The organism is Microcoleus sp. B13-B6, from assembly GCF_036705405.1.
Taxonomy (GTDB): Bacteria; Cyanobacteriota; Cyanobacteriia; order Cyanobacteriales; family Microcoleaceae; genus Microcoleus.
Map to the genome: position 1 here is coordinate 19250 of NZ_JAUBUJ010000047.1, position 41704 is coordinate 60953.

39 protein-coding genes and 1 tRNA gene are annotated in these 41704 nt (G+C 45.3%); 27 read left to right on the plus strand and 13 right to left on the minus strand.

Annotated elements, in window-relative coordinates:
- A partial coding sequence (locus tag QUB35_RS20670; RefSeq protein ID WP_333143666.1) for a serine/threonine-protein kinase occupies positions 1–1055 on the minus strand: 1055 nt, incomplete at its 3' end.
- Between the two features lie 309 nt (positions 1056–1364).
- The gene (locus QUB35_RS20675; protein WP_333143633.1) at positions 1365–1754 is read right to left on the minus strand and encodes a CVNH domain-containing protein; all 390 of its coding nucleotides are present in this window, start codon (positions 1752–1754) and stop codon (positions 1365–1367) included.
- A gap of 465 nt (positions 1755–2219) precedes the next feature.
- Here QUB35_RS20675 and QUB35_RS20680 point away from each other — a divergent pair, with 465 nt between their 5' ends.
- The 5 genes from QUB35_RS20680 (at position 2220) to QUB35_RS20700 (ending at position 3832) form a co-directional block, all read left to right on the plus strand.
- On the plus strand, positions 2220–2624 hold the full coding sequence (locus tag QUB35_RS20680) for a Nif11-like leader peptide family natural product precursor (RefSeq protein WP_333143634.1): 405 nt from the start codon (positions 2220–2222) through the stop codon (positions 2622–2624).
- A gap of 46 nt (positions 2625–2670) precedes the next feature.
- Positions 2671–2910 carry a hypothetical protein gene (locus tag QUB35_RS20685; RefSeq protein ID WP_333143635.1) on the plus strand — a complete coding sequence of 80 codons (240 nt, stop codon included), beginning with the start codon at positions 2671–2673 and terminating at the stop codon, positions 2908–2910.
- Positions 2911–2986: 76 nt separating this feature from the next.
- The gene (locus tag QUB35_RS20690) at positions 2987–3220 is read left to right on the plus strand and encodes a hypothetical protein (protein ID WP_333143636.1); all 234 of its coding nucleotides are present in this window, start codon (positions 2987–2989) and stop codon (positions 3218–3220) included.
- Between the two features lie 64 nt (positions 3221–3284).
- Complete coding sequence (locus QUB35_RS20695; protein WP_333143637.1) at positions 3285–3545, plus strand: hypothetical protein; 261 nt, start codon at positions 3285–3287, stop codon at positions 3543–3545.
- A gap of 146 nt (positions 3546–3691) precedes the next feature.
- Positions 3692–3832, plus strand: a complete 141-nt coding sequence (locus QUB35_RS20700; RefSeq protein ID WP_333143638.1) for a hypothetical protein — start codon at positions 3692–3694, stop codon at positions 3830–3832.
- 166 nt (positions 3833–3998) lie between these two features.
- Here QUB35_RS20700 and QUB35_RS20705 read toward each other — a convergent pair whose 3' ends face one another.
- The 4 genes from QUB35_RS20705 to QUB35_RS20720 all read right to left on the minus strand — a co-directional run bounded on the left by QUB35_RS20705 (position 3999) and on the right by QUB35_RS20720 (position 12769).
- Entirely contained in the window at positions 3999–6965 is a 2967-nt protein-coding gene (locus QUB35_RS20705) for an NHLP bacteriocin export ABC transporter permease/ATPase subunit (RefSeq protein WP_333143639.1), read from the minus strand.
- A gap of 294 nt (positions 6966–7259) precedes the next feature.
- Entirely contained in the window at positions 7260–9470 is a 2211-nt protein-coding gene (locus tag QUB35_RS20710) for an NHLP family bacteriocin export ABC transporter peptidase/permease/ATPase subunit (protein ID WP_333143640.1), read from the minus strand.
- 279 nt (positions 9471–9749) lie between these two features.
- Positions 9750–11537: an NHLP bacteriocin system secretion protein gene (locus QUB35_RS20715; RefSeq protein WP_333143641.1), complete on the minus strand. Its 1788-nt coding sequence runs from the start codon at positions 11535–11537 to the stop codon at positions 9750–9752.
- Positions 11538–12619: 1082 nt separating this feature from the next.
- On the minus strand, positions 12620–12769 hold the full coding sequence (locus QUB35_RS20720) for an isochorismate synthase (RefSeq protein WP_333143642.1): 150 nt from the start codon (positions 12767–12769) through the stop codon (positions 12620–12622).
- Positions 12770–12895: 126 nt separating this feature from the next.
- Between QUB35_RS20720 and QUB35_RS20725 the strand changes: the two genes are divergently transcribed.
- The 10 genes from QUB35_RS20725 (at position 12896) to QUB35_RS20770 (ending at position 21072) form a co-directional block, all read left to right on the plus strand.
- Positions 12896–13057 carry a hypothetical protein gene (locus QUB35_RS20725; RefSeq protein ID WP_333143643.1) on the plus strand — a complete coding sequence of 54 codons (162 nt, stop codon included), beginning with the start codon at positions 12896–12898 and terminating at the stop codon, positions 13055–13057.
- A gap of 211 nt (positions 13058–13268) precedes the next feature.
- The gene (locus tag QUB35_RS20730) at positions 13269–14693 is read left to right on the plus strand and encodes a nicotinate phosphoribosyltransferase (protein ID WP_333143644.1); all 1425 of its coding nucleotides are present in this window, start codon (positions 13269–13271) and stop codon (positions 14691–14693) included.
- An 83-nt stretch (positions 14694–14776) separates the two neighbouring features.
- Positions 14777–15376, plus strand: coding sequence for a nicotinate-nucleotide adenylyltransferase (locus QUB35_RS20735; protein WP_333143645.1), 600 nt, complete (start codon positions 14777–14779; stop codon positions 15374–15376).
- The gene (locus QUB35_RS20740) at positions 15337–16086 is read left to right on the plus strand and encodes an NrtR DNA-binding winged helix domain-containing protein (protein WP_333143646.1); all 750 of its coding nucleotides are present in this window, start codon (positions 15337–15339) and stop codon (positions 16084–16086) included. Before QUB35_RS20735 ends, QUB35_RS20740 begins: the two co-directional genes overlap by 40 nt.
- A gap of 70 nt (positions 16087–16156) precedes the next feature.
- On the plus strand, positions 16157–16450 hold the full coding sequence (locus QUB35_RS20745; RefSeq protein ID WP_333105335.1) for an isochorismate lyase: 294 nt from the start codon (positions 16157–16159) through the stop codon (positions 16448–16450).
- 87 nt (positions 16451–16537) lie between these two features.
- The gene (locus QUB35_RS20750) at positions 16538–18301 is read left to right on the plus strand and encodes an NAD+ synthase (RefSeq protein ID WP_333143647.1); all 1764 of its coding nucleotides are present in this window, start codon (positions 16538–16540) and stop codon (positions 18299–18301) included.
- A 7-nt stretch (positions 18302–18308) separates the two neighbouring features.
- A complete protein-coding gene (locus QUB35_RS20755) occupies positions 18309–19238 on the plus strand; it encodes a DUF192 domain-containing protein (RefSeq protein ID WP_333143648.1) in 930 nt (309 codons plus the stop codon).
- 43 nt (positions 19239–19281) lie between these two features.
- Positions 19282–19614 carry a CRISPR-associated ring nuclease Crn3/Csx3 gene (gene crn3 / locus QUB35_RS20760; RefSeq protein ID WP_190741266.1) on the plus strand — a complete coding sequence of 111 codons (333 nt, stop codon included), beginning with the start codon at positions 19282–19284 and terminating at the stop codon, positions 19612–19614.
- Between the two features lie 529 nt (positions 19615–20143).
- Positions 20144–20773, plus strand: a complete 630-nt coding sequence (locus QUB35_RS20765; RefSeq protein ID WP_333143649.1) for a hypothetical protein — start codon at positions 20144–20146, stop codon at positions 20771–20773.
- 155 nt (positions 20774–20928) lie between these two features.
- Positions 20929–21072, plus strand: coding sequence for a hypothetical protein (locus QUB35_RS20770; RefSeq protein WP_333143650.1), 144 nt, complete (start codon positions 20929–20931; stop codon positions 21070–21072).
- Here the strand turns inward: QUB35_RS20770 and ureC are convergent.
- From ureC to QUB35_RS20800, 6 genes are all read right to left on the minus strand, one after another.
- Entirely contained in the window at positions 21069–22841 is a 1773-nt protein-coding gene (gene ureC, locus QUB35_RS20775; protein WP_333143651.1) for an urease subunit alpha, read from the minus strand. The two genes, QUB35_RS20770 and ureC, sit on opposite strands and share 4 nt — an antisense overlap.
- 73 nt (positions 22842–22914) lie before the next feature.
- Entirely contained in the window at positions 22915–23586 is a 672-nt protein-coding gene (locus QUB35_RS20780) for a DUF4276 family protein (protein WP_333143652.1), read from the minus strand.
- The gene (locus tag QUB35_RS20785) at positions 23583–24776 is read right to left on the minus strand and encodes an AAA family ATPase (protein WP_333143653.1); all 1194 of its coding nucleotides are present in this window, start codon (positions 24774–24776) and stop codon (positions 23583–23585) included. Before QUB35_RS20785 ends, QUB35_RS20780 begins: the two co-directional genes overlap by 4 nt.
- Positions 24777–24881: 105 nt before the next feature.
- A complete protein-coding gene (locus QUB35_RS20790; protein ID WP_333143654.1) occupies positions 24882–25193 on the minus strand; it encodes an urease subunit beta in 312 nt (103 codons plus the stop codon).
- Positions 25194–25226: 33 nt separating this feature from the next.
- Positions 25227–25529 carry an urease subunit gamma gene (ureA, locus tag QUB35_RS20795; RefSeq protein ID WP_006635319.1) on the minus strand — a complete coding sequence of 101 codons (303 nt, stop codon included), beginning with the start codon at positions 25527–25529 and terminating at the stop codon, positions 25227–25229.
- 162 nt (positions 25530–25691) lie between these two features.
- Complete coding sequence (locus tag QUB35_RS20800) at positions 25692–26567, minus strand: urease accessory protein UreD (protein ID WP_333143655.1); 876 nt, start codon at positions 26565–26567, stop codon at positions 25692–25694.
- 203 nt (positions 26568–26770) lie between these two features.
- On the opposite strand from QUB35_RS20800, the gene fmdA reads away from it, so the two are divergent.
- From fmdA to QUB35_RS20820, 4 genes are all read left to right on the plus strand, one after another.
- On the plus strand, positions 26771–27946 hold the full coding sequence (gene fmdA, locus QUB35_RS20805; protein ID WP_333105348.1) for a formamidase: 1176 nt from the start codon (positions 26771–26773) through the stop codon (positions 27944–27946).
- Positions 27947–28227: 281 nt separating this feature from the next.
- Positions 28228–28491, plus strand: coding sequence for a zinc ribbon domain-containing protein (locus QUB35_RS20810; protein WP_333143656.1), 264 nt, complete (start codon positions 28228–28230; stop codon positions 28489–28491).
- A 320-nt stretch (positions 28492–28811) separates the two neighbouring features.
- The gene (locus QUB35_RS20815) at positions 28812–31526 is read left to right on the plus strand and encodes a DNA methyltransferase (protein WP_333143657.1); all 2715 of its coding nucleotides are present in this window, start codon (positions 28812–28814) and stop codon (positions 31524–31526) included.
- Between the two features lie 250 nt (positions 31527–31776).
- A complete protein-coding gene (locus QUB35_RS20820; protein WP_333143658.1) occupies positions 31777–33552 on the plus strand; it encodes an ATP-binding protein in 1776 nt (591 codons plus the stop codon).
- 338 nt (positions 33553–33890) lie between these two features.
- Here QUB35_RS20820 and QUB35_RS20825 read toward each other — a convergent pair.
- A tRNA-Leu gene (locus QUB35_RS20825) sits at positions 33891–33975 on the minus strand.
- 196 nt (positions 33976–34171) lie between these two features.
- Here QUB35_RS20825 and ndhL point away from each other — a divergent pair.
- The 8 genes from ndhL (at position 34172) to QUB35_RS39210 (ending at position 41511) form a co-directional block, all read left to right on the plus strand.
- Complete coding sequence (ndhL, locus tag QUB35_RS20830) at positions 34172–34387, plus strand: NAD(P)H-quinone oxidoreductase subunit L (protein ID WP_193972727.1); 216 nt, start codon at positions 34172–34174, stop codon at positions 34385–34387.
- Positions 34388–34693, plus strand: a complete 306-nt coding sequence (locus tag QUB35_RS20835) for a DUF3007 family protein (protein ID WP_333143659.1) — start codon at positions 34388–34390, stop codon at positions 34691–34693.
- A gap of 336 nt (positions 34694–35029) precedes the next feature.
- Positions 35030–35827 (plus strand): tryptophan synthase subunit alpha, encoded by a 798-nt coding sequence (gene trpA / locus QUB35_RS20840; protein WP_333143660.1) that lies wholly within the window; start codon positions 35030–35032, stop codon positions 35825–35827.
- Between the two features lie 535 nt (positions 35828–36362).
- The gene (locus QUB35_RS20845; protein WP_333143661.1) at positions 36363–37010 is read left to right on the plus strand and encodes a DUF6658 family protein; all 648 of its coding nucleotides are present in this window, start codon (positions 36363–36365) and stop codon (positions 37008–37010) included.
- 875 nt (positions 37011–37885) lie between these two features.
- Positions 37886–38095 carry a hypothetical protein gene (locus tag QUB35_RS20850; protein WP_333143662.1) on the plus strand — a complete coding sequence of 70 codons (210 nt, stop codon included), beginning with the start codon at positions 37886–37888 and terminating at the stop codon, positions 38093–38095.
- 252 nt (positions 38096–38347) lie between these two features.
- Positions 38348–40765, plus strand: a complete 2418-nt coding sequence (locus tag QUB35_RS20855; protein WP_333143667.1) for an ATP-binding protein — start codon at positions 38348–38350, stop codon at positions 40763–40765.
- Positions 40766–41258: 493 nt separating this feature from the next.
- Positions 41259–41396 (plus strand): hypothetical protein, encoded by a 138-nt coding sequence (locus QUB35_RS20860; protein WP_333143663.1) that lies wholly within the window; start codon positions 41259–41261, stop codon positions 41394–41396.
- Positions 41389–41511 carry a transposase gene (locus QUB35_RS39210; protein WP_445252049.1) on the plus strand — a complete coding sequence of 41 codons (123 nt, stop codon included), beginning with the start codon at positions 41389–41391 and terminating at the stop codon, positions 41509–41511. The genes QUB35_RS20860 and QUB35_RS39210 overlap by 8 nt, the downstream gene beginning before the upstream one ends.
- Positions 41512–41704 lie beyond the last annotated feature (193 nt).

Consider the following 41704-nt stretch of genomic DNA (forward strand, 5'->3'; position numbering starts at 1 on the left):
TCTTGCCTGTGACTGCTTGTGGCACAGGCATCTTGCCTGTGACTGCTTGTGGCACAGGCATCTTGCCTGTGACTGCTTGTGGCACAGGCATCTTGCCTGTGACTGCTGACTGTTTCAAAAGCTGTTAGTAAACTATCAATTTCTCGCTCTCTGCCATAAAGTTTTTGCGGAATTTGAAAGCGATCAGAAATATCTTGACATCCTAGCGAAAAAAAGGATATATTGTTATTGCTGTGCAGTTGATTTAAGCATTCTTCTAAATCCGCTTTAATGCCGATCGCACTTTGATAGCGCTCCTCAGCATTTTTCCCCATCAACTTCATCACAATATCGGAAAGAATTTGCGGAATTTCAGGATTCACCTGAGATGGAGACAAGGGCTGTTTAGCGAGATGACTGTGTACTAATTCCAGCACATCGTTAGTGTCAAAAGGCAGTTGGTATGTCAGCAGTTCGTAAAAGGTAGCGCCCAGGGAATAAAAATCCGTGCGGTAATCTAAACTTCGGTTCATCCTGCCGGTTTGTTCCGGCGACATATAAGCAAGAGTTCCCTCTAAAATGTTGGGATTTTTGATGGTGTAATTCTCGCGCGTCAACTGCGTAGAAATGCCAAAATCGATGATTTTGAGTTGTCCGTTAGCTGGATTGAAGACAATATTTGAAGGGTTAATGTCTTTGTGAATGATGTGGGCGCTGTGAATTTGTTGTAAACCTTCTGTTGTGGCGATCGCAATTCGCAAGAATTCTGCAATACTAAATTTTTGCTGCTGCATCCAAATTTTCAAGGATTCGCCGCCAAAATCCTCAACAAACATCACCAGCGTGTTTTGATATGGCTGCAAATCATAGGCTTTGATACAGCCACTCAGATTCAGAGATTGTGTAATTTTATACTCTGTGCGATAGCGGGCGAGTTCTTGGGGTGTGGGATAATTTTCTTTAAGGACTTTGATCACGACGGGGAGACAGTCGGGTTGTCGGAATGCTCGGTAAACTAGGGAGTTTGCGCTTTCGTAGATGAGTTCTGTGACTTCAACGCCAGGAAAAGTGAGCATATTCAGCCTGCGGTCAACTTTGCAGTCGAACATAGCATAAATTTGCTCCTCACACCAGATGTGCGTGAGCCATCAGTCGATTTTAGATGTTAGATTTTAGATTTTAGATTTGACTCCACATCTGAGATTTTAGATTTTAGAAGCCAAAACAGGCTTCCCAGTCAATACAGCTTGTTCGATAATGTCAGCGGCGCGCTTGACTCCGCCCGATCGCCTCTTGCATCTCGATCGCCCTTTGTTTATACGACTCTTGGGTTAGGACTTTCACAATTGCCGATCGGACTTTAGAAACGCTCAATCCTCCTATAATTAATACATTAGCTTGCCATCGTTATTATTAATTCCCAGTAATGTGACAGAAGAATGCCGATAATCACCGCTAGATGTGCGGCAATTGGCAGAAATTTGAGATCCATTAATACCGAAGTCTGTGCAAGTTCGGTTGAACGTACTTGCTTCCCCAATATTGCCTTGTACCAGTTGTCCATTTTTATTATGAACTCCTTGAATGGTAATGGAAGTGCGCTGATTAGTGCCATCTTTTTTGTCACAAGTTGCAGATAATTGAGCGCCATTGATTGAAAAATCCGTGCAACTGGTAGCAAAGGTACTTGCTTTTTGAGCATGGGTCGGCTGCTGAAAGATGGAGAACGATAGTACGATTGAAGCCGACACTCCAAACAATTTAATGAATTTCATGGTTTTTTTTGTTGATTTACTATTTTTAGCGTAAGATAATAACCCTAAAAACCTTCTAGCTTTTAGTTGAGTATGAACTTAGCCAAATAGTCAGTTGGCGACTCAGCCTCTGTGAGGTAAAATCCTAAACTTTTGGCTGGATGTCGCCCTCAAATATAGGCTGTCATTGCTTATACAAGACTTACGGAGGTATGGAACGCAGGCTTTACTCATTGCACAGAAACGGAGTATTACCAGTCTATAGTTCCGTGGAATATTCGATACCTAACCAAAAGTTCAGGTAATCTCCTCAACTAAAGGTGAGTTAAAGCTCTGTTGTTTTTATAGGTTCAAAACTAAACTTGGAGCTAGCTACTTTAGCTGGGTAATTTCCTAAACTAAATTTACGCATAGGCCAGCACTAGCCTAGCTGGAAAAAACAAATAAGGAGTTACTTCCTTAACAATTCAATTAGGAGCAAATCTCATGTCTTTTGAATTTGAAAGCGTCAATCATTTTTTTCAAGAAGTCTCGCAAGATCCAGAACTCCAGCTACAGTTCCAATCGGTAACGGATCGGGAAAGCTTAGTGAATAAAGCGGTAGCCCTGGGCAAAGAAAAAAGCTACAGTTTCTCCTCAACAGAGGTTTCTGAGTGGCTGGAGTCGGTGACTGCTCAGCATCAGAGCCAGTCAGATACTTCAGGCGAGTTGTCTGACAGTGAATTGGAGGCTGTTGCTGGCGCAGGAGTTATCGGAGCTGGTATAGGAGCAGTTCTAGGTGCTCTAGGTGGATTTCTCGGCGGTCTTTTCGCAGGAGAAGACCCCTTTAAGGAATCCGCAAAAGGAGCTATTTCTGGAGCTGTAGTCGGTGCGGCGACTCCAACACCGTAGGTAATCTTTGTCTTAATACAACACCGAAATCAAAAGGAGCAATCAGATGGACAGCACTAATCAGTTTTGCCAAGAAGTCGATCGAGATTCTGCCGTACAACAGCAACAGTCGCCAGCCAATCCTGTTGCTGAAGAATTGGACGATACGGAATTAGATGCGATCGCAGGCGGTCTTACGTTTTTCAATTGGAGTAGGCTCCAGTGGTACGGTCCGACCGAGAGAATTTCGACCGAGGATTTTGCTAGCGATTTTGCTAGCCACATAGCGGGTAAAAAGGCTGGATAGCAGCCAACTTTGCTAGGAGTTGGTTCGATCGCTTTTGGAAGCAAATTTCACTAATTATCGAAGGAGAAAACATCTGATGGAAAGCAACAATCGATTTTTGCAAGAAGTACCCTCCGAGTCGTCCGCAATCACAGCATCCGCACCGGATAACTCAACTAATCAAGAATTGAATGATACGGAATTAGATGCGATCGCAGGCGGTATCCGTACTATCACAGCCAGCGGTCCAAAGCCCGACTTTTTGTTGCGTATGGGTCCGGTCTTCCAAATAACTGAAGAAACGCTGTCCTATTTGGGACGGAAGATATGAGCTGCTTGTAACTAGAAGCGATCGCGCTTCTGCTGAGTTTAAACATCCAAGGAGAAAACATCTGATGGAAAGCAACAATCACTTTTTGCAAGAATTACCGTCCGAGTCGTCCAAACTCACAGCATCCGAATTGGGAAATTCAACCGATCGAGAATTGAACGACTTGGATCTCGAAGCGATCGCGGGTGGTCATTCTAATATGGCCGATCGCGCTCGGGCTGCCGGTATGCCTGTGGTCACAAGCAACAGTCCCCGACCTCATTTTAAAGGCCCCGCTATCAGTATGGAATTCTTTGAAGCATTAAGGAATTTCGATCGCGGATAGAAGAAATGAGTTGCTTGTAATGAGCCACTTGTAATTGCCAACTGTAACGCGATCGATGAGGCTAAAATTCGCAAAGCAATCGTATACTCTGCGATTGCTTTTTTGTTACAAAATGACAAATACAACAATCCAAATCTACAGAAAATATGAATGCAATACAGCCACTATACCTGATGCAGCAAGCCCCCGATCGGGGCAGCACAACAATATTTAGCGTTGGCTTAGTTATCGCCTGCTTGCTATTGCTAATTTTGTTGTGGTTGCCCGATTTGCTAACAAAACAATAAGCAGTTCTGCAACTATCAATGTACGGAATATAACGGATGTAACTGAGATGTTGCACCAGTTTTAAGCAGGCTTTTATGAACTGGCAAGATGCCCGTTCCACAAAGAGTGAATTTCTTGTGGAACGGGCATCTTGCCCGTTCTTGATAAGGGTTTTACCTTGAATCCCTACTCTATCTGCCGCGCCACTAATCTAGCAAATAATCCTCCCTGTTTTACCAATTCCTCAAAGGAACCAAATTCCACCAAGCGGCCGGCTTCAATTACATAAATGCGATCGGCATTGCGAATCGTACTCAGGCGGTGGGCGATGACAACTCGCGTCACATTCAACTTATCCAAACTCTCAGTAACGATCGCCTGCGTGTGATTGTCCAAAGCACTCGTAGCTTCATCCATCAGGATAACCTTTGGTTTGACAACCATTGCGCGGGCAATTAATAACCGCTGCCGCTGTCCTCCCGAAAGATTCGTGCCGCCCTCGCTGACAACCGTGTGCATTCCCATCGGCATTTGTTCGATATCGGCGGCTAAACCGGCCATTTGCGCCGCTTCCCAAGCTTCCTCCTGCGTTACCATCGCCCCGCAGGTAATATTGTCAAACATCGAACCAGCATTAATTCTGCCGTTTTGCAGCACTACTCCTAACTGCCGCCGCACAGCTTGAACGTCGAGGCCTGCTAAATCTTGATTGTCGTAATAAACAGTGCCACTTTGTGCTATTTCAAATCCCAATAACAGCCGAAATAATGTTGATTTACCGCTACCCGACGGCCCGACGATCGCGATAAATTCTCCCGGTTGAATATTGATGCTGACATCATCTAAAATTGGGGGCCCGTCCTCCCGGTAGCGGAAAGTCGCGCGATCAATCGTAATTTGACCTTTCAAGCGGCCGGGATCGGCTTTTGTCGGGTCAGATTCCGGGATTCCCTGGACGATCGGTTTGGCTCGCTCCCACAGCGGTACAATTCCTAAAATATCAGTTACGGTATTGCTCAAGTCTGTGATGCCAGAAAGAAAGGTTCCGAAGGCGGAATTAAAAGCGAGAAATGTGCCCATGTTCAGTACGTCGCCTCCTGTTTTAGGGTTTTCCATGAACTGAATTGCAAACCAAAACATCAGGATAGAACTTACTAATGGCAGCGCTTCATTAAATACTGAAACGCTGTCGTCAATTCGTTTAATTCCTGTTCTTAGCTTGATTTGCTGGCTATATTTTTTCGCCCAAGCTGCAAACGCTCGCCCTTCTGCAGCCGCTACCCGCAGCTTTGATACTCCGTTGATCAGTTCTACTGTCAGCCCGTTAATATCGCCTTCTCCTGTTTCCATCTGCCGCTCTTTTGGGATTAAGAGCAAGCTCGATGTAACTGTTACTATAACCGCGATAAGAGTTAAACCAATTCCGACTAAAGCCAGCGGCAGGCTGTAAATAAACATCAGCCCCAAATTCAGCAGGGAAAATATCGCGTTCAAAAGTGTCCGCTGCGTCGCGCCGCTGAGTTGGGCGCGAATTTGATTAACTGCTAATAAGCGAGTTAGCAAGTCCCCAGATGAATAGCTGCGAAAAAATGCCGATTTTAATCTCAGCAATCGATCCCAAACTGCCGGCTGGAGAGTGCCACTAGCAGCATTTTCGATCCGCAGGGTCAGAATTGTTTGGGCCATGCTAAATACAGCCCGTCCGATCGCCGCAACTAACAATACCAGCCCTAACTGCCACAGTAACAAACGATCGCTGTCGGGAATAGCATCATTGACCAAAATCGAGGTAGCTTGCGGCGTCACCATCCCCAACAGCGTTCCCAATATCCCCAGCCCGAAAGCAACGATGATGTCTTTTTCGTAGCCCTTCGTCCCGAAGCGAAACAGTTCCGCAGCGTTGTGAAGCAATAGCGGCAGGGGCCGGTAAAACATGAGAGTTTCTGACGACAACTCTTGGGCGATTGCTTTAGTTACCCGTTTGCGAGTGCGGTCGATCGGATCGAACAAAGTATAGCGAGATCCCTTACCGGGCAGCAAAGCTACAGGTCGATTTTCGGACTTTGTATAAGCCAATAGCGGGCCGCAGTTTTGCCGCCACCAATCCCCAGCCAGCAGCACGTGGCGGGTGCGAAATTGGGACGATCGCGCGATCGCCTCCATCGGATCTTTAACTCGACTCAAATCTTCGGAACCCGCCGGGGGATTGACGGTTATACTTTGTGCCTTACCTACAGCCCCAGCAGCGATTAACAGCGGCGTTCCTTCCTCAGACAAGGCAGTTTTCCGGGGATGCAAAACCTCGGTTAAATCTCCCAAAGCTGTCTGAGTTACTTGGCGGTTTAGCTGTTCGCGTTCCTGAAAGCGCCGAAATTCCTCTGCTTTTTGCTGGGAAACCAGCAAGTTCAAGCAGCAGCAAAAATACTCGTGCAGCAAAGCTAAACTCGCGGGCAGCCAGTCGGCATTTTCCACCTCTGCTGTTGAGAAAATTTGCACCTCAACTTCCCCGGATGCCACCAGCAAAATATTCCCAGCCAGGGGAAACGCTGGGGAAGCGGAATTTAACTGCAATTCCCCGACACTCGCATCGCCCGACGAGACGCGCACCCAGACAACTGTTCCCGGAGGCGATCGCAGAATTTGACCGGGAAGTAGCGATATCTGCTGCGAGGCTGCTAAAACAACAGTTTCTGGCGCAACTTTTTCATCGGGGGCGTGAAGCGCATCTATCCCGTAGGGAATCACTCGTTCTCCCAAATGCTGTATCCACCCTTCCACAAGCGATCGCGTTTTGCTGTCACCAGCAGCAACTAAAGCGGCACAATCTGCGATCGCGATCGGTTCCAGTTCCGTTTCGGCGATCGCGATCGCCAGAAGTCCCCAACCTGGTTTTAAATTTTCTCCCCCCCTTGTAGGGGCGGTGCCCCCGTGCCCGCCCTGGTTGGGGGGGGTAGCAGCGCCGAACAAAGCCTCGCCGGCACCGACGCCGAACATATAATGGCGGTTGCCCGCAGGCTTCTCACTTTGTATCTTGCCTGCAAACACTGCGATCGCGCCCGACTTAACAATCCATACCTGATGCGGGTCATTCAGCAGCAGCGGTTCATTTCCTTTAATTCGGTGCAGTTTCTTAACAGGATTTAGATCGAGCATAGCTAGTAATTTGCGAGTAGTAATATCAAGTCCGGCAGGGGTTTAAAGCCTTGCCTCAAAGAAGACAGTGCGATCGTATCGATCGGGCTAATCCACAGATCCTAGGAGTGATTAAAATCCCCGTCTCATAGCTAAAGTCGGTTTTAACCGACTGAATAGCTAAGACTCTATAGCCAACACTGAATAGCCCAATCAAACCATCGCTCATTTCAGTCCTCTTCAGAGGACTTTAGCTATTAGACAGGGAATTCATTCCCTGGCGGACTACCGGGTTGGCTACTGTATTTCTGCTGTTTATTGTTCATTCCCAACCAAACGAGCATAAGGCCCTCCCAGCTTTTGCAACTCCTCATGAGTGCCTCTTTGAACTACTTTCCCCCCTGCGAGCATAATAATTTCATCGCAATCTCGAATCGTACTCAAACGGTGAGCAACCACAATACAAGAAGTACCGCGACGCCTCAAATTGCGATCGATAATTAACTCTGTTTCAGCATCCAGAGCACTCGTTGCTTCATCCAGCACCAACACCGCTGGATTCCTCACTAATGCCCTGGCAATTTCCAAGCGCTGCCGCTGTCCGCCACTCATATTTGTCCCCCCTTCATTGAGTTGAGCATCGTATCCTCCCGGCATATTCAAAATAAGTTCGTGAATTGCCGCATCAATGCACGCTTGCACTAAATCTGCTTCCGGTACTGTGGGGTCCCAAAGCGTGAGATTTTCCCGAACAGTGCCGGCAAATAGAAATATCTCTTGTTCGACCATTGCCAGCGAATTTGCTAGGATAGAACGGGGAATCAAATTGCGGGGAACCCCGTCAAATAAAATTTCGCCATTCATTGGTTCGTAAAGCCCGGTCACAAGTTTGGCAATAGTAGATTTGCCCGAACCGCTTCCCCCCACTAACGCTACCCGCTGACCAGGTTTTACGGTTAAGTTCAAGTTGTCAATTAGCGGCGCTTCCAAGCGGCTGTAGCCAAAACTCACACTCCGCAATTCAATGCTTCCTTGCAGGTGAAAAGCATCTGGTGCGATCGCGCCGCGGCCGTTTTCATTATTAAAAGAATCGCGATCTGCTTCTGGATCGATCGGGTTTTGCAGAACGTCATCAAGTCGGCTTAAATCGGCTTCTAATTCTTGCAGAGTGCTGCCAAAATTGACTAGATTGTTGACGGGTCGGAGGAATTGCTGAGTGAGACTTTGATAGGCAATTAACATCCCGATACTCAAACCGCCGTTCATCACCCGCAAGCCGCCGACAACTAAGATAGCAGTTGCAGCTAATGCCGTTAAAAATGCTGGTAATATTGACAATACTTGAGTGGGCAAAGCCAATTCTTGCTGGGCGTTGCTCATTTTGGCATAGTACCCGGCAAACTTAGAAAATAAATCGAATTCTAAACCGCTAGCTTTGACAGTTTCTATAGATTGAATGCCTGCGATTGCAGCACCGCCAACCTTACCTGTTTCCTGAGCTAATCTGGTGTTAGCATCGACGCGACTGCGGGATAAAGATTGCAGTGCCAGAAAGTTTAAGGCCGCAAAAACAGCGGCAACACTGGTCAATACCCAGTCGTACATAACCATAATTATCGCATAGAAAACCATCATCACTGCGTCGATCGCAGTTGCAGCAAGTTTCCCCGATAAAATTTCAGCAACCTTATCATTAACTTGGCAGCGGCTGCTAATTTCACCTGCAAACCGCTGGGCGTAAAATCCCACAGGCAAGCGCAACGTATGCCAGACAAACTGTCCCGACATCGAAATCGCAAGCTTGTTTGCCAGCCGCCGCAAATAGAAAAGCCGCATCCGCGCTAGCAACCCTTGAATAGCAGCGGCAAACAACATTCCTAATATTAAAGGTCGCAGCCACTCGTGACGGTTTTCGACGAGAATTTCATCCACAAAAATTTGGGTAAATGCCGCGCCAGCCAAACGGGGAACAGTCAGTAATAAACCAGCAATTAAACAAAATGCGATCGCCCAACGGGAACTTTGCAATCGGGAATCTAAAGCACTGGCAATACTGGGTTTTTTCCCACCCTTTTTAAACTCCGGCCCAGGCTCAAAAGTCAAAACAACGCCAGTATAAGCAGACTTAAATTCTTCTAGGGAAACAGTCCTCGGCCCCGATGCGGGGTCGTTGAGGTAAACGCGCTTTTTCTTAATACCCTCAACTACCAAAAAGTGATTGAAATTCCAAAAAACAATAAAAGGCGGCGGTACAGTTTTCAACTCTTCGACAGTTTTTTTAAACCCTTTAGCATCTAAGCCGTAAATTCGGGCTGCTTTGAGGATATTAGAAGCTTTACTGCCATCGCGAGAAACGCCGCACTCGCTCCGCAATTGAGCTAAAGGTACCGGGTGTTCGCAGTAACTTAAAATAATTCCTAAAGCAGCAGCACCGCATTCTACTGCTTCCATTTGCAGCAGCGTGGGAGTACGAACTCGCCTTAATTTGCGCGGTGTAAAAAACTTGTCAATCCAGGGAATTTTCATCTGTTATAAGGCTAAAATCCATAATAAACTTTGCTTGTATTCGAGTCTAGATCCCCCTAAATCCCCCTGATTGTTGGGGAGTAGGGGTTGACTTTGACTGCTCTTGTCCCCCCCTTGTTAAGGGGGGTTAGGGGGGATCTAGACTTCGATATAAACAAGAGAGACGGTCGGTTTAATAGTAAGGTGCGTTAGACCCGAAATCCTCGATAATCATTCTACAACTTCGTCTGACGCACCCTACAAGTCGATGGGAGTGTGACAGTTAGCCTTAGTCCTAAATTAATAAACTCCTGTCAAAGACCGAAAAATAGGAATCACGTAAGAAATCGGCGCTAACTGCCCGATTTGAACCCGCACTAGCGCAGTAGTACCGGGGGAAATCTTGAGAGGAGGCCCGTTCGAGGAAGACCATTTGTAACCGCTGATAGTGTTCGGATCTTCCTGCAATTCCACAAATATTTGCACGGGAGCACCGCCACCAGCTATGTTTTTTGCGATGCTGTCAGCCAAATTTTCATTGCCGATAATTGACGACATATCTTGATTAGTAACCGGAAAAGGAGAAACTTGGGTTACTTTGCCGACAATGCCGCCGTAGCGTTCCCGCTTGACGACGCTAGGGGTAACTTGTACGGTCATTCCCGGTTTAATTTGCTTGCCGTCTCTGTCAGCAAAATAAACAAGACTGACCATTTTTTCGCGAGAATTTTTAGATTCAACTGTCCCGATCCTTGTACCGATGTTCAGTATTTGACCTGCAACGGCGCTAACTTCTAAAACGCGGCCGTCGTATTGGCTGGTAATTTTGCTGTCGGCTGTCAACTGATTCTGCAAGTGGGCAATCTTGCGTTTAACTTCCTGAATTTGATTTGTTTGGGCGATCGACTTCTCTAAATCTTGTTGAGCTAGTTTGACCGCTTGGGTTTCCATGTCTTTAATCTTAGTTTTGATTTCGTCAATTTTATTCAGGTTTTGCAGGTACTCCCGTTCGGTGTTACTTTTCTGAACTTTAAGTTCTTGGAGATTGTTTTTAATTTCGTTAAGGCGGTTGAGATTTTGCAGGTACTCCCGTTCGGTATTGGTAGCTTCTACCTTGAGTTGCTGCCGGCTGTTTTTGAGGTCGTCAATTTTATTGAGATTTTGCAGGAATTCGCGATCGCTATTGGTTTTCTGAACGTCGAGTTCTTTTAACTGCGTTTCAATATCCGCCAGTTGCATCTGAGAGTCCGCGAATTCCTGTCTCGCTTGCAGCATTACATCCTCGCTGATCGCCCTCTCTTGTTCGTAAAGAACGCGGCGAGTTTCAAACCGCTGCTGTAAAGTTTCCACCAAAGAAGCGATGTGCTGTTTTCGCTGCAAAAGACTGTCCTGTTTTTTGGCGATCGCGGCCAGAGTTTGCTGCCGCAATATCGGTGCAACTTGTTCTCGCCGCAAACTTTCTTCCAAACTTTGGCGTTTTTCTGCTAATGCTGTCAGAGTTTGCTGCCGCAGTACCGGCGCAATTTGTTCGCGGCGCAAACTTTCTTCCAAACTTTGCCGTTTTTGCTCTAATGCCGCCATACTTTGCTGGTGCAGTATCGGTGCAACTGACTCCCTATTCAAGCTTTCTTGAAGGTCTTTTTGCTGCTGTTCTAGCGTTTTTAATTCCAGGGCAATTTGCTGTTTTTGCAGCTTATTAGTATCTTGTTTTTGCCCTTGCAGTTGGGCTAATTTCGCTTTTTCTTGCTCTAACTGCTGCTTGAGGTCTAGTTTATCAATTCTACCGATTTCCTGACCCCGTTTAACAACATCTCCCGGCTTGATATTTAGCTTTACCAATTGACCGGAACTAGCAGCTTGAAATTGCACGACTCGGCGGGGCAGAAGCAACACGCCTTGACCGGAAACAGTCAGCGGAATTCGCCCGATCGCACTCCAAACCCCCGCAGCAGCAACTAAACAGCCAATTGCAGTTAGTGGCAGCCACGATCGAGGACTAACCACCTGCATCATTTGGTCGAGGCGTTCCGGTGAAGATAAGCGATCGATCGCTTCAGTAGTGAAAAGTTTGTTTTGTTTTACCTGCATCAGCTATTCCTTTCGAGAGTGCGATCGCGGCTGTAAGCAGGGGTGTATTTGAAAGGGAAATTCCTTGCAAGTCAATTGAGGCACAAACAATTTCCCAACAAACGTTCAAAGCTTCCGTGCAATTACTTGAATGTTCTCACTCCTGTTTGCAGCTTGCCTGTAAAATCACTTTACGACAATTAACCCTCGTAAGACCTAACTAACAGTAGAGTTTTCAGCTAACAAAAAGACCAGCGTACAGCCAGTCTTCAGACGGGGGAATGACCCGAACTTTCGGCTAGGTATCGCCCGCAGCCAGGGCCTACACATTGGTCACCAGTTAAGCTAAAAACACTTTGGTCAATGGGTAGAATTACTCTAAAGTATCGAAGTAGCAACTTAAAATGTGGTGCGATTTGTTCAATGAGGTGGGTAAAACATTTACGACACCTGCAAGGATTGCTATATAGTTTGATTTTTGATAAAATTAGTGAACCAACCCCAGTGCAACAAAAGGTTCTAGTTTTGCTTGTGTTTCTCTAACTTATACGCAGTAAACCGGGCGCCCGAATCTTTCTTTAAAAAGCTTACTCTACACTGAATATACCTTTTATCTATTGGGGAAGTTCAGTGTAATTGGTGATTGGTAATTGTAGGTTGGGTAGAACTAAGGAATGAGAATTAAATAACTTACAATGCGTGATGGTTCTTGTGGGATGGGCGTCCCGCCCGTCCAGAAAGGGCGGGACGCCCGCCCGTCCAGAAAGGGCGGGCGTCCCGCCCAACCCACAAACTTGTGTAAATTATTTAATTCGCGATCCTAAGAGAAACCGCACCTACAATTACTATTAACAGTCAATCGATTTTAGATTAAAGAATTGAAGCATTGACCCCACGGATAAATTCGGGGGCTTGCTTATCGGATACAGGTTTTTGATTTCTCCGTCCTGAGTCTGCAAAGGAATGAATCACGTGGCGGGTATCCTGGATGCTTTCGGTCAAAATCACAAGTCAAAAGTTAACAGTCAACAGTTAATTGTTAACCGTTGACTGTTAAACTGAATGCCTGTGCCGAGCTCGCTATAAACTGCCGGAAGGGCGGTTCATTCTTTCGATTTAGAACTTTTGGAGAGCTTACCCTCAAAAGGTTGAACTCCACTATTTGGATAGTTGTCATCGCTGGGGCTAAAAATCCGCACCGCTGCTTCCGAAACGTAACGCATCGCGTTTGCCAAAGATTTAGAAAGATTCATAGAATCTGCCTCTCTTGTCTGAGTTCTGATACTTTTAATATTACTCAGATTTTTGGGCGGTGGATGACTTTAGCAATATTTATTTGAATTACTTATTAGTCTGCAACATCGAAGCAAGCTGAAGCTTTGAGAAATTACGCATTTTTGGACGATCGACCTTTTGGTGGTAGATTTTTCCTTGCTAAACTCAAGCAGTCGCGATCGCCCTCCGACGCTCAGAAACCGCGTTGTCTAACTCTATTCAAGGGCTGCAACGAAATATTTTCGCAAAAAACCCGCAACGCTTGAGTGTTTGTGCTTAATTCCTGAGTTTGTTAAATTAAGTATTTATATGGGTTTTACCATAATATTAATCTACCCATTAACCGAAATCCGCTATTTAAGGGCATAATCAGCGAATTTCTCCGACAAATATCTGCCATCTTTATCAAAAATTTACAAAAAGATATGGTGTTTGTCACTATAATTAAGAAAAAGAAGTTTGTCCGGGGTTTTTCTTATGAAAACTACCACAGAAAGCCTGCAGCTCACAGGTTTTGAAGAAATCTTAGAAGACCAGGAACTGACGGTTTCTTCAGCAGATTACAGCCTTTTGACCGATCTCTACCAGCTAACGATGGCCGCTTGTTACGTCGGGGAAGGACTCGACGGGCGGGCCGCGAGTTTTGAGTTGTTCGCGCGCAGGCTGCCAGAGGGTTTTGGCTACGCGATCGCGATGGGTTTGGCTCAAGTTATCGATTATTTGGAAAAATTTCGGTTTTCGCCGGCGCAAATTCAGGCTTTGCAGTCCACTGGGATTTTTGCTGGCGCCCCGGAACGATTTTGGACTTTACTCGCCACAGCCCGCTTTACTGGCGATGTTTGGGCGGTGCCGGAGGGGACGGCGGTGTTTGCCAACGAGCCTCTGCTGCGAATTGAGGCTCCTCTGTGGCAGGCTCAGTTAGTGGAAACTTATTTATTGAATGCCATAAATTATCAAACTTTGATTGCGACGCGGGCAGCGCGGCTGCGCGATGTGGCGGGCCCGGAGGCTAAATTGCTAGAATTCGGGACGCGGAGGGCTTTTGGGCCTCAAGCTGCTGTATGGGCTGCTAGGGCTGCCCTGGCTGCGGGGTTCGACGGAACTTCTAATGTTTTGGCTGCTTTGAAGTTAGGCAGCAAACCTGTAGGTACGATCGCCCATGCTTTGGTAATGGCTGTTGCCGCCCTCGAAGGCAGCGAGAATCAGGCGTTTGCAGCTTTTCACCGCTATTTTCCGGGGGCGCCACTGCTGATAGATACTTACGATACTGTGGCGGCGGCGCGGATGTTGGCCGATCGAGTAAACAGCGGTGAAATGCAGTTGGAAGGCGTGCGGCTGGATTCGGGCGATTTGGCGGTGCTGTCTCGGGAAGTTCGATCGATCCTGCCTGGGGTTCCAATTTTTGCTAGTGGCGATTTGGACGATCGAGAAATTGCTAAATTAAAAAGTAGCGGCGCTTGCATTGACGGTTACGGTTTGGGAACGAAGTTGGTCAGCGGTTCCCCTGTGAACGGTGTTTATAAGTTGGTGGAAATTGACGGAATTCCGGTGATGAAAGAGGCAAGCGGCAAGGTAACATATCCAGGAAGAAAGCAAATTTTTAGACATATTGAAAATGGACACATTCTCGGAGATTGTTTGGGATTGTCAGGAGAAACTATTCACAATTGCGATTCTTACTTACCATTAATGGAGTTGGTTGTAAAGGACGGCACACGAGTGCAGAACCAGGAAAGTTTGGACGATATCGCCAAACGAACTGCTGCTTCTGTCGCCAGTCTGCGCCCCGAAACTCGCCAACTTGACAACCCGATTTCGCCGCCTGTGGAAATTTCTACAGATTTGCAGAGTCTCACCCAAAAAACGAAAAAGAGTCAATCGATTTTAGATTTTAGATTTTAGATTTTAGATTGAAGTCAGTAGTCAGTAGTCAGTAGTCAACAATCAACAGTCAACAGTCAACAGTCAACAATTACCGATTACCTATGCAGAAGATTGCTCTTTTTGGAACCAGTGCCGATCCGCCCACAGCAGGACACAAAACAATTCTGAGTTGGCTTTCCCAACATTTTGATTGGGTAGCAGTTTGGGCGTCGGACAATCCTTTTAAGTCGCACCAAACTTCTCTAGAACACCGATCGGCAATGCTGCTGTTAATGATTCAAGAAATTAATTCGCCCAGACACAATCTTTGCTTGCATCCAGAGCTCAGCAGTCCAAGGACGCTAGAAACTGTGGAACAAGCAAGAGTGCTGTGGCCGGATGCAGATTTGACACTGGTAATAGGTTCGGACTTGGTGGGGCAACTGCCTCGCTGGTACAAATTTGAACAATTGTTAAAACAAGTGGACTTGCTGATAGTACCGCGACCGGGTTATCCGTCAGAACAATTAGATTTGTGGCAGTTGAGGCGCATGGGTGCAGAGGTGGCGATCGCATCTTTGAATGGTCCCAATGTTTCTTCTACCTTCTATCGGGAAACAGGAGACACCCAAGCCCTGACTCCGACCATCGAAGATTACATCAATAGGGAGCATTTGTACGCATGGCACGAGGCACGAAAAAGAGCGAAGGTTGCTCATTAGCTGACTTTAAAGTAGGAGTAGATAATGTGATTTTTTCCGTCGATGCCGTGCAGAACCGCTTGTTGGTACTGTTGGTAATGCGGCAAGACGAACCGTTTATGGATTCTTGGAGTCTTCCTGGTACTTTGGTGCGGGACGGAGAGTCTCTTGAAAATGCGGCTTACCGGATTTTGTCTGAGAAAATTCGGGTAAAAAATTTGTATCTGGAGCAATTGTATACTTTCGGAGAACCGGGGCGCGATCCTCGGGAAGTTACCAGGGGCGATCGTTATCTTTCGGTGAGTTATTTTGCTTTGGTTCGCTTTGAGGAAGCTGAGTTAATTGCTGGGAGTGTAGTGGCGGGTGTCGGACACCGCGTCGGCGGCATTGCTTGGTATCCCGTGCAACAAGTTCCTAAGCTGGCCTTCGATCACAATCAAATTCTCGAATACGGATACCGGCGACTGCGTAACAAACTTGAATACAGTCCGGTAGCTTTTGAAGTTTTGCCGGATGTTTTTACTTTGAGCGATTTGTATCAGCTTTATACAACTATTTTGGGGGAAAGTTTTTCTGATTATTCTAATTTTAGATCTCGATTGTTAAAATTGGGTTTTTTGTGCGATACCGGTGTTAAGGTTTCGCGGGGGGCTGGCCGCCCTGCTAGTTTGTACCGCTTTGATGCGGCCGCTTTTGCTCCTTTCAAAAATAAGCCACTGGTGTTTATCTAGCTGTTACTTAGATGACATTCGGGGATCAATTTAGTAACATTAGAATAGAAGCTATTAAGGAGTGCAGACGATGAAAGACCCTGATGAATGCGCTAATATTCACGAAGTTCGGGAGGAAATTGATATCATCGATCGAGAAGTGATCGAGGCTTTGAGCAAGAGATTTCAATACGTCATCGCGGCCGCAAGGTTCAAAACGAGTGAAGCTAGCGTTAAATCGTTCGATCGCTTTCACGATATGTTACAGCAGCGGCGCGAGTGGGCTCAAGAATCGGGTTTGAATCCTGATGTGGTTGAAAATATTTACCGGGATTTGGTAAATTATTATATTGAAGAAGAGTTGAAACATTACAAATCCAAGTAATCTTTCGCTACATTCAAATCTAGGACTATAGGAAAGTGAGTCCGCGCGGGCGGACTGTTAGCAATATTTATTAGGTGATTTGGTGAGATGAAAATTGCGATCGCACAACTCAATCCTACTATTGGTGATATCTTGGGCAACTCCAACCTAATTCTGGAGGCTGCGAAAAAAGCTGAGGTTGAGGGCGCAAACTTATTGCTAACACCGGAACTTTCCCTGATCGGTTATCCGCCGCGCGATTTGTTAATCAATCCGAGTTTCATTGCAGATGCAGGTGCACAGTTGCTGCAACTGGCGCAAGCTTTGCCACCGGAGTTGGCAGTCATAGCAGGCACTGCCTTACCTAATGCTAATGCTGTTCAACTAGGCGGAAAATCCTTGTTTAATAGCGCTGTTTTGTTGCAAAATGGCGTGGTCAAACAAGTTTTTCATAAACGCTTGTTGCCTACTTATGATGTATTTGATGAAGATAGATATTTTGCACCGGGAGAAAACAGCCATTATTTTACTATTGGCCAAGTCAAAATCGGCGTGACAATTTGTGAAGATTTGTGGAACAATGAGGAGTTTTGGGGTAAACGCAGTTACGCGGGCGATCCGGTTTCCGATTTGGCAAAATTGGGTGTAGATTTAGTGGTGAATTTGTCGGCATCGCCTTATTCTGCGGGAAAGCGGGGAGTGCGATCGGCTATGTTGCAGCACAGCGTCATCCGCTGCGGGAAACCGATTATTTACGCTAATCAGGTAGGCGGAAATGACGATATTATTTTTGACGGCAGCAGTTTTGCTGTGAATCGAAAGGGTGATTTGATTGAGGTATTAGCTTCTTTTGAAACTGATTTTGTGGTGCTGGAATATGACCAAGCTAAACAAGATTTAGTGGGCAGCAATCAGCAAAGTGCAGCAGGAATTGATGCGGCGCCGTTGAGTTTTTATCCGGCGGTTGGAGATGCAGAAATTTGGGCGGCTTTGGTTTTGGGAGTGCGAGATTATGTCCGCAAGTGCGGTTTTTCTAAGGTTGTACTCGGTTTGAGCGGTGGGATAGATTCGGCTTTGGTGGCTGCGATCGCCACTTGCGCGATCGGGCACGAAAATGTTCTAGGGGTGTTGATGCCTTCTCCTTACAGTTCGGATCATTCGGTTAATGATGCTGTGGAATTAGCCCGAAATCTGGGCATCGCGATCGAACAATTGCCGATCGGCGATTTGATGGAAACTTACGATCGCACTCTCGCCAATTTGTTTGTCAATACAACTTTCGGGATTGCTGAGGAAAATATTCAATCGCGGATTCGTGGCAATCTGTTGATGGCAATTTCTAATAAGTTCGGACATTTGCTGCTTTCGACGGGCAATAAGTCGGAAATGGCGGTGGGTTACTGCACTCTCTACGGCGATATGAATGGGGGATTGGCGGTGATTTCTGATGTGCCGAAAACTCGCGTTTATTCGCTTTGTCGGTGGCTGAATTCTGGCGGATATGTAGGGGCGGCGCCCCCGTGCCCGCCCTCTCCATACCCACCCCCATGCCCGCCCCTGGGCAAGGAAATTATTCCGGTTAATATTATTAATAAAGCGCCGAGTGCTGAACTGAAACCTGGCCAAATTGACCAAGATTCTTTGCCGGATTACGATGTTTTGGATGACATCTTGTATCGGTTGATAGAACATCACGAATCTGCCCAAAAAATGGTCGCTGCCGGACACGATGAAGCCGTGGTTAAACGGGTAGTAAAATTAGTGAGGCAAGCGGAGTTTAAACGGCGGCAAGCAGCCCCTGGTTTGAAAATTAGCGATCGAGCTTTTGGTACCGGTTGGCGGATGCCGATCGCCAAATCTTCCTTCTATTAAACGCAAAATGGTTAACATCGACGGTACTTTCGGCTTCGATTTTCTCCTTGGAAGTCTCAGCAACGACACGATTAAAGGATTTGCGGGTAATGATACTATTCAAGGTTTGGGGGGAAATGACCGAATTTTTGGCGATCGGGAAAATGACTTGCTAGCAGGAAATGAAGGGGCTGATACGGTGTCTGGCGGGCAGGGAAGCGATACAATCTATGGAGGACAAGAGTCGGATTGGATTTTTGGCGATCGGGGTAACGATTTGCTAATAGGCGGCGAAGGCAAGGATATCTTGACAGGAGGCGCGGGGGAGGATTTATTTGTGATGAAAAAAACCGCCGCCACATCTACTATTACTCAAGCCGATATAATTACAGATTTTGGCAACGGCAATGATAAAATTGTCTTGACAGAAGGCATGAAAATTAGCGATTTAGAGCTTTCAGTTTCCGACAACCAAACTATTATGAAAGATAAAAACTCTGGTAATTATTTAGGAGTTGTTTCGGGAAATTCTAATCTGACTGAATCCAACTTTATGTCGCTGTTTGGCGGACTAGATATGGGTCAGCTTTTGCCAATTTCGGTTAACACGATTATAGCCGATCGCGCGATCGGACTGGAAGTGGCGCAAACTCCCCAAGAACAAGCCACAGGTTTAATGTTTCGCACAGAATTGCCAGACGACAGAGGAATGCTTTTCCCCATCGAACCCGCGCGAAACGTGCGTTTTTGGATGAAAAACGTGTTGATTGAGCTGGATATGGTTTTTCTGCGGGAAGGCGTCGTGCAGGCGATAATTCCTAACGTACCGCCGTGTTTGACCGAAACCTGCCCCAACTACGGCCCGGATGTTCCCGTTGACGGAGTTATTGAACTCAGAGGCGGAAGGGCGGCCCAATTGGGACTCAAAATTGGCGATCGGATTCCCAATTTACCCTAAAAGGTATATGATTTTATCGCAGCATTCAACATTTGTGCATCCAATGAATCCTATTGAATTAAAAATAATCCCCAATCAAACTCAAGACGGTTTAGCTTACCAACATTTGCGCTTGCGAATTACAACTCAAGACGGTATTATCACACCCGATGATTTACAAGGTTTGAAACTTCCTCAAGACGTTCAATTAAGCCAAGGAATTGTCATTGAAGGTAGAGGAGCAATTTGGCTGTACGGGTATTTAGTGCACGAATGTCATCCTGCAGCTTGGGTCGGATGTTACGATCCGCGATTAGAAGGTGCGGTGGTAGTAGCGACGCACAAGCACGAGGTATCTGTTGGACAGGTATTAAAATTGAGTTTACCGAGCGATTAAGACTCTCCTGAGTTTTAGGTGATAATAAATAAAAATAAAACTTCCCGTGGTGGGGGCATATTACCTGCGTTAGCGACACGCTAACACTAATGTTTCCACCACAAATCCAGGAGAGTCGCGATTAAATTAGAGCGTGTTGAGTGAATAGTCCAGACTATTGTGCACCAGACTATCCAGCTATGAATGCCCATCGCGGCAGAATTGCTGTGGGAGGAATTGATATAAATGGCAGGAGAGATAAATCCTCTAACCGTGCAGGTTCCACACCTGTGAATTAGGTAGTTGCACCGGGAGTAAATATCTTTTCTACAACTCCCTATAACACCTAGGAAACCTAATATCTCACCTTTACTCAAAGAACACGATCGCGAATTACGCACTCCGACAGAGAAACCGGGTTTTTTAGCGAATCTGCGAGTCACAACGCAGTATTTTCCTAAAAAAACCGGTTTCTGAACCCCCGTGCAAAAGCCCTAGCAAAAAATGGTTTGACGCGCAATATACTGTTGTTAGCTTTTAGTTATTAATTATGGCAAATTACAGAACTGTATTGTTGTTCAATAGTCTAACTTTAGTGCTAGTTGGGCTAGTGACGGCGTGTCTGAGTTTGTTCGGTTCATCAGTAAAAGGGTTATTTTTGCCGCCTTGTTCTGCCACGTATCCGGCTGCAGGTTTCTTTTTTTTGGCGTTTCAAATGTTATTTTATTTATCGGTAATGGTGTGCGCTTTTACCTTTGGATTGCTGAGAATTATTCAACCCGATCGCCCAGAAAATCGATTTATTTTATATTCGGCACTGTTTGCAGGTTGCTTTCTGTTCAATGAAGTTTTTCGCACCCACGTTCATCTGGGACGTGCGGGTTTTCCGAAAGCGGCAATTGTCATATTTTACGCTGTCCTGGCAATTGCATACGGATTAGCTTTTCGGAAACAAATTCGCTCGACTCCCTATCCTTTACTGCTGAGTGGCGTTGGTTTGTTATTTGTTGCCTTTTTTGCAGAAGCGCTGCCTTTAAAAAACGAGATTGTTTCGATCTTGCTGGAGGGAATACCGAAGCTGTTGAGCGGGATTAATATTGCACTTTATTTTTGGTTTTTGTGTCAGGGTTTGATAGTGCGATCGCTCAATTTTTCTAACAGGAAATCCAATCCCGAATGAAGTAAGATGAAAATTGGTCGTTGCGTGGGGGCGGGTTTTTGAGATTGTCGATTTTTGGCAAATATTGTTGGTAAAACCCGCCCCTACATGATTGTATAATCGGTTAAAACTGAGATATTGCACCCTTTTCAATTAATTGTTTAGGAACAGGCAAGATGCCTGTTCCACAAGAAAATTTATATGTTGTGGAACAGGCATCTTGCCTGTTGCTGAAAATGGTGCCTGTTCCACAAGAAAATTTATATGTTGTGGAACAGGCATCTTGCCTGTTGCTGACAATGGTGCAAAATATCAGTTAAAACAAAAAGTATCGCTGCGCCATTGGCAAAACTGTTGCCGGTTCGCAAGTTAACAATTCCCCATCCGCCCTGACTTCATAAGTTTCTGGATCGACTTCCATTTGTGGCAAATAATCGTTGAGTTTCATGTCTCTTTTGGTAATTTGTCTGGTGCCGGAAACTGCTACCGTGGGCTTTTGCAAACCGAGCTGTGCGGCAATATCTCGATCGCGCGCAGCTTGGGAAACAAACGTCAGACAAGTCGCCCCAATCGCACCGCCAAAACTGCCAAACATCGGCCTCATATGCACCGGTTGCGGCGTCGGAATGCTGGCGTTAGCATCTCCCATCTGCCCGTAGGCGATCGCCCCTCCTTTAATTACCAGTTCCGGTTTCACCCCAAAAAAAGCCGGCCGCCACAAACACAAATCCGCCAATTTCCCCTCTTCCACCGAACCGACATACTGACTAATTCCGTGAGTTATTGCCGGATTAATTGTATATTTCGCAATGTACCGCTTCACCCGAAAATTGTCATTCATCCCCTCTGTTCCCCCCCCTTGGTAAGGGGGGGTTATCCCTCTTGTTTCCCCCCCTTGGTAAGGGGGGGTTAGGGGGGGTAAATTCCCCCTTTGAACCTTCATTTTATGTGCCGTTTGCCAAGTCCGAATAATCACCTCTCCAACTCTTCCCATCGCCTGAGAATCAGAAGAAATCATACTAAACGCACCTAAATCGTGCAAAATATCCTCAGCAGCAATAGTTTCCCTTCTAATTCTCGATTCAGCAAAAGCCACATCTTCAGGAATGCCTCGATCCAAATGGTGGCAAACCATCAACATATCTAAATGTTCTTCTAAAGTATTGACAGTGTAAGGGCGAGTCGGGTTAGTTGACGAGGGCAAAACATTAGCTTGTCCGCACACTTTAATAATATCCGGTGCGTGTCCGCCGCCAGCACCTTCGGTGTGGTAAGTATGAATAGCGCGATTTTTAAATGCGGCAATTGTAGCTTCCACAAATCCCGCCTCATTGAGAGTATCGGTGTGAATTGCAACTTGCACATCGTACTCGTCAGCGACACTCAAACAAGTGTCGATCGTTGCTGGTGTAGTTCCCCAATCTTCGTGGAGTTTCAAACCCATTGCACCGGCAAAGATTTGTTCGACTAATCCTTGAGGTTGACTGCTATTTCCTTTACCTAAAAACCCTAGATTTACGGGGAAAGCGTCAGCAGCTTGCAGCATTCGGTACATATGCCAAGGCCCCGGAGTGCAAGTTGTGGCGTTTGTACCCGTTGCGGGGCCAGTGCCGCCGCCGATCATTGTCGTGATTCCAGAGGCGATCGCCACTTCAATTTGCTGCGGACAAATAAAGTGAATGTGAGTGTCAATTCCCCCGGCAGTCAGAATCATTCCTTCACCGGCAATCACTTCAGTACCAGGCCCGATAATAATATCTACCCTATCTTGAATGTAAGGATTTCCGGCTTTACCAATTTTGTAAATTTTCCCGTCTTTAATCCCAACATCTGCTTTAACAATTCCCCACCAATCCAATATTAAAGCATTAGTAATTACCGTGTCAACCGCACCATCAGCATTAGAAATAGGCGACTGTCCCATGCCGTCGCGAATGACTTTGCCACCGCCAAATTTAACTTCATCCCCGTAGGTTGTGAAGTCTTTTTCAACTTCTATGAATAATTCTGTATCGGCTAACCGGACGCGATCGCCCACAGTCGGCCCGAAAGTTTCCGCGTAGGCGCGGCGATCCATTCTGTAACTCATATTAATTAGCTCCTCATCAAATTTTCGAGAATTTTTCTCATTGCCCCAATGCTTGAGTATACATTAATTTATGCTAAAAATTTTCCGTTTGTATACCTTCTATAAACTCAACAAATGGTTTGAAACATTGAGGACATTTCTCGGCAATTTCTTGATACCAAGTCTTCCCTAGTATCAATTTTGCATCCACTTTTTTATTGTATCCTTTGCCAGCATCTCGGAAAAGTTGCTCTACAATTTTCGAGGGGGGGCGATCGTGATTTTGGTCTTCTACTGGTATTGTCCAGGTGACAGCTAGAGAAGTAACTCCTAGTTTACCTCGTAATGCAGATTCAGCCGCCAAAATCAAAGCTTCCATTTCGTATTTAAAACAAAAAACTTTGAAGCGTTCTTTGAGACGTTCATCCTGAATACCTTTCTTTTGTAATGCTTGATAAAAATTCTCCCTAATTCCAGCTTTTAGCTGTTGAAAAGTCTCATGGGGAAACCCTTTATTCTTAGGATATAAGTCTGGCAACAGAATTACAATTGAATTCGGAGTCCTGCAAAGAATATTAACAGCTTTTATTGGAGCATTCAGCAGCAACTCTTTTTTAGCGTCACCTCCTCTATCATTGTTCTCTCCTTTGATTGGAAAAAACTCTATACTGACACCTTCTTCAGATTTTTGGTCAATCAAATTTACTAACAATGCTTCCATTGCATTTTTATCTGATGGCCCTTCTACATAGATAATTACCCTCATGGTAGAAGCTCCAATTCATCACTGCGGTGGAGTTTTTCAATTTCCTCTGTCCCAAAGTCATCAAGCATATCTGTTAAAACTTTGGAATTACCAGGTTTAATAAACTTTGATTCTCCATTCTCCTTTCGCACCACAGCAATTTGGGAAATATCAAATTGGGTTAAAAAATAAGAAGAATGAGTAGCCAAAAGAACCTGAGTGCGTTCAGCAGCTTTTTCAAACAATCCTGCTAAAAGAGGGAGTGTCCGAGGATGAACACCTTGATCCGGCTCATCAATACAAATTAGAGAGGGTGGTTTCGGGTGCAAACAAAGACAAATCCAACAAATTAATCTTAGAATACCATCGGATAAATCCGCAAGACTTAAATCCTGGTTAATCCCCTTTTCCTGCCAAAATGCGATAACTTCTCCAGGCCCGCCGCGAGCTTTTACAGTCAATTTTTTGAATCCTGGAATAACTGATTGTAAATGTTGTTGCAGGTCATCAAAAACGGCGCTATGTTCAGTCATTAAATAGTGTAATACTGAACTCAAATTGCCTGCATCTTCATCCAACACTGGTTCTTGTTCAATGAGAACAGATTTGCGAATTTTGTGATTAGCAATGTTAAATGAACTGTAAAATTTCCAACCCCCGATATACTCTCGTAGTTTATAGAGAGTTGCTAAATCTGGATTTGTTATTGTCCTGAGTGCGAGTTGATTGCGTTTTGGAAATACGCGATTTGTCTCTGCATATCCTGGTTCGCGATACAAACCTTCAGTACCTTTAATATCCATGAATAAATGTTGAGATGACTCCACTCGCTCGAAAGAAATTTGCGGATTGCTTCTCGGCCCCATGAGTTCTCCTTGATAGGAGATATTAGACTCACCTGTATCAATTTTAAGCTCCCATTCAAACTTTTCTGAGCCGGGAATATGGAAAATCTGTTGACCGATAGAACCCTTAATAATTTCGTTAGGAATCTCGCTTTCCATACTGTCGGTCAAAAATTTTAGAAACTCAAACAGGCTTGATTTCCCAGAACCATTAGCTCCGACAATAATTTCTACTGGTTCCAATAAAGCAGTAAAATCTCGGAATGGTCTATAACCCTGAATTTTGATTGAGGTTATTCGGGAGTGCGGTGTCATTTCGCTACCTGTCGTTTTAGTAATATTGTTGATAATACAGGACTTACGCACGGCTGCCAAAAACCAGGTTTCTCTGTCAATATCTCTCGCATAGATGCACAATTTTTCTCAGAAACTGGGTTTTTCGCGTAAGTCCTATAATAGTCTAATTGTCTCTCATCCATCTAACTCACCATTCACTTTTCCATTAAAGCCGTAGACTTGACGAGTACCAACAAACGGCACTAATTGCACTTCCCTTTCATCTCCAGGTTCAAACCTGACTGCTGTACCTGCGGGGATATCCAATCGCATTCCTTTTGCTTGTTCTCGATTAAATTCTAAGGCTTCGTTGGCCTCATAGAAGTGATAGTGGGAACCGATTTGAATGGGTCTATCTCCCGTATTTCCTACAAGCAACCGCAGCGTAGGGCGATCGGCATTTAGTTCTATTTCACCTGCTGAAACAATCATTTCTCCGGGAATCATCTTTTCCTCCTATGAGTCTGTGTGGTTAATTTTTTAACGGATCGGATCGTGGACTGTTACCAACTTAGTTCCGTCGGGGAAAGTCGCCTCAACCTGGACTTCATGCACCATTTCTGCTATCCCTTCCATCACATCTTCCCGCGTCAGGAGAGTTGTTCCATAACTCATTAAATCGGCGACGGTGAGGCCGTCTCTGGCTCCTTCTAAAATGGCGGCTGAAATGTAGGCTAGTGCTTCTGGATAGTTTAATTTTAAACCTCTTTGTTTGCGGCGCTCTGCTACCAGGGCGGCGGTGAAAATCAGCAGTTTGTCTTTTTCTTGGGGGGTGAGTTGCATTTTTATTCGGGTAAGTGCGATCGCATTATTTGGTTATGATATGGTTTACGGTTGTTTCTGAATGATTAAACCGCAAAGGGCGCAGAGGGCGCAGAGTCAGAGAAGAGAGAGATGAATAATCTAGTTAGGAGGGCAACTATAGATTGAAACTCAAAGATCATCCTATTTTATCCAAACTCTGGGCAAACAGCAAGGGCGTTGTGAAAAAGATAAGCGCAGCAAGTGCCAAATGCTGACAAACCAGTCTCTAGCTGCGGTTGTGGATGTACCGCGATATCGGCACAGCAAACCGTTAGGAATACGAGTCACGCCGACGGTGGAATTACCAGGATAAATTGTTGCCTCAGATGGCAAATTTCGCACTTTTTCCACGAGTTCGGCTGTAACGGGTTCGCCTACCCAAGCGAGGGTGGCGACTACGGGTTTTCCTGCGAGACCGTGAGGACTTTCGAGCATTTTTTCTCCTCCTTTGAGCAATTGTCTGTCAATCCATAAAGGGCTGTTTTGTTGCCAGATTTCGGTGTGCGAGATCCATTCTCCAGACAAGAACTTTTCGCCCCTAGCACTGCGTCCAAATCTGGTAATTTCCCACAGTAAAATTCTCGCTGTTGGTGCTAATTCTACCCGCAAATTTTGCCTATATATTGCGCCGTCAAAAACTATAGTTTCTTGTGGCAGCCATTCTAAATTAGCACCGGGTTCTAGTTTGATGTCAATATTTTGTTGTGATTCTAGTCCGCTGCTGCGATAGATTTTACCAGCGGCGGCGCTGGTAATCAAGGCTTTCGCGTTGGGTTGGAGGTGAAAATGGCTGGAAAGTCGATCGCCCCCGACAACTCCCCCAGCCGTGTGCAAGATGACGCTGTGACAAATCTCTTTACCTTCAGGATAAAACGGGCGCTGTACCTTTAGGGGCGCTTGCATTTGATTGTGAATGATTTGAGTTGCACCGCTGCGGTTAGCATAGGCTAAATCCAGGCTGCCGTGCCATCCATTTTCAACTTGCTCTATATGTTGTTTGGTCAAATTTTCAGTCACTAATTTTAAAATTTAAAAACATTCACTATCAAAAACATACCACGACTGCGGCGCTTCCCTGCAATTAGTTAAATAATGATAATCGTTATCTGAAATATTTTTGGTTTCTGCACTTATTAGTATAAGAATTTACATTTATCAACCATCAGATCGGCGAAGATGCGCGTACCATGTAAAAATCAGTAACTAGAGGAGTGCAGAATATGCCTCAAGTTCTCTTCAAAGTTGACTTGACCAAACCGATGTCAGAACAGGAATTAGTCGGTCACAATCGCTGGCATCCAGATATTCCAGCAGTAGTTTCCGTCAATCCCGGCGATGTATTTCGCATCGAGTGCAAAGACTGGACAGACGGACAAATTAAAAATGACGACAATCCCGACGACATTCGCGATGTAGACTTAACAGTAGTTCACGTTTTGAGCGGGCCAATTTACGTTAACGGCGCGCAGCCGGGGGATATTCTAGTAGTCGATATCCTGGATATCGGGGCTTTGCAAGGGGACGAATGGGGTTTTACGGGAATTTTTGCTAAAGAAAACGGCGGCGGTTTCTTGACCGAACATTTTCCGACTGCTGCTAAAGCAATTTGGGATTTTCAGGGAATTTATACCGCTTCCCGACACATACCAAAAGTCAGGTTTGCGGGGATTACTCATCCGGGTTTAATCGGTTGCGCTCCTTCTCAGGAATTGTTGAATAAATGGAACAAACGGGAAGCGGAATTAGTAGCAACAAATCCCGATCGAGTGCCGCCTTTAGCAGCACTGCCGAACCCCAAGAATGCAGTTTTGGGGTCGCTGCAAGGGGCAGAATTCGAGCGAGTTGCGGCAGAAGCGGCGCGCACTGTTCCTCCCCGCGAACACGGCGGCAATTGCGACATTAAAAACCTGTCGCGGGGTTCGAGAATTTATTTCCCGGTTTATGTCGAAGGCGCGAAACTTTCGATGGGAGATATTCACTTTTCTCAAGGAGACGGGGAGATTTCATTCTGCGGGGCAATTGAAATGTCGGGGTACATCGACCTCCACGTTGATATTATCAAAGGTGGCATGGATAAATACGCGATGGTCAACCCGATTTTCAAACCCGGGCCGGTGGAACCCCGCTATTCTGAGTACCTGGTTTTTGAAGGGATTTCTGTTGATGAATTTACGGGTCAGCAGTATTATATGGATGCCCACGTTGCTTATCGCCGAGCTTGTTTGAATGCGATCGAATATTTGAAAAAGTTTGGTTTTACCGGAGAACAAGCGTATTTGCTCTTAAGTTGTGCTCCGGTTGAGGGTCGCATCAGCGGCATTGTGGATATTCCCAATGCTTGCTGCACTATTGCTTTACCGACAGAAATTTTCGAGATGGATATTCTGCCATCTTAATTAGTAGGGCGGGCCGGGCCAGTCAAGGGGGTGTGAACTTAAGACTAAAGCCCTCTGTATCTCTCGCTTTTATCCGAGTCTAGATCCCCCTAAATCCCCCTTAAAAAGGGGGACTTTGAGCGCTCTTGTCCCCCCCTTTTTAAGGGGGGCTAGGGGGGATCTAGAGGAATGTGACTCAGACAGCAGACTGATACTAACTTTGACCTTAAGTTGAACTTAAATTAACACAAATGCGCGGCCCGCCCTAGTCATTGCATCCAAATCTACAATCAAAAATTGATATGCCTCTTTACGATTTTAAGTGTGAAACTTGCGGCATTTTTGATAAGTGGCGCCCTCTTGCAGAAGCAGATACACCGGTGCTTTGCCCGAATTGCGAAACTGTTGCTAAACGCATCTTTTCGCCACCGATGATTCTAACTGGAAAGCTGCGGTTGAAAGGTCAAGAAAATCGGGAACCGCAGGTAGTTAAGCGTTCTGAGGAACCTAAACCGCAGCGGAATCGTGAACACCGAGGGGGACGACCTTGGATGATCGGTCACTGATGCAGTTTGATATTCCGACAGTCCGATAGTCCGGCAGGGAATGAATTCCCTGCCTCAAAGCGAAAGTCCTCTTAAGAGGACTGTAAAGTTAGTATTTGCTTGCTGTGCGTAAGTCCTGTATTTCAGTCGGTTTCAACCGACTTTTGCTATTAGACAGGGACTTCAGTCCCTGGCGGGCGTGGCGGGCCTGGCGGGCCAAGGAAGTATGAATCAATTCTACTCTCTTGAAAAAAGGCTAGGGAGTATCGAAATTTTAAGCGATCGCTGCGTAACTTCTAACCAGATTATACTAATTAATATGCGTTTTAAATTATCCTCCCATGCCAGCAACCCCTGAAAGCCTCCAGAAATTCGTCACCTACTGCCAGCAACACATTACAGGCGATGAAAAAGGACAAGCACAAGTATTTTTAGACCGCTTCTTTCAGGCTTTCGGCCACGAGGGGGCAATAGAAGCAGGCGCAACCTATGAGGAACGCATAGAAAAAAGCAGCAAAAAAGGTCAAATGGGATTTGCTGATTTGGTGTGGAAAAAGCACGTTTTGATTGAAATGAAAAAGCGCGGCGAAGACTTGACTAAAAGAGAACACCGCACCCAAACAGAACGCTATTATATTCGCCTCAAAAAAGACGATCGCCCGCGCTACGTGATGATGTGCAATTTTGACGAGTTTCACATTTACGATTTCGACCTTCAGCCGGATCAGCCTGTAGACATTATATCCCTAAAGCAATTGCCCGCGCGATCGCCCGCTTTTGCCTTCATGGAATCTACTAGCCGCCGCCCCATATTCAAAAACAACCAAGTCGAGATTACCGAAAAAGCTGCTAGCAGAATGGGGATGCTGCTGGAAATGCTAATCGAGCGCGGCCAAGAGCGCAAATTTGCTAAATTTAATCAGTTTCAAGCACAGCGATTTGTGTTGCAGTGCGTCTTAGCAATGTTTGCCGAAGATAGGGGACTTTTGCCGCCGGCACTCTTTACTCGCTGCGTCAAAGATTGCCTAGAAGGAGCAAGTTCTTACGATGTCTTGGGCGGCTTATTTCAAGCAATGAATCAGCAGGGAGTCACGCCGGAAGGACGTTATGAAGGAGTCGAGTATTTCAACGGCGGATTATTTTCGGAAATACACCCCATTGAACTGCAACAGGGAGAGTTGAAAATATTAGAAGTTTGTGCCGAACAAAACTGGAGTCAGGTACGCCCTTCTATTTTTGGCAATATCTTTGAATCGGCTTTGAAAACCGATAAAAAACAGCGCCGTGCCTACGGGATTCACTTTACTACAGAGGGAGACATTCGCCGCATTGTTTTGCCCACAATTAGTTATTACTGGGAAGATCGAATTAACGCTGCAAATACCGTAGCCAAACTGCAAAATCTGCACCAAGAATTAGGTCGCTATCGCGTCCTAGATCCGGCTTGCGGTTCGGGTAATTTTCTGTATGTAGCTTATCAGGAACTCAAGCAAGTTGAAAAGTTACTTTTAGATAAGCTAAACGAGTTAGACGGTACAAGAGGTTATATGAATTTAGTCACGCCGCTGCAATTTTACGGCATGGATATTAACTCGTTTGCGGTGGAGTTGGCGCGGGTGACGTTGATGATTGGCCGCAAGGTGGCGATCGATAATTTGGGATTGAAAGAACCTTCTCTGCCTTTAGATACTTTGGATAAAAATATTGTCTGTAAGGATGCCTTATTTACTGATTGGGTGAAGGCTGACGCGATTATCGGGAATCCTCCGTTTTTAGGCGGAAAGCACATGAGGATTGCCCTGGGAGATGAATATATTGACCGCGTGTTTAAACGCTTTCCTGATGTGAAAGATTCGGTGGATTTTTGTGCTTATTGGTTTCGCATAGCTCACAATAATTTAGAACTCAATGGCAGGGCTGGTTTAGTGGCTACTAATTCAATCAGTCAAGGAAAAAGCCGCGCTGCTGCTTTAGATTATGTCGCGCAAAATGGCGGTCACATTTATGCAGCAGTTTCTACTCAGCCTTGGTCTGGGGAAGCTAAGGTTCATGTCAGCTTGATTAACTGGAGCAAGGAAAAGCCGAAACTTTATTATTTAGATAACCTCGCGGTTTCTAGTATCAACTCTTCGCTGCAAGCTACGATTGATGTTTCTCAAGCTGCCCGGTTGTCAGCGAATTTAAATAAATGCTTTCAAGGTGTAATTCCGGTGGGAATGGGATTTATCGTTACTCAACAACAGGTTAATGATTGGATTAAAGCTGATGCGAAAAATCAAGAGGTTCTTAAACTTTTTTCAATGGGGGCTAATCTAGCAAAGAATCCTAACGGTATGCCGGAACGGTGGATTATTGACTTCAATGATATGAACATTGAAGAAGCGAGTGAATATGTGCTGCCTTTTGAGTATGTGAAAGCTCATGTCAAGCTAGAACGTGATAAAAACCGCAGAGAAGTAACTAAAGTTAATTGGTGGAAATATGGCGAAAAACGACCAGCAATGAGAAAGGCGATCGCCCCCTTATCTCACTACTTCACTGTACCGAGAGTCTCAAAGTGGGCTGTCTTCATTCCCGCCCCCGTTAGTTGGCTGCCAGGGGACAAATCAATAGTTGTTGCCTCAGAAGACTTTTATCTTCTCGGCATTCTCTCATCTAAAATTCACCGAATTTGGATGCACGCTCAAAAATCAACTCTCAAAGGAGATATCGCATACACCCACAATACCTGCTTTGAAACTTTCCCATTTCCCCAGACACCGACTCGTCAATTAGTAGAGCAAATTCGGGCAACGGCGGTCGAATTGCATCAATACCGCACTCAACAAATGTCAGCAAAGCAGTGGGGAATTACTCAACTTTACAATAAATTTTTTGAAGAGCCAACAAGTCAACTTTATAAACTTCATGCTAAGCTCGATCGCGAATGTAATGCAGCTTACGGATTTACTGACAGCGACGATATTTTACCAAAAGTGCTGGAATTAAACCTAGAACTGGCAGAAAAAGAAAAACGGCAAGAATCGGTAGTTGGGCCTGGTGTCCCAACAGACTAAAAATACTAATCGCTGTCACCCTAAGTTTTGTAAATTTGCGTATAATCACATAAATTGTTGATAGAGATCACAAACACTCTAGCCTAAAAAGAGAGATACTAGGGGAAGCGTTGAGTATTGAGGGGTGAGTTTTGAGCTAAAGATTTCAAAATTCCAACTTCAACACTCACAACTGCTTTCGACCTTCAGCATAAGTGCATTCTGCTTTTCTTCGCTCAATTACTCCTGATTTGTTTGGGAGGAACTTCCAATGTTATTATTTAACCACAGTCAGTCCAAGAATAGCAAGGTAGAGCAAGAGCACTATGCTCAAAAACATTTGTTACAAAAATCAACTATTAATATAACTGGGCTAAAGGCAGAATGCAACCGTTTGCGGATCGGTCAAAAAATTAGCTATGGCTATGCTTTAGCTATCGGCATAGCGATTTTGGGAACTGGTGGGGGACTGAGATTGGGAGACTACTTTCACAAGCAAGCTTTAGTTCAGGTAAATGTTGCTGGGCAGCAGCAGCAAATGCTGCAAAATTTGCAAAATACCGTATTTGAAGCCCGATCGCACGCGGCGAGATTGCCGGCCGTTTTGGGAAACACGGTGTTGCTGCAATACGAACACGATCGCTTTTTCGGGCAAATCACTCAGGCGAAAATCCTGATTTCAGAAATTGAATCTTTCGCACGAGAACATCCCAAGAGACTAGCAACAGAAGAGGCAGCATTGCAGGCTATATTGAAGAAATCTGCCCTCGTCATTGATGACTACGGTCAGCTAATTAAATTGCAGTTAAAAGAAGCGGAAGTTTGGAACTTGCCTCCCAACAGCATCGAGTCCGCACAGCTACAAATGTTGAGGACTAGCAGCGGCCAAGAGGCGATCGTACTAGATAACCTTGCTCAACGTTTAACTGACCTAATTTCAACAGTAGAACTTCACAAACAGGAAGGAACCCAAGCATTAGAAGAATCTGAAAATTTGCGAAACCGAATTATTCTCGGAAGTATGCTAATTTCAGCACTCATCGCTGTCGCACTGGCGGACAAAACCAGCCGCGCGATCGCCCAACCCCTCGAAACCGTCACTAATGTGGCTCAGCAAGTCACTCGCGAATCGAATTTTAACCTGCAAGTACCAGTCACAACCGACGATGAAATCGGAGTCTTAGCGGTCTCTTTCAATCAATTAATTCAGCGAGTTAGCGAGTATACAAAAGAACTAAAAGAAACTCAATCCCAATTAATTCAAACCGAAAAAATGTCATCTCTCGGTCAAATGGTTGCAGGGATAGCCCACGAAATCAACAATCCTGTCAATTTCATCGGGGGCAACATTGACTATGCCAACCAATACATCAAAGATTTGGTAGATTTGGTAACTCTCTATCAAGAATATTATCCCAACCCACCAGATGCCATTCTAGAGCGCATCGAAGACATTGAACTCGAATTTCTCCGAGAAGATTTGCCAAAAACCCTCTCTTCGATGAAAATGGGAGCCGATCGCATTCGCGAAATTGTCGTCTCCATGCGGAATTTTTCGCGATGCGACGACGGAAAAATGAAAGCAGCCGACATTCACGAAGGAATTGATAGCACCCTCGTAATTCTCAATCATCGGCTCAAACAAGGTATTCAAGTTATTAAACAATACGGCAAATTGCCTGCGGTTGAGTGCTATCCAGCCCAACTAAATCAAGTATTTATGAACGTGATAGGCAATGCAATAGATGCGCTGGAAGAGGTGAAAAAGGAAGAAAAAGGCTATTCGCCAACGATTTGGGTTAGCACGGAAGTTACGGCAGACAATACTGTCACCGTCAAGATTCGGGATAACGGGCCCGGAATTGCCTCCGCCAGTGCCCAACAGATTTTTGACCCATTTTTTACTACAAAGTCGATCGGCAAAGGCACTGGACTAGGATTGGCTATTTCCTATCAAATCCTTGCCAAGCATCAAGGCAAAATTGAGGTAAATTCTCAAATAGGACAGGGCACGGAATTTGTGATTACTTTGCCAGTTGCTGCGTAAGCTGTCACGCATTTAAATTGCATATTCAGGGCGGGCGAGACGCCCACCCCACAAGACGCTTGATTATTTTTTGACATTCAATTTAAATGCACAACAGCTTAATATTACGCGGGGCGGGATGAACATAAAAAATCGGTTCCCACCGTCGCCCAATTTCCCAAACCAGCCGCTTTGCTCAACCAGTTGAATACCCGACGTAAAAATTCCGGGGCGAACTGGGCAGATATAGAGGCGCTTTTGGACATAGTAAAAAACCATTAGCGCGAAAATCGAGCGGAAAACAGAACTATTGGTGACAATAAATCTGAAACCATTGAATCACAAATGATTGAAATGGATGGGGGCGGAGGGACTTGAACCCACACGACCGTTTCGGGTCAACGGATTTTAAGTCCGTAGCGTCTACCATTCCGCCACGCCCCCCTTTGGTCAAGCTGCTGTGGTTTTGAGCCACTAACAGCAACAGCCTTTTATTCTACAGGCAAAACCCCAATTTACGCAACCCCTAATCAAAAAATTCCCAAAAGTCGCGCTGGCTCTCCCCAAGCGGTACAATAGTTAACCAGCTAACGGAGCGTGTCAACCGACTACCCGTGTTATTATTCCTCTAGAGCAAAAAATGTATATTACCTTACTGCTTTACGCCGTCTTGGCAGGAGCCTACCTCCTGGTAGTACCCGCCGCCACCTACGCTTACCTGAACAGCCGCTGGTACGTCGCTACCTCTTTTGAGCGCGGCTTCATGTACTTCTTGATGTTCTTCTTCTTCCCAGGTATGTTTCTGCTAGCTCCGTTTTTGAATTTTCGGCCCAAACGGCGGCAGATAGAAGCATAAATGCGACGTATTGACGTAATTGGAATCAGTGTCGGCTTTTTTGTAGCAGGTGGGTTTGTCTACTTGCTACTGCAATTTGCCGGACTCGACAGCATGAATGCAGGGATTTGGAGTCAGTTATTTTTGGTCGCCGGCTTGATTGGCTGGCTGGTGACTTATTTATTTCGAGCACTGACTCAAAATATGACCTACAGCCAGCAATTGCAAGACTACAAAGAAGCTGTCTTGCAGAAGCAGCTAGATGCACTCACTCCTGAAGAATTAGCCAAACTTCAAGCCGAAATTGAGCTGGAAAAAGATAATTAGTCAGTGGTTAGTTGTCCGTTGTCAGTGGTTAGTGGTTAGTTGTCAGTTGTCAGTGGTTAGTGGTTAGTTGTTAGTTGTCAGTGGTTATATCATGTCCGGTCGAGCGATCGCGCTTTTTGTAGGGGCTCCCCTCGCCAACAATACCTGCTAATAATTGACAATCTCAAAAACCCGCCCCGACCGGGATATTATGGTTAATCGATCGGACATGATATTAGTTGTTATTAGCTAATACCAACTGCCAACAACCAACTGCCAACTGACACCAGACAACAACCAACTGCCAACAACCAACTGCCAACTGCCAACTGACACCAGACAACTGACAACTGCCTAATGACTATTTCTAATTGTTTTGAAACGTTACGCAAGAACCACCAATGTGCATTGATTCCTTTTATTACTGCTGGCGACCCAGACTTGGAGACAACGGCTAAAGCACTGCAAATTTTGGATGATAACGGTGCAGACGCGATCGAGCTTGGCGTTCCCTATTCTGACCCGCTAGCTGACGGGCCGGTGATTCAAGCTGCTGCTACAAGGGCTCTACAGCGGGGAACGCGGTTAGATTCGGTGCTGGAAATGGTAGCGAAAGTTAGTCCGAATTTGCGATCGCCCATCATTCTCTTCACATACTACAACCCGATTTTGTACCGAGGTATAGAAACCTTCTTGCAGCAAATCAAAAGTGCTGGAGTTCAGGGATTGGTTGTACCAGACTTGCCCTTAGAAGAAGCCGACAGTCTCATCCAACCTGCCAACAAATTAGGGATTGAACTAACATTATTAGTTGCTCCGACAAGTCCCAAAAGTCGTATAGAAGCGATCGCTCGTCAGTCTCAAGGATTTATTTACTTAGTCAGCGTGACGGGGGTTACGGGAGTACGCGAAGGCTTAGAAACGAGAGCAAAAGAGTTGCTGCAAGAACTTCGCGCCGTCACCGACAAACCCATCGGCGTCGGGTTTGGTATATCGAAACCCGAACACGCTCGCCAAGTGAAAGAATGGGGTGCAGATGCTGCGATTGTTGGTAGTGCTTTTGTCAAACGCTTGGCCGAAGGAACTCCAGAACAGGGTTTAGAGGCGATCGGTGAATTCTGCAAAAGTCTAAAAACAGCGATTCAAAATCCTTAGCAACTGTACAGATACTTTCAGCCATTAGACAGATGTGTGCGATCGGGATAGGCCACGACAATTGCGATTAAAGACCTTGTTGTACTTGAGATCATACATCCACTGCCTTCTGGTTCCTGACCGGAAGGTTTTTTTTTAACTTAAAAAAACGCAAAACATCTCAACCTAGTGCGCGCACACAGAACCCAACAGCCATGTAGGGAAACGGCGTTGCCTTGTCCCGTGGGGGGTGCTGCGACTTTTAATAATGGGTAAAATATTGAGGATTGTCCATTCCTTCTTCCTGATTGCTGATTTCTATCCGCTCGCCAAGCCGAAGAGCCTTCTTCCTTGTTATTTCTTCGTTCTTCCTTCTTCCTTTTTCCTTCTTCCTTCTTCCTTCTACTATAACTTCAGGAATCTAACTTGAGATAGATGAAAAGCTCCTGTTTCTATTCGTATACTAAAAAAGTGTTTAAGTGCCTAATTTGGTAAGGCTAGACATCTACAAAGCCACAAGGCATTTGAGAATCTCACAATAGAAAGGAGCATTTTTATGAAGAGACTAACTGCATTTCTGAAAAAAATTCGAGCTGTACAAATTTTAACCGTGTTTCTGGCTGGCATTTTAGTATTAGTGAGTACGGCCTGCAGCGGCGCTGGTGTGGCGGCAGGAAAAACGGATGTGATGGCAGGAAAAGCTGATGCGAGGGTAGGAAAAACAGCCGACCAAATTAGAGAAGAAGTACCGACCGGGGCTGTAACGTCCGAATTCAAAGGCGGCATGAACGACTACCCCGATGTCGATCCCAGAAACAAAAAGCTTACAACAACAGAAGCAAAAGCTCAGCTTCTCAAAGAGGAAGCGCAGCACCGCATTGACACGAAATCTAGCAACAATGTAGGCGAAAATGTACGGCGGGTAGCGGATGACGCGCCTGAGAAACTAGGCCAAATTGGGGACAAGGTGAAGGAAGATGCTCGCACCGCCCAGCGCAAAGCTGATAACTTGGGCGACAAAACCAAACAAGGCTTTTCTAATCTTAAAGAAAACACTCGCGAAGGCTTGCAGGGAGCAAAAGATATTGTTAAAGAAGCCACCCAGGGAGCAAAAGAAAGAGTATCAGAGGGTACTGAGTCTCTGAGATATGGTACCAGCGGCGGCCAAGAAAATATCAATGATGCAGCACGAGATGCAAGATAGAACGCTGAAGAGGCATCGGACAAGGTTCCCTAGAAAGTGAGTCGAGATATTGACTGACCTCAACGAGCGACAAAAAGAGCGACAGACGACTAATCTCAAATAACGCTGTTTCCTTCTCGGGAAGCTACATTCCGACAGGGGTTAAAACCCCTGTCGGAATCTAGGTAAAGTCAATCGATTTTAGATTTTAGATTTTAGATTAAAGAATTGAAGCATTGACCCCACGGATGAATCCGAGGGCTTGTATCCTGGATGCTTTCGGTCAATCGATTTTAGATTTTAGATTTTAGATTTTAGATTAAAGAATTGAAGCATTGACCCCACGGATGAATACGGGGGCTTGTATCCTGGATGCTTTCGGTCATGTGAAGACTACTGCCTATTAATATTTGATTGGGTTTTAACCCCTGGCAGGGCTATTAGCCCGGAAGTAGAGTGCAGGGGGGTTTCACCACAATGCAACGGCCCTGTCCTTTTCTAGGGGGGAGTGGAGTGTCACTCCTTTCACGACGGATTTTTTATTATTTCTATACATTGTATTTTCATTTTTTAAGGTAAAAAATTTTCCATATAGTAGCGGAAAGTTGGTCGATCGCGCTATATTAAATTCACTTAATTAGCAATTGTATTTTTCAAGACATGATAAGGCAGCGTTTCTACCGTATTACGCCTTCATTGAATCGCATTTGAGATTAACAGCAGAAACTTATACGTAAGTAAAAAGCTTTAATCCCGATCGCCAAAGTATAAAATGTTTTTTATTAACACATAATAAGTAGAATTTCTGATCGACCGCTGGAAAATTATGGTATTTATGCCCTAAGATAGATACACTACGTTTTGTTACCTTAATGTCTGGGTGGAGGCCAGCGGATATGGACGCCATAGTAGATGCAGTAGATTTGACTGCGGTAAGGCAGGGATATCGCCCGATCGCGCAATTGTACACAGATTCTCGATCGGCTATCGATCCGTTCGTGCACGAGAAAGACCGACAACCCGCCGCTAAAATTCTCAAACCTACGTCGTGGTGGCGGAGGATTTCCGGGACGCGGTGCTGCCACAATCGAATAAAGTTGCATTAGCGACCGTTAATTGCATCGGGAGAAATAGTCCTCAACCGAACAGACATTCTCGACGAACTTGAACGCAGACCGGTTATTTACAAATACATTAAACATTCCAATCTTTCAATTAATCTAGACTGTTATCTGCCAGATGGAGGTGTATAAATTTTAGCAAAAAGAGGCCACGGATTCGGGATATATTCGAGCCGTAATCCACCGCCAATCGACAGGGGAAATGGAGGCAAACCTTATCTTGGGAATTCTGTTTTGATGCTAGTAACTATGATGCACGACTTTCATGATGCTCTGGCCGATTTGGCACTCTATGCAGATGCCACACCGGCGGAGCGCCAACAAATCCTTAAGCGCGTTCAGGCTAGTCAGAAAAAACTCAAAGAATTCGCGCACCATACGCCGATCAATTACCAACACAAGTTCGATCTGGTTGAGGCAGAATTGCTCGGCGTTTTGGGACAGACAGCAGAAGCAATGGAACTGTACGATCGAGCTATTACCGGAGCTAAAGCTAACGAATATGTCAATGAAGAAGCTCTTGCCTGCGAACTCGCTGCTAAGTTTTACCTGTCGTTGGGAAGAGAAAAAATTGCCAGACTCTACATGATAGATGCCTATGATTGCTATGTCCGCTGGGGAGATAGAGCAAAAATTGACGACTTAGAAAAACGTTATCCTCAATTATTAAAACCGATTTTAGAACCCGCCAAACTCCCTGCAAATCCATTAGCAAATTTTCCCACACATGCTGGGCAAAATCAATCGCTTCATCCATCCATTCATCCATCCATTCCTCCGTCTGTTTCGGCGAGCGTCTCAGATTTCGGGAATTTTTCAACACTGCTAAAAGCTTGTCAAGGGCTCTCTAGTGAAAGAGAACTCGATCGACTGATTGCCAAACTGATGCAACTGGCGATGAAAAATACAGCAGCTAACAAAGGGGCGCTGATTTTGCCAAATGGCAATCAATGGGAAATCGCGGCTACCAGCGCGATCGACAATTCGGGACTCGAATGGGCGATCAACTTATCATCGGCAAAACTCGATGAAAACAGCGATATCTTGCCCCTCACAATTGTTGACTGCGTTAAAAATTTATTGAAACCTGTGATTGTTCGGGATCTCGCTCAACAACGTGATTGGGATTCCGACTCCTACATCCTCAAATACCAACCGCAGAGCCTGTTGTGTTGGCCGATTCTCGATCGAGGCAACTTAGTCGGCATTTTGTATCTGGAAAACCGCTTAACCGCCAAAGTTTTTACCCGCGATCGCCTGCAACTTCTCAATCTCCTGTGTTCCCAGGCAGCCATCTGTTTGCAAAATGCTCTACTCTATAAAAAATATCAGGATTACAACCTACAATTAGAGCGATCGCTAGTAAAAATTAGTCGAACCGAAGCTCAGCTTGCAGATCAGAAAACAATGCTCCAAGCGATTCTTGATGTCGCTCCGATTTGGATTTGGATGGTGAATCTCAGTGGTAAAGTACAGTTTTTGAACAAGACATTTTCTCAAGATGTGGGCGTGTCTCTGAGCGATTTCCTAGCTGTCGATCATTATAAAGATATACTGGGGGAGAATGCAGCGGGCTGTCTGGCTTCCGATGCCGCCTGCCTTGCTCAAGATTTGCCGCATTACTCCAGCGAAATTCTCAGACTTGTTGACGGCAAACTACACGATTTAGAAATCACGAAAGTCCAGTTAAAAAATTCCCTGGGCGAGACAATCGGGATTATTGGTTTGGCTGTTGATGCCACCGATCGCAAGCGAGCAGCCGAACTTTTGCAAGAGCAAAATCAACAGCTAGAAAGAACTTTAAAAAATTTACAACAAGCACAACTGCAAATCGTGCAAAGTGAGAAAATGTCTGCCTTGGGTAATTTAGTCGCCGGAGTTGCCCACGAAATTAACAATCCGATTGGGTTTATTTCTGGCAATTTAAGCGAAGGTAAAAGAAGTTTGGAAGATGTTATCGAACACTTAGAATTGTATCGCTCCGGTGCATCCCAATCGGAAATAGCCGACCACGCCGAAGAGATAGACCTCGATTATCTTTTGGAAGATTTACCGAAGATGATTGATTCAATGCAACTTGGATGCGATCGCATTTGCAGCATCAGCAACAGTTTGCGTACCTTCTCGCGAGGCGACAAAGACTACAAAGTTCCTTTTAATATTCACGAAGGCATTGATAGCGCTATTTTAATTTTGAAACACCGTCTCAAAGCAAACGAACACCGCCCGCAGATCGAAGTGATAACTAAATACGGCAATCTCCCTAAAATCGAATGTTTTCCCGGTCAATTGAATCAAGTTTTCATGAACCTGCTTGCCAATGCGATCGATGCCTTAGAAGAGTCAAATATAGGACGCAGTTTTAGCGAAATTACCGCCAATCCCAACCGCATCACGATTTGCACGGAGCTAGTCGGCGAAGGGTACATTAAAATTAAAATTGCTGATAACGGCATCGGAATCAAAGAGGAAATTAAACAGCAGATATTCGACCATTTGTTCACGACGAAAGGTGTCGGAAAGGGAACGGGATTGGGGTTGACAATTGTCCACCAGATTGCGGTAGAGAAACATGGCGGAAGCATTGAGGTGAAGGGAGAGCTTGGAGTTGGCACTGAGTTTGCGATCGTTTTGCCTGTGAAGGGAGAAATTTGAATTCAAATTCAATGTTTTTTGGGCGATCGCGTAATAAGATATACTGAATTTTATTGGGGTCTTTTTTTGAAAGCCTTGGCATAACTATTTTAAAGTAGCATCATTTTTTTATCCAGCAGTTGTTCAATCACATCAATTTTTCCAACCAACTTTAAGGAAAATCCGCCATCGGTAGAAAGGGAAGCTAGATTTTTTAGTTCTCCCTAAGCTGTTGTGCACCTAATTTGACACTCAATTTTTCTACAATTATTGTGGAACGGGCATCCTGCCCGTCTCTGGATTCAATTTAAATGCGTAGCAGCTTAGCCAATGGGCGAGTTTTTGAACCAAGCTTTGAGCTACCTTAAAATGTTATGAGTTGCTCGCCCTCATAATAGTAGAGGATTGGTGTGTACGAGGCCAAAACGCTAATGAATTTTACTGAGTGTACCTTATGCGGTTGATAACTGCTATATTGGCTCAGGTGATGTATCTGACGGAGGAAGTAAAAACGATGAAACTGCAAACCATTGGCTCGACGTTACTCTTCTCACTTCTAGCCGCGCTGAGTGGCGGCGATTTTCCCTTCCTCCCTAGTGCTCAAGCCAAAATCCCTTCTCCTATTGATCCCTTGATTCAATCGGCTGGCTAAGCGTCTACTCAATTTATCACCCTATTCTCCAGACTTTAATCCGATAGAATTATGGTGGTCACAACTGAAAGCTTTTTTACGTCATTTCTCTCCAACCACTACCACTCCAGCTTGATGTTTTACTTGCTACTGGACGCTTATTTACTCAATACTAAATAATTCACAAAGGGGTTGACAAGCTGTTGCTACTGTACTTCATGAAGCGGGAATTGGTTGTATTTTAGACACCCTATAAGGAATGAGAATTAAATAACTTCCACAAGTTTGTGGGATGGGCGTCCCGCCCGTCCTTTTTGGACGGGCGGGAC

Bases quoted from the DNA above. Each gene is read 5' to 3' on its own strand.
- QUB35_RS20855 (WP_333143667.1), top strand. From the start codon at position 38,348: ATGCTAGTAACTATGATGCACGACTTTCATGATGCTCTGGCCGATTTG.
- QUB35_RS20740 (WP_333143646.1), top strand. From the start codon at position 15,337: ATGGCACGAGGCACGAAAAAGAGCGAAGGTTGCTCATTAGCTGACTTT.
- QUB35_RS20780 (WP_333143652.1), bottom strand. From the start codon at position 23,586: ATGAGGGTAATTATCTATGTAGAAGGGCCATCAGATAAAAATGCAATG.
- QUB35_RS20710 (WP_333143640.1), bottom strand. From the start codon at position 9,470: ATGAAAATTCCCTGGATTGACAAGTTTTTTACACCGCGCAAATTAAGG.
- QUB35_RS20705 (WP_333143639.1), bottom strand. From the start codon at position 6,965: ATGCTCGATCTAAATCCTGTTAAGAAACTGCACCGAATTAAAGGAAAT.
- trpA (WP_333143660.1), top strand. From the start codon at position 35,030: ATGACTATTTCTAATTGTTTTGAAACGTTACGCAAGAACCACCAATGT.
- QUB35_RS20730 (WP_333143644.1), top strand. From the start codon at position 13,269: ATGAAAACTACCACAGAAAGCCTGCAGCTCACAGGTTTTGAAGAAATC.
- QUB35_RS20720 (WP_333143642.1), bottom strand. From the start codon at position 12,769: ATGAATCTTTCTAAATCTTTGGCAAACGCGATGCGTTACGTTTCGGAA.
- QUB35_RS20770 (WP_333143650.1), top strand. From the start codon at position 20,929: ATGCCTGTTCCACAAGAAAATTTATATGTTGTGGAACAGGCATCTTGC.
- QUB35_RS20765 (WP_333143649.1), top strand. From the start codon at position 20,144: ATGGCAAATTACAGAACTGTATTGTTGTTCAATAGTCTAACTTTAGTG.
- QUB35_RS20690 (WP_333143636.1), top strand. From the start codon at position 2,987: ATGGAAAGCAACAATCGATTTTTGCAAGAAGTACCCTCCGAGTCGTCC.
- fmdA (WP_333105348.1), top strand. From the start codon at position 26,771: ATGCCTCAAGTTCTCTTCAAAGTTGACTTGACCAAACCGATGTCAGAA.
- QUB35_RS20745 (WP_333105335.1), top strand. From the start codon at position 16,157: ATGAAAGACCCTGATGAATGCGCTAATATTCACGAAGTTCGGGAGGAA.
- QUB35_RS20715 (WP_333143641.1), bottom strand. From the start codon at position 11,537: ATGCAGGTAAAACAAAACAAACTTTTCACTACTGAAGCGATCGATCGC.
- QUB35_RS20850 (WP_333143662.1), top strand. From the start codon at position 37,886: ATGGACGCCATAGTAGATGCAGTAGATTTGACTGCGGTAAGGCAGGGA.
- ureA (WP_006635319.1), bottom strand. From the start codon at position 25,529: ATGCAACTCACCCCCCAAGAAAAAGACAAACTGCTGATTTTCACCGCC.
- QUB35_RS20735 (WP_333143645.1), top strand. From the start codon at position 14,777: ATGCAGAAGATTGCTCTTTTTGGAACCAGTGCCGATCCGCCCACAGCA.
- QUB35_RS20680 (WP_333143634.1), top strand. From the start codon at position 2,220: ATGTCTTTTGAATTTGAAAGCGTCAATCATTTTTTTCAAGAAGTCTCG.
- ureC (WP_333143651.1), bottom strand. From the start codon at position 22,841: ATGAGTTACAGAATGGATCGCCGCGCCTACGCGGAAACTTTCGGGCCG.
- QUB35_RS20860 (WP_333143663.1), top strand. From the start codon at position 41,259: ATGAAACTGCAAACCATTGGCTCGACGTTACTCTTCTCACTTCTAGCC.
- QUB35_RS20790 (WP_333143654.1), bottom strand. From the start codon at position 25,193: ATGATTCCCGGAGAAATGATTGTTTCAGCAGGTGAAATAGAACTAAAT.
- crn3 (WP_190741266.1), top strand. From the start codon at position 19,282: ATGAATCCTATTGAATTAAAAATAATCCCCAATCAAACTCAAGACGGT.
- ndhL (WP_193972727.1), top strand. From the start codon at position 34,172: ATGTATATTACCTTACTGCTTTACGCCGTCTTGGCAGGAGCCTACCTC.
- QUB35_RS20750 (WP_333143647.1), top strand. From the start codon at position 16,538: ATGAAAATTGCGATCGCACAACTCAATCCTACTATTGGTGATATCTTG.
- QUB35_RS20815 (WP_333143657.1), top strand. From the start codon at position 28,812: ATGCCAGCAACCCCTGAAAGCCTCCAGAAATTCGTCACCTACTGCCAG.
- QUB35_RS20810 (WP_333143656.1), top strand. From the start codon at position 28,228: ATGCCTCTTTACGATTTTAAGTGTGAAACTTGCGGCATTTTTGATAAG.
- QUB35_RS20845 (WP_333143661.1), top strand. From the start codon at position 36,363: ATGAAGAGACTAACTGCATTTCTGAAAAAAATTCGAGCTGTACAAATT.
- QUB35_RS20835 (WP_333143659.1), top strand. From the start codon at position 34,388: ATGCGACGTATTGACGTAATTGGAATCAGTGTCGGCTTTTTTGTAGCA.
- QUB35_RS20675 (WP_333143633.1), bottom strand. From the start codon at position 1,754: ATGAAATTCATTAAATTGTTTGGAGTGTCGGCTTCAATCGTACTATCG.
- QUB35_RS20755 (WP_333143648.1), top strand. From the start codon at position 18,309: ATGGTTAACATCGACGGTACTTTCGGCTTCGATTTTCTCCTTGGAAGT.
- QUB35_RS20700 (WP_333143638.1), top strand. From the start codon at position 3,692: ATGAATGCAATACAGCCACTATACCTGATGCAGCAAGCCCCCGATCGG.
- QUB35_RS20685 (WP_333143635.1), top strand. From the start codon at position 2,671: ATGGACAGCACTAATCAGTTTTGCCAAGAAGTCGATCGAGATTCTGCC.
- QUB35_RS20820 (WP_333143658.1), top strand. From the start codon at position 31,777: ATGTTATTATTTAACCACAGTCAGTCCAAGAATAGCAAGGTAGAGCAA.
- QUB35_RS20695 (WP_333143637.1), top strand. From the start codon at position 3,285: ATGGAAAGCAACAATCACTTTTTGCAAGAATTACCGTCCGAGTCGTCC.